37 protein-coding genes, 1 pseudogene and 1 CRISPR repeat array are annotated in these 43,490 nt (G+C 58.2%); of the genes and pseudogenes, 22 read left to right on the plus strand and 16 right to left on the minus strand.

The features are described from left to right. The 3 genes and pseudogenes from ACVWZG_RS11590 to cobW all read left to right on the plus strand — a co-directional run. A pseudogene (locus ACVWZG_RS11590) lies at positions 1-94 on the plus strand (photosystem II protein D2); the annotation flags it as partial. Between the two features lie 187 nt (positions 95-281). Further along, positions 282-1,661 (plus strand): photosystem II reaction center protein CP43, encoded by a 1,380-nt coding sequence (gene psbC, locus ACVWZG_RS11595; RefSeq protein WP_369791763.1) that lies wholly within the window; start codon positions 282-284, stop codon positions 1,659-1,661. 131 nt (positions 1,662-1,792) lie between these two features. Beyond that, the gene (gene cobW / locus ACVWZG_RS11600) at positions 1,793-2,851 is read left to right on the plus strand and encodes a cobalamin biosynthesis protein CobW (protein WP_414342924.1); all 1,059 of its coding nucleotides are present in this window, start codon (positions 1,793-1,795) and stop codon (positions 2,849-2,851) included. Between the two features lie 103 nt (positions 2,852-2,954). Here the strand turns inward: cobW and ACVWZG_RS11605 are convergent, their stop codons facing one another. Beyond that, entirely contained in the window at positions 2,955-3,911 is a 957-nt protein-coding gene (locus ACVWZG_RS11605) for an NAD-dependent epimerase/dehydratase family protein (RefSeq protein ID WP_457407148.1), read from the minus strand. Positions 3,912-4,132: 221 nt separating this feature from the next. Between ACVWZG_RS11605 and ACVWZG_RS11610 the strand changes: the two genes are divergently transcribed. Beyond that, positions 4,133-5,161 (plus strand): ABC transporter permease, encoded by a 1,029-nt coding sequence (locus ACVWZG_RS11610; RefSeq protein WP_457407150.1) that lies wholly within the window; start codon positions 4,133-4,135, stop codon positions 5,159-5,161. 24 nt (positions 5,162-5,185) lie between these two features. On the opposite strand, the gene ACVWZG_RS11615 is transcribed toward ACVWZG_RS11610, so the two are convergent. Further along, complete coding sequence (locus tag ACVWZG_RS11615) at positions 5,186-6,181, minus strand: AAA family ATPase (protein ID WP_414351630.1); 996 nt, start codon at positions 6,179-6,181, stop codon at positions 5,186-5,188. Positions 6,182-6,311: 130 nt separating this feature from the next. On the opposite strand from ACVWZG_RS11615, the gene ACVWZG_RS11620 reads away from it, so the two are divergent. Both ACVWZG_RS11620 and ACVWZG_RS11625 read left to right on the plus strand, forming a co-directional pair. Further along, a complete protein-coding gene (locus tag ACVWZG_RS11620; RefSeq protein WP_457407190.1) occupies positions 6,312-6,752 on the plus strand; it encodes an RrF2 family transcriptional regulator in 441 nt (146 codons plus the stop codon). 77 nt (positions 6,753-6,829) lie between these two features. Beyond that, positions 6,830-7,744, plus strand: coding sequence for a S1 RNA-binding domain-containing protein (locus ACVWZG_RS11625; protein ID WP_414351627.1), 915 nt, complete (start codon positions 6,830-6,832; stop codon positions 7,742-7,744). A gap of 175 nt (positions 7,745-7,919) precedes the next feature. Here ACVWZG_RS11625 and ACVWZG_RS11630 read toward each other — a convergent pair whose 3' ends face one another. After that, positions 7,920-8,669, minus strand: coding sequence for a Uma2 family endonuclease (locus tag ACVWZG_RS11630; protein WP_414352075.1), 750 nt, complete (start codon positions 8,667-8,669; stop codon positions 7,920-7,922). A 166-nt stretch (positions 8,670-8,835) separates the two neighbouring features. On the opposite strand from ACVWZG_RS11630, the gene csx2 reads away from it, so the two are divergent. From csx2 to cas2, 10 genes are all read left to right on the plus strand, one after another. After that, a complete protein-coding gene (csx2, locus tag ACVWZG_RS11635; RefSeq protein WP_457407153.1) occupies positions 8,836-10,107 on the plus strand; it encodes a TIGR02221 family CRISPR-associated protein in 1,272 nt (423 codons plus the stop codon). A gap of 202 nt (positions 10,108-10,309) precedes the next feature. Further along, a complete protein-coding gene (gene cas10, locus ACVWZG_RS11640; protein ID WP_457407154.1) occupies positions 10,310-13,297 on the plus strand; it encodes a type III-B CRISPR-associated protein Cas10/Cmr2 in 2,988 nt (995 codons plus the stop codon). Next, the gene (locus ACVWZG_RS11645; RefSeq protein ID WP_457407156.1) at positions 13,294-14,433 is read left to right on the plus strand and encodes a type III-B CRISPR module-associated protein Cmr3; all 1,140 of its coding nucleotides are present in this window, start codon (positions 13,294-13,296) and stop codon (positions 14,431-14,433) included. Before cas10 ends, ACVWZG_RS11645 begins: the two co-directional genes overlap by 4 nt. Positions 14,434-14,483: 50 nt before the next feature. Further along, on the plus strand, positions 14,484-15,254 hold the full coding sequence (gene cmr4, locus ACVWZG_RS11650; RefSeq protein WP_457407159.1) for a type III-B CRISPR module RAMP protein Cmr4: 771 nt from the start codon (positions 14,484-14,486) through the stop codon (positions 15,252-15,254). Positions 15,255-15,278: 24 nt separating this feature from the next. After that, a complete protein-coding gene (locus tag ACVWZG_RS11655; RefSeq protein WP_457407161.1) occupies positions 15,279-15,671 on the plus strand; it encodes a hypothetical protein in 393 nt (130 codons plus the stop codon). Further along, the gene (locus ACVWZG_RS11660) at positions 15,671-16,312 is read left to right on the plus strand and encodes a Uma2 family endonuclease (RefSeq protein ID WP_457407162.1); all 642 of its coding nucleotides are present in this window, start codon (positions 15,671-15,673) and stop codon (positions 16,310-16,312) included. The genes ACVWZG_RS11655 and ACVWZG_RS11660 overlap by 1 nt, the downstream gene beginning before the upstream one ends. 30 nt (positions 16,313-16,342) lie before the next feature. After that, complete coding sequence (locus tag ACVWZG_RS11665; RefSeq protein WP_457407164.1) at positions 16,343-18,292, plus strand: RAMP superfamily CRISPR-associated protein; 1,950 nt, start codon at positions 16,343-16,345, stop codon at positions 18,290-18,292. A gap of 29 nt (positions 18,293-18,321) precedes the next feature. Continuing rightward, the gene (csx18, locus tag ACVWZG_RS11670) at positions 18,322-18,621 is read left to right on the plus strand and encodes a CRISPR-associated protein Csx18 (protein ID WP_457407166.1); all 300 of its coding nucleotides are present in this window, start codon (positions 18,322-18,324) and stop codon (positions 18,619-18,621) included. Between the two features lie 18 nt (positions 18,622-18,639). Continuing rightward, complete coding sequence (gene cas1, locus ACVWZG_RS11675; protein ID WP_457407168.1) at positions 18,640-19,629, plus strand: CRISPR-associated endonuclease Cas1; 990 nt, start codon at positions 18,640-18,642, stop codon at positions 19,627-19,629. Then, positions 19,629-19,907, plus strand: coding sequence for a CRISPR-associated endonuclease Cas2 (gene cas2 / locus ACVWZG_RS11680; RefSeq protein WP_414329659.1), 279 nt, complete (start codon positions 19,629-19,631; stop codon positions 19,905-19,907). Before cas1 ends, cas2 begins: the two co-directional genes overlap by 1 nt. A 251-nt stretch (positions 19,908-20,158) precedes the next feature. Further along, a CRISPR array of direct repeats spans positions 20,159-21,630; the repeat unit is 36 nt; unit sequence GTTCCCCCTTCGGGGGGATCCCTAGAAATTGGAAAC. Positions 21,631-21,702: 72 nt separating this feature from the next. On the opposite strand, the gene ACVWZG_RS11685 is transcribed toward cas2, so the two are convergent. The 6 genes from ACVWZG_RS11685 to recJ form a co-directional block, all read right to left on the minus strand. Beyond that, the gene (locus tag ACVWZG_RS11685) at positions 21,703-22,704 is read right to left on the minus strand and encodes a CHAD domain-containing protein (RefSeq protein WP_457407170.1); all 1,002 of its coding nucleotides are present in this window, start codon (positions 22,702-22,704) and stop codon (positions 21,703-21,705) included. Positions 22,705-22,901: 197 nt separating this feature from the next. Then, positions 22,902-23,546, minus strand: a complete 645-nt coding sequence (gene tmk / locus ACVWZG_RS11690; RefSeq protein WP_457407172.1) for a dTMP kinase — start codon at positions 23,544-23,546, stop codon at positions 22,902-22,904. A 22-nt stretch (positions 23,547-23,568) separates the two neighbouring features. Further along, positions 23,569-24,795, minus strand: coding sequence for a hypothetical protein (locus ACVWZG_RS11695; protein ID WP_457407173.1), 1,227 nt, complete (start codon positions 24,793-24,795; stop codon positions 23,569-23,571). Positions 24,796-24,906: 111 nt separating this feature from the next. Continuing rightward, positions 24,907-25,518 carry an RdgB/HAM1 family non-canonical purine NTP pyrophosphatase gene (gene rdgB, locus ACVWZG_RS11700; RefSeq protein WP_414357613.1) on the minus strand — a complete coding sequence of 204 codons (612 nt, stop codon included), beginning with the start codon at positions 25,516-25,518 and terminating at the stop codon, positions 24,907-24,909. Positions 25,519-25,576: 58 nt separating this feature from the next. Then, positions 25,577-26,242 carry a metallophosphoesterase family protein gene (locus tag ACVWZG_RS11705; RefSeq protein WP_457407174.1) on the minus strand — a complete coding sequence of 222 codons (666 nt, stop codon included), beginning with the start codon at positions 26,240-26,242 and terminating at the stop codon, positions 25,577-25,579. Further along, positions 26,232-28,877 carry a single-stranded-DNA-specific exonuclease RecJ gene (gene recJ / locus ACVWZG_RS11710; RefSeq protein WP_457407175.1) on the minus strand — a complete coding sequence of 882 codons (2,646 nt, stop codon included), beginning with the start codon at positions 28,875-28,877 and terminating at the stop codon, positions 26,232-26,234. Before recJ ends, ACVWZG_RS11705 begins: the two co-directional genes overlap by 11 nt. A 111-nt stretch (positions 28,878-28,988) precedes the next feature. On the opposite strand from recJ, the gene ACVWZG_RS11715 reads away from it, so the two are divergent. Next, on the plus strand, positions 28,989-29,417 hold the full coding sequence (locus tag ACVWZG_RS11715; protein WP_414331038.1) for a hypothetical protein: 429 nt from the start codon (positions 28,989-28,991) through the stop codon (positions 29,415-29,417). Between the two features lie 109 nt (positions 29,418-29,526). Beyond that, the gene (locus ACVWZG_RS11720) at positions 29,527-30,945 is read left to right on the plus strand and encodes an SPOR domain-containing protein (RefSeq protein ID WP_457415388.1); all 1,419 of its coding nucleotides are present in this window, start codon (positions 29,527-29,529) and stop codon (positions 30,943-30,945) included. A gap of 313 nt (positions 30,946-31,258) precedes the next feature. Here the strand turns inward: ACVWZG_RS11720 and ACVWZG_RS11725 are convergent, their stop codons facing one another. The 3 genes from ACVWZG_RS11725 to ACVWZG_RS11735 form a co-directional block, all read right to left on the minus strand. Continuing rightward, positions 31,259-32,065, minus strand: coding sequence for a DsbA family protein (locus ACVWZG_RS11725; RefSeq protein WP_457407178.1), 807 nt, complete (start codon positions 32,063-32,065; stop codon positions 31,259-31,261). A gap of 91 nt (positions 32,066-32,156) precedes the next feature. Then, positions 32,157-32,684 carry an RNA recognition motif domain-containing protein gene (locus ACVWZG_RS11730; RefSeq protein WP_011432462.1) on the minus strand — a complete coding sequence of 176 codons (528 nt, stop codon included), beginning with the start codon at positions 32,682-32,684 and terminating at the stop codon, positions 32,157-32,159. A gap of 253 nt (positions 32,685-32,937) precedes the next feature. Then, the gene (locus tag ACVWZG_RS11735; RefSeq protein WP_457407180.1) at positions 32,938-34,305 is read right to left on the minus strand and encodes a glutamate-5-semialdehyde dehydrogenase; all 1,368 of its coding nucleotides are present in this window, start codon (positions 34,303-34,305) and stop codon (positions 32,938-32,940) included. A gap of 329 nt (positions 34,306-34,634) precedes the next feature. On the opposite strand from ACVWZG_RS11735, the gene ctpC reads away from it, so the two are divergent. Next, positions 34,635-35,930, plus strand: a complete 1,296-nt coding sequence (gene ctpC / locus ACVWZG_RS11740; protein ID WP_457407182.1) for a carboxyl-terminal processing protease CtpC — start codon at positions 34,635-34,637, stop codon at positions 35,928-35,930. Between the two features lie 204 nt (positions 35,931-36,134). Continuing rightward, entirely contained in the window at positions 36,135-37,052 is a 918-nt protein-coding gene (gene argF / locus ACVWZG_RS11745; RefSeq protein ID WP_457407184.1) for an ornithine carbamoyltransferase, read from the plus strand. A gap of 270 nt (positions 37,053-37,322) precedes the next feature. Here the strand turns inward: argF and ACVWZG_RS11750 are convergent, their stop codons facing one another. Together ACVWZG_RS11750 and ACVWZG_RS11755 are read right to left on the minus strand one after the other, a co-directional pair. Then, positions 37,323-37,748 carry an ExbD/TolR family protein gene (locus ACVWZG_RS11750; RefSeq protein ID WP_011432458.1) on the minus strand — a complete coding sequence of 142 codons (426 nt, stop codon included), beginning with the start codon at positions 37,746-37,748 and terminating at the stop codon, positions 37,323-37,325. 3 nt (positions 37,749-37,751) lie between these two features. After that, the gene (locus ACVWZG_RS11755) at positions 37,752-38,468 is read right to left on the minus strand and encodes a MotA/TolQ/ExbB proton channel family protein (protein ID WP_457407186.1); all 717 of its coding nucleotides are present in this window, start codon (positions 38,466-38,468) and stop codon (positions 37,752-37,754) included. A 198-nt stretch (positions 38,469-38,666) separates the two neighbouring features. Between ACVWZG_RS11755 and ACVWZG_RS11760 the strand changes: the two genes are divergently transcribed. Together ACVWZG_RS11760 and ACVWZG_RS11765 are read left to right on the plus strand one after the other, a co-directional pair. After that, the gene (locus ACVWZG_RS11760; protein WP_457407188.1) at positions 38,667-40,520 is read left to right on the plus strand and encodes a S8 family serine peptidase; all 1,854 of its coding nucleotides are present in this window, start codon (positions 38,667-38,669) and stop codon (positions 40,518-40,520) included. Then, positions 40,520-40,741 (plus strand): hypothetical protein, encoded by a 222-nt coding sequence (locus ACVWZG_RS11765; protein WP_414342539.1) that lies wholly within the window; start codon positions 40,520-40,522, stop codon positions 40,739-40,741. The genes ACVWZG_RS11760 and ACVWZG_RS11765 overlap by 1 nt, the downstream gene beginning before the upstream one ends. Before the next feature lie 454 nt (positions 40,742-41,195). On the opposite strand, the gene ACVWZG_RS11770 is transcribed toward ACVWZG_RS11765, so the two are convergent. Then, positions 41,196-42,581 (minus strand): FGGY-family carbohydrate kinase, encoded by a 1,386-nt coding sequence (locus ACVWZG_RS11770; protein WP_414332211.1) that lies wholly within the window; start codon positions 42,579-42,581, stop codon positions 41,196-41,198. A gap of 95 nt (positions 42,582-42,676) precedes the next feature. Further along, positions 42,677-43,162, minus strand: coding sequence for a 2Fe-2S iron-sulfur cluster-binding protein (locus ACVWZG_RS11775; protein ID WP_011432453.1), 486 nt, complete (start codon positions 43,160-43,162; stop codon positions 42,677-42,679). Between the last annotated feature and the right edge of the window lie 328 nt (positions 43,163-43,490).

Here is a 43,490-nt window from a genome sequence, read left to right on the forward strand (position 1 = left end):
CGAGGGGATTCGGGCGTGGATGGCGCCGCAGGACCAGCCCCATGAGCGCTTTGAGTTCCCTGAAGAAGTCCTCCCCCGCGGCAATGCGCTCTAAACCCACTGAGCTCGCTCGACTTTAGCTGCGGTAGATCCCTAGAGATCTGCTCTGTGAGGATGAGCGCTTGCCCAAGGGATCCCCTGCCGCGGATCCCAGTGGACAGGGAGCCCAACGGCAGGCGCTCGCGTTAACTAAACTTTTTTTGGTGTCTCTTGTTCCTGACTATCATTGGAGGTTGGTCTCTGTGACCTCGACAACATTTGGTTCTGCAGTGGTGCAAGATCGCACCCAAGGCGGATTTGCCTGGTGGGCTGGGAATGCCCGCTTGATTAATCTCTCCGGTCGGCTTTTGGGCGCCCATGTGGCCCACGCTGGCCTGATCGTCTTCTGGGCGGGGGCGATGCTGCTGTTTGAGGTGGCTCACTTCACGCCGGATCGGCCTATGTATGAGCAGGGCCTGATCCTGATGCCCCACGTGGCCACTCTGGGCTGGGGGGTTGGCCCGGGGGGCGAGGTGATTGACACCTACCCCTACTTTGTCATCGGGGTGCTGCACCTGATCTCCAGCGCCGTGCTGGGGTTGGGGGGCATTTATCACGCCATTCGCGGCCCAGAAACTCTGGAGCAGTCTTTCCCCTTCTTCGGCTACGACTGGAAAGACAAGAACAAGATGACCACCATCCTGGGGATCCACCTGATCCTGTTGGGGTTGGGGGCTTTCCTATTGGTGGCCAAGGCCATGTGGTTTGGCGGTGTCTATGACACCTGGGCTCCAGGGGGTGGCGATGTGCGGGTAATTACCAACCCCACCTTGAACCCCGCTGTGATCTTCGGCTACCTGTTTAAATCTCCTTTTGGTGGGGAAGGCTGGATCATCAGCGTCGACAACATGGAGGATGTGATCGGCGGCCACATCTACATTGGCATCATCTGCATTGCCGGTGGGATCTGGCACATCCTCACCAAGCCCTTCGGTTGGGCCCGCCGCGCCTTCATCTGGTCTGGGGAGGCCTATCTCTCCTACAGCTTGGCGGCGGTTTCCCTGATGAGCTTCATTGCCACTTGCTACATTTGGTTCAACAACACCGTTTACCCGAGCGAGTTCTACGGCCCCACTGGCCCAGAAGCATCTCAGGCTCAGGCTCTCACCTTCATCGTGCGCGACCAGCGCCTGGGGGCGAACATTGGCCAAGCCCAAGGTCCCACCGGTCTGGGTAAATACCTGATGCGCTCCCCCACGGGCGAGATCATCTTCGGCGGCGAGACGATGCGCTTCTGGGATGTGCGGGCTCCCTGGAAAGAGCCGCTGCTGGGCCCCAATGGGTTGGATCTGGATAAGCTGAAAAACGACATTCAGCCCTGGCAAGCCCGCCGTGCAGTGGAGTACATGACCCATGCGCCGCTGGGATCCCTGAACTCGGTGGGGGGTGTGGCTACTGAAATCAACACGGTGAACTTCACCAGCCCGCGCACCTGGTTGGCTGCTCACAACTTCATCTTCGGCTTCCTGTTCTTTGTCGGCCACCTGTGGCATGCCGGTCGCGCTCGCGCTGCCGCTGCTGGCTTTGAGAAAGGGATCAGCCGCGAGAACGAGCCGGTTTACCGGATGAAGCCGATCCGATAAGGGCATAAGTCCCTCTGGAATGTACCTTTGGCCCCCCTTGCCGGGGGCCTTTTTTTGGGCATCCCCCCCTCAAGGATTGGCAGAAAGAAAGTTTGGGGTGGAAACTGAAGAGCACCGAGTCATCAGAGCAGATGCACAAGATCCCTGTTACCGTCATCACCGGATTTCTGGGATCCGGCAAGACCACGGTGATCCGTCACCTTTTGCTCAACAACCAGGGCCGCCGCATTGCCGTGTTGGTTAACGAGTTTGGCGAAGTGGGCATCGACGGCGAGTTGCTGCGGGATTGCCAACTGTGTGAGGGGGAGGGATCCATCCCCATTCTGGAGCTGGCCAACGGCTGTCTCTGCTGCACGGTGCAGGAGGAGTTTTTGCCCACCATGGAAGCTCTGTTGCAGCGGCGGGCGGAGCTAGACTGCATTTTGATTGAAACCTCAGGACTGGCCTTGCCCAAGCCGCTCGTGCAGGCTTTCCGCTGGCCCACCATTCGTACAGGCGCCACGGTGGATGCGGTGATTACGGTGGTGGATGGTCAGGCTCTGGCCTCCGGGCAACTGGTGGGGGATCCGGCGGCCCTGGAGGCGCAGCGGCAGGCTGACGAAAGTTTGGACCATGAGACTCCGCTTGAGGAATTGTTTGAGGATCAGTTGAGTTGTGCCGATTTGGTGGTGCTCACCAAGGTGGATCAGATTACCCAAGAGGAGCAAGCTCGGGTGGAAAGCTGGCTGCGGCACCACTTGCGCCCTGAGGTTCAAATCCTCCCTTGTGAGCGGGGGCAGGTTCCCCCAGAAGTGCTCTTGGGCTTTAATGCAGCGGTGGAAGACCAGCTCGAGCGCCGCCCCAGCCACCACGATCACGGGGAGGAGCATGAGCACGAAGCTTTTGAGTCTTTCTACCTCAGCTTGGAGGGAGGTTATGAGCCGGGATCCCTGGTGGCTCAGCTACGCCAGTTGGCCCAAGAGGAATGTCTTTACCGGATAAAAGGGTTTGTGGCCGTCCCCTACAAGCCGATGCGCCTGGTGCTGCAGGGGGTGGGATCCCGATTTGAAACCTACTACGACCGCCCCTGGCGACCCCAGGAGCCGCGCTTGACCCGACTGGTGCTGATTGGGCAAAACCTCAACCGCGAGCGCATTGCCGCCCAGCTCCAGGCCTTGGCCATCAGAGAAACGGTGGCCCCCACCGGCTGATCCCTGTCGGAGGCGAGTGGGATCCCTTGGGTCCTCGGCTCTCATCCCCCCGTCCCAGAGGGAAAGGAAGCAGCGTCCAGTTCTACTGTTACTCAAAGGTGGTCTAGAGGTAGGTATCCAAAAGAGAGGCCACGGTGGGGAAGTGGCAGCGCAAACCCAGGGTTTCTGGGGAAATGGCCGGGTAAACAAAATGGCGCTGGCGCAGACAGAACTCATCCCAGGCTGAAAGCCGCACCCGAAATAGAAAGGCCAAGCCGCGAACGAGAGCCGGGGGCAGAGGCACTCGGAAATAGATCCGTTTTTTGAAATAAGCACACATCTGTTCCACACATTCATCCCAGGAGAGGGGGGGATTGCCCAACACCCAATCGCCGCCACCAGGCAGATGGGCCACCCAATAGGCCACCATCTCGGCCACATCGGCAGCGTGGATAAAGTGGAAGCTGGCATCCACCCGCAAAAAGCGGATCAGATCCAGCCAGCGGAGAACGTCCTTGAGGCCGGCAGTGATGTGGGAGTAGGGGTGGTGGGGGCTGCCGCCAAAGAGCAGGGTGGGATAAAGGGTGAGCAGGTGCTCCGGCCAGAAGCCGCTTTCCTGCCGCCGCAGCAGCATCTCGTACTTGCTGCGGATGTAGTCGGTGCCGGCCCGTCCGGCAATGGCCAAAGGCTCCAGGTCCTGGTTCAAAAGGCTGGCCGTGGAAAAGTAGATCACCTGCTGACAGCGCTCCGGATCCAACAACTGAAAGAGCTCCAGGGTGTGGGTAACATTCACGGCCCAAGCCAGGGCGGGATCCCCCCAAGCCGCTGCCATGTGGATCAGCCCATCCATCTGGCGCAGCAGAGCGGCGTGTTCCCGGATGCGCAGGAGATCGCCGGGTACTAGGGTGATAGGGGCGGGCAGCCGTTCTAGGGGCAGCCGCAGGCGGCTGGTCTCGCGGATGAGAACGTACAGGTGGTAGGCGGGCCGCTCAGGAAAATCGGGATCCCTTTGCTGGGCCAGGCGCTCCAACACATAGTGCCCCAGGCAGCCGCTAGCGCCGGTAAGAAACAGGTTTCGCAAGAGGTCTTCCCAACGGGACTCGATGAAAAAAGCTTCTGACTAGTGTACCGCCTCAGCTTCTGTCTGCCGGACTGCCTGAGCCCTCAATTCCCCTGCAAGAGAGCCGCTCGACTGGGCAAACTTCAGCAGGGATCCCACACTGGAAATCTGGCCGCAAGGATGTCAGCATAGTTTGACAAGAATCCAACTCAAAGAGCATATCCGAATATCCATCTGCATCTGTGGCTGTAACCTCTTCTCCGCCTTCCCGTTCCCGCGCTTTTGGCCTTTGGCCGCCGCTGGCCTTGGTTTTGCAGCGGCTGACCCAAGCGGTGCCGGTGCTGCTGTTGATCACGGTGCTCAGCTTTTTGCTCTTGCAGCTGGCCCCCGGAGATTTTTTGGATCCCTTGCGGGCGGATCCCAGTGTCAGCCAGGAGTTTATTGCCCAAGAGGAAGCGCGGCTGGGGTTGGATAAGCCCTTGGTTTGGCAGTACTTGACCTGGCTGGGCAACCTGCTGCAAGGGGATTTCGGGGTGAGCTACACCTATCGCGTGCCGGTAGCACAGCTCATCCTCTCCCGCGCCGGCGCTACCTTGCTGTTGGCGGTGTCCTCTGTGGTGCTGACTTGGCTGGTCGCCATTCCCCTAGGGATCCTGGGGGCGCTGCGGCAGAACACCCCCCTGGATCGGGCGTTGCAGTTGCTCAGCTACCTGGGCCAGGCCATGCCCAGCTTCGTGCTGGCCATTTTGCTGCTAATTGTGGCCCAAAACGTGAGCTGGCTGCCGGTAGGGGGGATGACCAGTGTTTATTTTGCCGAGCTTAGTTTGGGGGAAAAGTTGCTGGATCTGGGCCGCCACCTGCTCCTGCCCACGCTGGCCCTGAGCATCACCAGCTTTGCCGGGCTGCAGCGGATTACGCGCGGCAATTTCTTGGATGTGCTGCGGCAGGAATACATCCAGGCGGCGCGGTCCCGTGGGATCCCAGAGTGGCGGGTGATCTGGTTGCACGCGCTGCGCAACGCCGTCAACCCCTTGATCACGATCTTGGGCTTTGAGTTTGCCAATCTGCTCAGCGGCTCTTTTATTGCCGAGTTTTTCTTCAATTGGCCGGGGCTGGGCAAGCTGCTCTTGGAGGCTGTTCAAAGTTTCGACATCAATGTGGTGATGGCGGGGCTTCTGCTGGGGGCCGTGATGCTCATTCTGGGCAATTTGTTGGCCGATTTGCTCCTGATGTGGGTGGATCCCCGGATCCGACCCGACTCACTGCTGTAGTCAACCATTGCTGCTACGGATCCCTCAAACAGGCGGCTCAATTGTGGAGACAATATCCCGAATCACCGCCTCAGCCTCTTGCCGTCGGTTGCCGGCCATCTCTCCCGACCCGGCCAGAGAAACCCGATGGGTCAGTACCGGCACGAACAGTGCTTGCAGATCTTCTGGTAGACAAAAGCTGCGCCCCTTCACCAGCGCCTGAGCCCGTGCTGCCCGCGCCAAGGCCAGGGCTCCACGGGTGGATACCCCCGCCCGCAGCAGCTTGGACACGCGAGTGGCCTGCACCACCTGCAGAAGATAGTCCGCCAGGGATCCATCCAAATACACCTGATCCACCGCCGACTGAATCTCCCGCAACTCCATCAGGGAGAGAACCGGCTGCAGATCATCCACCGGCTCGGCCTGTTGCCGTTGCAACAGCAAGGCTCGCTCTACCTCAGGGCTGGGGTAGCCAATCGACAGCCGCACCAAAAACCGATCCAACTGGCTTTCTGGGAGGGGATAGGTGCCGTGGTACTCCAAAGGATTTTGGGTGGCCAACACCATAAATGGGCTGGGCAGCGGGTAGGTGCGATCGTCCAGCGAAACCTGCTTTTCCGCCATTGCCTCGAGCAGAGCACTCTGGGTGCGGGGCGAGGTGCGGTTGATTTCATCCGCCAAGACCACGTGGGCAAAAATGGGGCCGGGACGAAATTCAAAATCCCCTTTTTCTTTGTTGAAAAGGGTGAGGCCAAGGATATCTGTCGGCAATAGGTCGCTGGTAAATTGAATCCGCTGAAACTTGGCTCCCAAACTGTGGGCGATGGCCCGCGCCAAAGTGGTCTTGCCTACACCGGGCACATCTTCAAGCAAAACATGACCTTCCGCAACCAAGGCCGTGACCACCGCCTGCACCACCTGCGATTTGCCCTGAAACACGGATTCGATATTGGCAATCAGCTTGCCAATCTGTTGGTGCAAGGTTTGTAATCGCTCCGCTGGGATCCGTGCTGAACCAGACCGGGTGCTGACACTCGCCATAAACCATTCCCAAAGGGGCCTATTCCACCTTACAGGCTGGATCCCATTGCCAGCTCAGGGCGGGATCCCGCTAAACCCCAGTGAAAAACCGGAGTATCATAGACCTAAGCCCTCCACAAGGATGGATATCTTGGAACTGTCTTACAAAAGTGAATATGCTCTCCTGGCCCTTCTGGAATTGGCCCAGCACTACAGCGATGGCCAGGTGCTGCGGATTAAAGAAATTGCGGCTCATCAGTCCATACCCGACCGCTACTTGGAGCAATTGCTGGCCACCTTGCGCAGACAGGGGTTGGTGCGCAGCCAACGGGGATCCAAGGGAGGCTACTTCCTGGCCCGAGCGCCCTGGCAGATCTCGCTGTGGGACATTATTCAGGCCATCGAGGGGGAAGATCTCACCCGCTCCCGCGACTTGCCCTCGGGCGATCTCACCCCAGAGCGGGAAGTGCTCCTGAAGGCCTGGCAAGATGCCCAAGCTGCGGCGGTAGCCATTCTCCAGAAGACCACCCTACAAGACCTCTGCGACCGGCAGGCACAACAGCAACAGGCTCGGCTCATGTACTACATCTAGGCCAGAGGCTGGAGCTGGGATCCCTGGCAAGTTTTGGGTTATCCTGAAACCCACTGCTTTTTGAATTGAGCCCTTCCATGACCGTTCGCTCTTCTCGCTCTCAGGCTGCCGATACGTTTTCCGCGGAAGATTTTGCCCAGGCTTTAGACAAGCAAAACCTCAGCTTCCAACCGGGGCAGGTGGTGCAAGGCCGCATCTTCCAACATCAGAACGATGGCGCTCTGGTGGATATTGGCGGCAAATCCCCGGCCTTTTTGCCCCTCAAGGAAGCAGGGATCCGCCCAGGGGAAGATTTGAGTGCGCTCTTTCCTTTAAAGACAGAAGCCGAGTTTCTCATCCTGCGGGAAGATGCAGAAGGACAAATTGTGCTCTCGGCGCGGCGGCTGAGGCTGAAGCGGCTTTGGGAAGAGCTGGCCCAGAAGCAAGCCAACGGCCAGACGGTAACCGTTCCAGTGATCGCCACCAACAAAGGGGGGGTGGTGGTGGATGTGCAGGGGCTGCGCGGCTTCATTCCCCGCTCCCACCTCAGCCAACGGGAAAGTCTGGAGGAGTTGGTGGGGCAATCCTTGACAGCAAGCTTTATCGAGGTGAACCCAGAAGCCAACAAGCTGGTGCTCTCCCAAAGGGCGGCTGTAAAGTCCGAGAACCTGAGCCGCTACACCAGTGGCCAAGTGGTGGAAGGCAAAGTCAGCGGACTAAAACCCTTCGGTGTGTTTGTGGACTTGGAAGAAGGGGTAACCGGGCTGTTGCACATCAAGCAGGTCAGCCAAAGTTTTGTAGCCTCGCTACCGGATTTGTTCAAACCAGGCCAACGCATCAAAGCTGTTGTCATCGATGTGGATGAGGCCAAGGGACGGATGGCCCTCTCCCTGCGGGTGCTGGAAAAGCATCCGGGCGAGGTGCTGGAGCAGCTGGACAGGGTTATGGAGGAGGCCGAAGAGCGGGCCGGTAAACTCAAGGGGAGAATAACATCCGACGGCCAAGTCATCTGATCCCATCTCTGCCTCGAGTTCGGATGCAAAACCTGCAGAGGGAAAGCAAGACGCCTTACGGCAATCAGAGGAAAATCATTCCGTGACCGTGGACATCGTGTCCATGACCGTGGAGTCTGCCGGATGCTCTCTTTCTGGAACTAACTCTGATTATCGTGGGCTCGCTAGGTACCTCCTAAGGGATCCGGGCTTGAGCGAATACATCTTGAGGGATCACCTTTAGACCCGGCAGGAAATCATCTTGAATGGCTTGGGATCCCGTAAAGGTGCGCGGCGGGGCATCGGGATAGAAGACGGTGATGCTCTTGGCTTGGGGATCCACCACCCAAACCCTGGGGATCCCAGCTTCTAGATAATCGGTTGCCTTCTGAGCTATGGCTCCAAAACTCTGGCCAGGAGAAAGGATCTCGATCACCAACTCGGGAATGGCAAAACAAGGTTCATCGGTCATGGCCTCAACTGGCAATCGCTCGTTGGAGATGTAGGTGAGGTCGGGAATCGGGATCCAGGGCTCTGCCTTTCGTGTTAAAACAACTGCCCACTCAGTATGTGCTGACCCAGGCTTAGGACACTCAGGGCTAGAGCACCAGTCCTCCAAAATTTGCCACAACACCGGTTGGAGACGAGCATGGAAGCGTTTTGGCGACATGGGTTCGTTTTTGGAGACGGCCCGCCCATCGACTAGCTCATAGACAATATCCCCCTCCGGCAAGGCCAGAAACTGTTCGGGAGTTAGCTTTTGACCTGAAATGGACAACTCTGGAGTCGATAGCATCACAGGATCCCCGTTGTTTAGGATGGCCGAATCTCTGTCTAGGCTAGCTCTGACATCCCCCACCTTCACCGTTTTGAAACAGTTGTCGAGCAGGGATCCAAATCCAGCGGCAAGATGGCTCCACTCAATTTTGGGGGTAGAGATCCCCATCTTTCTGGCACCGGCTGAGCAGAGGATGCCACTTTTCGGGAGAGGATAGGGCAACATTCAACCCAGAACCCTCTCCAGGCAACTTGAGAAGGGGGGGCTTCCAAGCTGCAGTAGCTTGAAGATGCCCGTGCTTCAATGCTTGAAAGCCGTCATCGAGAGGATCCCTATGGCTAATACCCTTTTGACCACTCTAGGCACCAGCCCCTACAGCGAGACGGTGTATGTTTTTGGGGAGCGGAAAGCCGATAGAACCCGTTATGTTGCCAAAGCCCTCTGTCAGCTCTTTGACATCGAGAGGGTGATTGTGCTGCTAACCCAAGAAGCACATGACACCCATTGGAAGCATCTACAGGACTGCCTACCCCCCCACGTGGAGAAAATTGCCAAGGCCATTCCTGAAGGGAAAACCGAGGCAGAGACCTGGCAGATCTTCGACGTGCTGGTCGATAGCATCGAGCCCCATACGCGGCTGGTTTTCGATATCACCCACGCCTTTCGCTCCATCCCCGTGCTGGTGCTCTTGGGAGCTGCCCTTTTGCGCAAGGCCAAAAATGTAGAGATTCAGGGTCTCTACTATGGTCTGTACCGCTCTGGCCAAGCGGAAACCCCCATTATCGATCTCACCCCCGCCCTTCGTCTTTTGGATTGGCTGACGGCTACCGACAAATTCATCAGCACCGGCTCGGCGCTGGAGTTGGGTCAACTTTTGGATACGGTTCAACGGGACTTTTACCGCCGACAAAAGTCTGGCAAAGGGGATCCCAGACCTACTCGGCTGCAGAACTTTGGCCAAGCCATCCGCAATATCTCTCGTTCCCTGGAGCTGGTAAGACCGGTCAGCCTTTTGGAGGATGACTTGCTTAGGTTGCAAAGGCACTCCACCCAGGAGTTGGCAGAAGAGGTGGGCCAATTTGCCAAGCCCTTTGGCTTGCTGTTGCAAAGCATTCAAGACAGCTACAGCCAACTGGCTTTGCCAGCAGACAGAGCTACGGATGCCAAGGCTCAAGTTCAAAAGCAATTTCAACTGCTGCGCTGGTATGTGGAGAAACGCTTCACCACGCAGGCAATTCTCTTAGCTCGGGAGTGGGTGATCTCGGCCCTCTGCTTGTGTGAGGGGCTGCCCAACTACCGCCAGCGGGAAGCGCGGCAGGAGATCGAACACCAACTGGGATCCCTCATTCCACGGGAAGACCAGCCCCAGGCGCCTCCTGACATTGCTGCCCATGTTCCCGATGTGCAGAAACTTGCCAACCTCTGGTCTCGCCTCAGCCAGTACCGCAACGATGTTGCCCATGTGCAGATGAATCCAAACCCTTTGAACAGCGAAGCTCTAGAAAGCTTTGTTTTGCAAGACCTGCTGCCTGGCCTGGAAGAGCTGTTTCCCAAATTGACCTGGGCAGAAGGGAAGTTGGAAGGGGATCTTTCCACTTCTCCGTAGGCTAAAGACATCGGTTCGCCCTCAGGTTCTGGGTTTTTGGTCAAACAACGGCTATTGAGAAATACTGAAGAAAACTGAGGGCTGGCCGGGATCAGATCGATTTTGTTTTGTAGCTTCTGTAGCCACGACATCGGGTGGCTACCGGGGTTTTGTTCCTTGTTCGAGGAGTTCCTAACTGTTCTGTTTCTCCAGCGAAAACACCATGTCTTACTACTGGCAAGCTAAGCTCTGGGGTCTGTTACATGATCCCGCCCTCAAAGCCCTACACGACAGGACTGGCCGCTCCAAGGAAGGGCCGTGGGCCAAACTGGCAGCGATGCAGGGATGGTCTTCTCCCAAAGCCGAGGGATCCTCTCCCATAGGCGATGCCGATCTCATCGCCTCGGCCAGCGACCGGGCTGCCATTGGCCATTTGCCTGTAGCCATCGACTACCAGGTTGAGGATCGCGGCCAGGGGTTAGGCTCTGGACTGGAGATGAGCCATCTGCTCTCCGGGCGCAAGCGCTTTTGGCAATTGGCCGATGACCAACACCAAGCCCTCAAGGATGCCCGCTCCCGTGCAGACTACCTGATGGAACGGGAGGAGAGCGCCATCCCCGATTGGGTTTGGCAAGAGGAGGATCCCCAAAAAGTGTTTTGGTGGTTTTGGCGGTGCTTTCCCCAGGCCATTTGTCAGGAGTTTGGGGATGAGAGCTTGCTGCTATTGCCGGCAGAAACCCGGCTTCCAGACGGATCCCTGTGGAGCCACGCCAGCGTCACCGCAGCCTTGGCCGGATGTTTGGCCGGCTACGACGAGCCCAAGTTCGCGCGTCCCTTCTTGGTGAGCTTTACCTTCAACCCCATCCAGGAGCTGATCAAAGCCAGCCGCAAAATGCGAGACTTCTGGGCTGGCTCCTGGCTGCTGCACTACCTTTCTGCTCGCATAAGTTGGCGACTAGCTGAAAAATACGGTCCCGACTGCCTACTCTACCCCAGCCTCTATGGCCAGCCATTAATCGACTACTGGCTGCGGGAGAAGTACCCCGAATTTGAAGAATGGATCCCTCAGCCTTCGCCTGACGCCCTGCTCACCGCCGGTTTTCCCAACGTGCTCCTGCTGCTGTTGCCGGAAGACCGGGTGCAAGCGGCCATGCAGATGGCGCAGCAGACCCTCAAGGAAGAATGGAAGCAGTTGGCCCAGAGGGTGCTGGATCACCTGCAGGCGGATCGCCGCTGGCTGAGGCAGTTGCACCCAGAGGATCCCTCCTGGGGAGGGTGGCTAGAGCACCAGTGGCAGCACTACTGGGCAGCCGTGCCCTTGGGATCCCCGGCTCACTCTCTCAAGGATACCGGCATCCTTAGACCCCCTCATGTTTCCATTGATGCGGATCCCTGGGTCAGTGCCCAAAACCGCACCTATCACCTAGAGGCCAAGCAAAAGCTCTTTGCTGATGAGGAGCTGGAGTTCTTGCGAGTTAGCTTCTGGGATCCCCAAAGACAACAGCGCCGCCAATACAAGGCCGGACTCAACGTGGGATCTTGGTGGGCAGCCGCAGTGGAGCAAAGTCGGCGGCTACAAGCCGCTTGTAAGCAGGCCCGCGATTGGCAGCTCCCCGTTGCGTTTGGGCCGCGCAGCACCGTTTCGGGCTTGGGGCCGGTGGTGCATCCCTCACCGCGGCAGGGGTGGATAACAGAAGGGGAGAGTCGGCGGCTTTGGCAACGGCAGGCCGGGCTCTTCGATGGCCGGGAACAGCTCAATGCCACCGAAACCCTCAAGCGGGGCTTGTACAAAGTGCTGCCGGAGCTCTTCCGCGAGCTGGATGAAGACCAGATTGCCGCTTCCTACCCGGATCTCACCGCTGGCGTAGCCGGCTACCTCAAAACCCAAGGGCGACGGGAACGAGAGCACTTCGAGCAGGCCTGTCAGGCAGTGGAGGCCCGCTACCCGGAGGTCAGAGGGGTGCTGCGGGAAATGCGGGGCAAATGGGGGATCCCGTGGGCCGACCGGCAGAACCTGCGCTACCATCCCCGTCTGCTCAATGCCGGTTGGCTGGTGGAAGACCTGGAGCTGGACGAGGAAACGCAAAGAAGCTACCGGCAGGACATCGAGACGCTTCTAGGCCGCTACTACCCCAGCGTTAACCCCGCCAGTTGGTACATGCTGGCTGCCGGGGATGGGGACGACATGGGCAAATGGCTCAGGGGCGAGAAGATGAAATCCTACTACGACTATCTGCCTCAACCCCTACAGCGGCTGGCCAACGGGCAAACGGAAGCCATTGGCGAGGTTTTTGGCAAGGACAAGGAGGAGCTGGAGCAAGTCAAAGACGCTTTTCAGAAGTTTGTCAAAAACAGCCGCAAGCGCATGGGGCCTGCCACCCACAGCGCCCTAAGCCGCGCCCTGCTGGATTTTTCCGGCCAGTTGGTGCCCTACCTAACAGAGCAACGCTATGCAGGCAAGCTCATCTACGCCGGTGGGGACGACGTTTTGGCCTACACCAACCTCTGGGAGTGGGATGGCTGGCTGTGGGATATTCGCCAGTGTTTCCGGGGGGGAGAGGATGACTGGCGGGAGTTTGAGAACCTGGGGGACTACTGGCAGTGGAAAAAAGGGCGGCCTCCCGAAGGTTTGAGCCGGCGCCCCCTCTTTACCCTGGGATCCGCAGCCACCATCAGCTTCGGCGTGGTGATTGCCCATCACTCGGTGCCTCTGGCCATTGCCCTGGAAAACCTTTGGCAGGCGGAAGAAGAAGCCAAGGGCCACCTCTATGCCCATGGCTGCCCCAAAGACAGCGTGCAGGTGCGGGTGCTGTTTGCCAATGGCAACCAACTGGTGAGCACCTGCAAATTCGACACGTTCGACAAGTGGAAAGACCTCCTTGATTTTGACTGGAAGCTCATGGGCCAGCAGCAGGATCAAAGCTCTTTGTTTGAACAAGCGGCCCAGCTTTGGGAGCAACACCCAGCTCCGAGCCTAGAGGCAGTGCGCGAGTGGGCCCGGTTGTTCTGCAGCCGCCGGGATCTCTTCAAACAGGAATCGAAGCAGAAAGAGCACTTCCAGAACAAGCTTGTGGAGTTTATCCAGCATTTTTGGCAGCACAGCCTACCCGCCCAGCCCCAGGAGTGGGATCTGGAGATCAAAAACTGGTTCAAGTTGGCAGCTTTTGTGCTGCGCAACCGCACCGTGAAATTGGGGAGGAACGGCCGATGAGTTGGTTTACCCTATCACCCTTGGATGTGTGGATGTTTCGAGATGCTAAGCCCTTTGCCCCGGGAGAGCGGGCCTGGGCCAATAGCAGCTTTCCCCCCAGTGGCCACACCTTGGCCGGGGCTGTTCAAGCCTACCTGGGCCAGCCGATGACGCTGCGGCTGCGGGGCCCCTTTCTCTGCCATGACGAAAGGCTCTATTTCCCTGCCCCTTTGCACCTGGAAGACGGATCCCCCCTTGTCCCTGTGCCTTGGTTGGACGAGACGGATCCCTACTTCCATTGCCACTGGGATCCCACCCGGCCAGCCCCGTTGGTGTCCCTGAGGCCAGCAGAGGAGGAACCCGAACGCAGCCAGAGCAGCAAGAAGAAAAAAACAGGAGGCTACCTGCCCTTCGAGGTGGTGCAAAAGGCGCTGGAAGGCAAAGGCTGGGATCTCAGCCAGGCCGTCAAGCCACCGCTGAAGTGTGAAGTGCGGCCCCACAACACCCTGCAGGTGAGCAAGCGGCAAGTGCGAGAAGCCGATGGCTACTTTGTGGAGACCTGTATCCGTCTTCAGCCGGGCTGGAGTTTGGCCCTTTCCATCGAGTGCTGGGATCCAGATGGCGAAGCCTGGGATCCCTTGCCCCTGCAGCAAGAAGTGGTTGTGCGGCTGGGGGGAGAAGGCCACGGTGCCTTGCTAGCCCCTTGTCCGAAGTTGCAGGCGCAGTGGCAGCAGTTGCAGGACCTTTCTCAGGCCGCCTTTTGCCAAGCCCGACGCGCTTTGGCCTACTTAGCGACCCCAGGTGTGTTCATCAAAAAGGTGGACGGGCGTTCCCTATGCCGTGCCTGGCCGTGGGAATGGCGATTGGCCACTCCCCATCCTGCTCACTCCCTCACCGGCCCCCTGGTGAGCGTGGCCACCGGCAAGCCCGTTGCCATCAGTGGACGCCTGCGGGTGGATCGCCCCCCAGAGCAGCGGCAGATGAGCCTGCCCGCCCCCCAAGTTTTTGCCGCGCCCCCTGGCAGTATCTACTACCTGGAGCAGCCGGCCCCCCTCAACCAAGAAGAGCCGGAGCTGGAAGATGGCCGGCTCAACGTCTTCCACCGCTGGCGGCTTTTGGGCTACAGCGAATTGCTTTGGCTCCGTTGGGTCGACTGACCGTAGGTGTTTGAAGTTCTGTTTCAAAGTTGATGAAGGAGTGTTTTCCTATGGCTTTTCACGTAGTCTATCTCACCTTGTTGACCCCTCTGCACACTGGCGGCACCACCCAAGAAGGGAACCTCTTGGGGATTGCCCGCGAATCCCACACCCATTTGCCCTACATCCCTTCCAGCACCATTCGGGGCAGGTTGCGGGCCAGCGTGGCCGATAAAGACAAAAAATTTGAGCTCTTTGGCAACGAAATTGGGGAGGGGGATCAGCTGACCCAGGGATCCATTTGGATTGGAGATGGCTCCTTGCTTTGGATCCCGGTGCCCTCCCTCAGCCACGGGGTGGTGTGGATAAGCTGCCCGCTTCTGCTCAAGCGCTGGCTGCGGCTAACAGGCCAGAGTCTGCCAGTGCCGGATCCCTATAGCACCAACTTGGGAACAAACCAGCCTATCTACCTCAAAGATGCCATTCTCAAAGAGAGTCTTCGACAATGGTCGGAATGGAAGAGCTACACCAAAGATCCTAATATCAGTCGCGTGATTGTTTTACCAGATCAGCACTGTGCCACCCTCATTCAAATGAGCCTGTGGCGGCAGGTGAAAGTCAAGCTTAGCGAGCACAAGGTTGTGGAAGGAGGCTTCCGCTATGAAGAGGCCATTCCTCCTGACAGCTTGATGTACTTTACCTGGGGGGTTACCGCCCAAGCAAATGGCAGTTCTGAAGAGGCAATGAAAGAGTTTCGAGATCTGCTGCAATCCAACCAGATTATGCAGATTGGCGGCCAGGAAAGCTTGGGCCGAGGCTTTGTGGAGCTGTCTTTGAACTAGATCTCAACCTAGGAGGGAGGTTTTATGAATAGCTTTGACCCGCGTACATTGGCCAAGCCCGTTTACGAATCCCTGTGCCAGCTCAGAGCGCAAACCAGGGATCCAGAAAGGCTAAAAGAGCAAAAAAACCAGGCTGTGGAGCTCTACACCTATCTTTCTACTTGGGGCCTGCTGCGCCTCAAGGCCGAAGAAGACGCCCTTAGCCAAGAGGGCAAAAAAGAGGTGGTCAAGGAGTTTTTCGATTGCCTAGAAAAGATCTCCGGTCAAAACGAAATTGCCAAATCCAACGGCCTGGATCGTCTCATGGGGTTGGGAGTTGAAGAGTACCTGGGCTTAACAGGGCTGGGACTTGCTTTGGCACAAGAATTCAGCTTCTGGGCTACAGCCATTTACCATGACGTTAGCGGGGGGGAATAATGAGCGTAGCCATTCCAATCCAGTCTATTTCCCTGTATGAAGGAAGCCAAGTGGTTATCCATTCGCTGACTTGGCAAGACTTTGAGAGCATTTTGGAGGAGTTAGGGGAAGACCGCAACACTCGCGTTGCCTATTACAACGGCACTTTAGAGATTATGTCTCCCTTATCCAAACACGAGCGCCCTCACCGCATTGCCGGATACATTGTCTCAGCCATTCTCGATTCTCAAGGGAGAGACTGGGAAGACTTTGGCTCAACAACCCTTAAAAAGTCTGGCAGTGCTGGGGTGGAGCCTGACACCTGCTTTTATGTCCATCACCTAGAGCAGGTGCGAGGGTGTGAGGGAAGGATCGATGTCGATCTGTTGCCTCCGCCTGATCTGGCCATTGAGTCCGACGTTACTTCCCGGACCTTTATCGATGCCTATAAAGCTATTGGCGTGCCGGAAGTTTGGCTCTTGGGTGAGCGAAGTTTGCGGATATTTATTCTGCAGGGAGAAGACTACGTAGAATCGAGCTGCAGCCGGCTTTTTCCAGACTTCGACATCTCCAGTCTTGTACCTCAACTTATTCGACGCGCCTTAGAAATTGGCACCAGCGCTATGTTGCGCGAATTTCGGGAAACGCTTCGCAATTCCTAATACTGCTTTCCAGCTTTAGGAGAAGATCAAATGCCTAGCAATCGTCCTGCCAACGCTCCACAACCCCTTCCCCGTCCCGGAGGCTCGCCCCAGCAGCGGGATCCCAGCCGTCTGCCAAGTTCAGGAAGTCGAGGAGGAGGCCATCCCCCCAATCAGAGAGGGGGGAGTGGTGGTGGAGGGGGCGGCAACCATTCCCAACCTTCTCCCTGGTTAGGACATCCCTCGGATCCCAGTCCCAACCCAGATCCGACGGCGAGCTTTATTGAATATCTGCGCTGGATGAGAGCTCCAGCAACTCCTTTCAAAGACGGAACCAAAGTCGATCTGGTGCACCAAGTAGAAGCAAAGGCAAACTACGGAGCGCGCCTGCAAGTTCTAAATGCTCGCATCAAACGCATTGCCGGAGAAGAAAACACTTTTCAGGTCACCTGTCCCTGGCGAATTCGGGTGGGTGGAGCCAAAGGCCCGGAAAGCATGCTGCTGCCCGCTTTTGATCACTTGGGGATCCCCTACATTCCCAGCTCCACCTTGCGGGGGGTAGCCCGCACCCAGGCTATTCGAGAGTTGATGCGGAAGCGCAATCTGTCTTGGAAAGAGGCGGATAAAGCAGTGGCACCCTGGCTTGGGCACCTGGAAGCTGAGGATAAAGATAGTGCTGGCAAGGTGATCTTTTTGGATGCCTACCCTGTGCCGACCAAGACTCAAAAACAAGGGGATCCTGATAATTCCAAAACAGGAGGTCTAGCTGTTGATATTGCCAATAACGTTTGGAGATGGAATGGCAACAGCTTGGAATATAAAGCAAATCCCAATGTCTTTTTCTCTCTCAAACAGGCCACGTTTTTAATCGGGATCCGCAAAGGCCCAGGCTGCACCGACGAGATGTTAGCCCAAGTGAAAGAATGGCTCATCCGCGGGCTGGAGCAAGGAGTGGGATCCCAAGTCAATACCGGCTACGGTCGGCTGATTCAAACTGGCAAAACTCTATCTCAATATAAGGGAGAATTCTTGCGGCTGCCTTTTGAGCTGGAGGGTCAGTTGATCCACGGGCGGCAAGTGGTCAACTGGAGATCTGATAAGAACCGGTATGACAACAAATCAATTGCCGAAGTCCGACCGGTAGCCTTTAAGAACATGCTGCGCTACTGGTTTCGAACCTTTGCCCTGGGTGTTTTGCCCGTGAAGCAGGTGCAGGAATGGGAGGGGCAACTTTTTGGGGCCATCACTCCCCAGCAAAAACATGGCTGGATCCATGTGGATCTTTTGAAGGGGCGAGTAACTCAACCAGAGCCGGAACCCAACCAAGCTGGACAGCAAGAAGGGATCCTCATTCTCAGCCTTTCTGAGGAGTGCCACAACCATGCTTCAAAGGAGAAGCAGGAAGCGGTGCAAAAGCTCTTTCGGAATCTGACCTGGATGCTGTTTCACCTGGGAGGTATTGGCCAGGGGGCAAGAAGGCCCTGCTACTCTCGCCAAGACCGCGGTAGAGCTCCTTGGTGGCGCGGATCCACCCTCATTCCCAACTCCGAAGATTCATTTTGGAATCTGCCAGAGTCGGTAGAGGAATTCCAGAAACTCTTTCAGAAGCGGCTGCGGGGCTTTTTTGAAGCACTCCAGGTTTTGACTGGGCAGGCCATTGATCCCAGCAATCCCAAGAGCTTTGGTCAGGTCAGCAAAGAAAAAGAAAAGTGTCCTGAAGCTGTGGATGCCCATTGCAGGATTGTAGTCTGCAGCGGCCCAGAAGAGTTTAGTAAGCCCTATGCTTTGGCTGTTTTGCACAAGGTAGGCAAGATAGCGCCAGGAAAATACGACAAGTTTCTCTGCGGCGACACAGGCACGCCGTCCCCTGTCTGGATTGCAGATTTGGATGACTATCAGGTGGTTACCGTTTTTGGGGCAACGGTGAATCCTAGGAAAAGTTATCTTGAACAGCTCAGGAAAAATGCTGATGATTTTGGAATAATCTGGCCCTTGAAGTAGAGATCTTGGAGAATCTCTGGAGGAATAAAATGTCCAAAAAGAGGATCAATGCCAAAGTTCTTAGAAACCTTGTTACAGCTGTGGTCAACGGCTCGATCACGCTGGCCATCCTGCTAATTGCTCCCTTGGGATTGGCAGCTGTGATTACCAATACCGTTCTTGTCATGATTGCCAGCTTCTTTTCGGGCAGTCTGGCCGAGATCGTGATGGATTTCTTGTCAAGTCCTGAAATTGATGTTGAGATTTTACCGGAGCGTGGCCGCTCTAAACCCGGCAATGCCATAGAGCAGAGGCGAGGCGCTGAAGATCTGCGTCGTCATGACGAATAATGCGAACTTTAACGAATAATGCGAACTTTATATGTCTCTCAGCAGGGGTGTAGGCTTAGCCTTAAGCAAGAGTTCGTAATGGTCTATTTGGGCGAGTCGCTCTTGCAGGAGGTGCCTCTACCCTTGCTGGAACAGGTTTTTATCTTTGGCCGATCCCAGGTCACCACAGACGTAGTGAGAGCGTGCCTGAGGCGGAATATTCCTATTGCCTATCTCTCGCGGCTGGGCTACTGCTACGGTCGCCTTATTCCCATTGCAAGGGGCTACCGCCGCTTAGCTCATTTGCAACAAGCGCTCCCTGAAGAATGGCGATTGCAAACAGCAGCCCAGATGGTGCGAGCCAAGCTGCTCAATAGCCGGGTGCTGCTGATGAGACAGCTCAGGCAACGCCCCACTGAAACAGGGGATCTGACCCTGCGCAGTCTGGAACATTTGGCTGCTCAAGCTCTTGAGGCCAAGTCTCTAGATCAATTGCGGGGCATTGAAGGAGCGGCTGCGGCTCTGTATTTCCCGGAATTGGGAAATTGCCTTCAGCAAAGGGGCTTTGTTTTGCTTAACCGCACTCGACAGCCGCCCACTAACCCGGTTAATGCCATGCTCAGCTTTGGCTACATGGTGCTCTGGAACCATCTATTAACCCTGATTGAGCTGCAAGATTTGGATCCCTATCAGGGTTGCTTGCACGCTAGCAGTGAACGCCATGCTGCTCTGGTTTCGGACTTACTGGAAGAATTTCGGGCGCCTATTGTAGATTCAATAGTCCTCTGGCTGATCAACAAGGGCATTATGAACATCGAAGAAGACTTTGAGTATCGCGATGGTGGCTGTTTTCTAAGTGATAGTGGCAGGAAAAAGTACCTTACAGCTTTCATCCAAAGAATGGAGGGATCCATCCAGACCCCTGACGGAGATCAACCCCGCTGGGATCTGCTAACGCAGCAAGTTAAAAAGTTTAAGCAATCCGTCTATAATCCTCAAGATTTGTACCAGCCCTACCGGATTCGCTGATGTTTCTTTATGTTGTTACCTACGATACTCCCTGCGACAAGCGACGCAAGAAAATTGCCGACCTGCTAGAAGGCTACGGCAAGCGCGTGCAATACAGCGTGTTTGAGTGCGTCCTCGACAAAGACAAGTTCGAGGAGCTCAAACTGCGGCTCCGCAAGAAGATCAAGCCCGAGGAAGACAGCGTCCGCTTCTATCCGCTCACTAGCTATGTCCTCGCCCAGGTGGAAATCTGGGGTGGGCCTGCCCTGACTGCACCCCCCAGCTCGGTCATTGTGTAGCTCAGGCAAGTCTCTTCCTACTTAAGCACTCGGTGTTTCCAAAAGCACACTCAAACGGTATCAACGCCTGCGCGAGCGATCCGCCAAAAGCCGCAAAGGCCGATTCTTTCGTCCGATCCCTCGACGCCTTGCGCCACAAGGCTTTCCGGCCCCAAAGCCCCCTCGCCAGCACCCTTTTTGCCGACTTTTTTCCGGATCCCTCGCAAATGGGTCTTGCATTCCTTGCCCTGCTTGGGTTTAATAGGGGTGGAGTTCCCCCTTCGGGGGGATCCCTAGAAATTGGAAACGACTTCTAGGAGTCGCGTAGAAGTACAGCTCATCAGACGTTCCCCCTTCGGGGGGATCCCTAGAAATTGGAAACGCTACCCAGGTAGTTCCTTCTCCTGCCATAGAATCGTCTTTAACGGTTCCCCCTTCGGGGGGATCCCTAGAAATTGGAAACTAACGTACTAAGGAAGCGGGTATCTTGGACATAACTAGTTCCCCCTTCGGGGGGATCCCTAGAAATTGGAAACAGAAAGGCCTACCTGGCACCTCCCGATTTCCTCGATCGGTTTGTTCCCCCTTCGGGGGGATCCCTAGAAATTGGAAACGCCTTTGACAGAAATTTCTACGATGTGGAATATCTGGTCCTGTTCCCCCTTCGGGGGGATCCCTAGAAATTGGAAACTTGATAGGTACTTTTCCTATCTTTGGTAGCTTGATACTGTTCCCCCTTCGGGGGGATCCCTAGAAATTGGAAACGAGGCGGCAGCACAGTCAAAGGTTTTGGGAGGATCGTTCCCCCTTCCGGGGGATCCCTAGAAATTGGAAACATCCCCGTGCAGTAGCGTTCCGTCCACTCCAACAACCAGTTCCCCCTTCGGGGGGATCCCTAGAAATTGGAAACCAGAAGAAGCGCGGCGGGTGGCAGAAGAGTCGCAACGGGCGGGTTCCCCCTTCGGGGGGATCCCTAGAAATTGGAAACTTTAGTCTCCAGCGCTTAGCATGTACAGTCAACTCGACGTTCCCCCTTCGGGGGGATCCCTAGAAATTGGAAACGCGGCAGATCTGGCGATAGAAAAGCAGGTCAAAAGGGATGTTCCCCCTTCGGGGGGATCCCTAGAAATTGGAAACTCTCCGAGGTGGATAACACCTGGGGGTTCCATTCGTTTTATGTTCCCCCTTCGGGGGGATCCCTAGAAATTGGAAACTGCAGTAGGGATACTGCACCGATGGGACAGGACCATTCGGGGTTCCCCCTTCGGGGGGATCCCTAGAAATTGGAAACCTCCCTTACACGGGCTACAAAACCACCTTAGTCAGGTTCCTATAAGTTCCCCCTTCGGGGGGATCCCTAGAAATTGGAAACGCGAACGCATTTTGCGTTCACTTCCTTCGCCCGGATGTTCCCCCTTCGGGGGGATCCCTAGAAATTGGAAACATTTTTAGAAAAGGCAGTATTGTGTTAGCTGCCTGAAGGTTCCCCCTTCGGGGGGATCCCTAGAAATTGGAAACAGGCGCATACTCCCTTAAACAGGGTACGAAAGCACCTGTTCCCCCTTCGGGGGGATCCCTAGAAATTGGAAACCGCCGGGTCATTCTGACCCAGGTCTGCTTTTGAAAGTTCCAGTTCCCCCTTCGGGGGGATCCCTAGAAATTGGAAACTGCCATAAATCTCCCATTCGACAAAGTCGATAACGATACCGTTCCCCCTTCGGGGGGATCCCTAGAAATTGGAAACCCTATAGCCACAAAAAATCCCCCGCCAATAAGGCGGGGTTTTTCCTTCGGGGGGATCTATAGAATTGGAAACCTAGGGATCCCCAGTTGGAAAGAAATTGGAAACAGAGAAAAGATTAGAGTAAAGCCGGTGCTGCTCGGCAGAGGCCAGGCAGCGCTGTTGGTGCTCAGGCCACTCCTGGAGGGCTAGTTTTTGTTGTTCCTGGAGAAGGGTTTGTAGGTCTGAGTCTGCAGGCAGCTCGCCTTGCAAAACCTGCAAATCGTTAAAGCGGCCCAGTTGATCCTGCAAGCACTTCAGGGTTGCTATCCAATCTTGCATGGTTTCCCCGTAAAAGGGCGCAAAAAACTCCACCTGATAGCGCAGCCGTTTGGTGGCCTTGCGCAGCTCGTGCAGTTGCTCAGCCTGGGCTTCCGTTTCGGGGAAAGCAGGGATCCGCCAGCCTGGCTGCAGCAGCCACTGGGCCAGCAGGGGAGTCAGCAAGTGGGGCAAGCTTTCCGGCAAAGGCAGCTCCGCCTGGGGCTTATAGCGGGGGTGAGCCAGCCACTGCTCGCAGGCAGCTTGAAACGCCAGGAAGTCAGCATCTTCAAGAATGCGGCGGGAGCGTTTCTCGGCTTGGGTTCGACGTTGCTGCAGATCTTGTTTTAGCTTCTCCAGTTCTGCCTGCTGGGCTGCCGGGATCCCTTCCCAGCAAGGTTCCTGCAGGATTTCCAGCAGCACGTCCAGATCCCGTTGCTTGCCCAAAGCACTGGCCAGCTTTTGCAGGCGTTTGGGCTTGAGAGGCTTGGGCAGCCGGACGGATCCCTGAAACACCTGCACCCAAGTGCCAATACGGCGCAAGGTCACCCGGATTTGGTGGAGAGATTCTGCCGCCTCTGGATGCTGAGCCAGAACTCGCCTTACGTGTTTCTGCAGCCGCTGCCATTGCTGGCTCAACAGCTGGTGGGCCCAGGCGGCCACGGTTGGCAAGGGCGCAGATGAGGGCAAGGTCAAGTGCAAGGACTCCGTCCCGCTGACGCGAAAGGACTCCGTCCCGCTGGCGCGATCGGTTTTCAGCTCAGCAGCAACAGCGTCCACAGCCAGTCTCCTCTACCCAAAACGAGAACCAAGAGAGCAGCAGGCTCTTTTCACATAGGTCATCCAGAATAGCTTGAGGTTACCCCCGCCTCTTCCTTTTTAACCTAATCTTAACCTTGGTAAACCGAGCAGGCTGTGGCCAGGGAAACTGTCGCGAGCTTTGGCCTGTCGCGCCATTCCCGTCAGCGGAACAGAGTCTAGGGCTCCCGGCCTGCTGTCGCAAGTGGTAGGCGGGGTTCGACCACTGACCAGAGGCGGGCAGCCACCTCCAGGGGGGATCCCTGGGCTGAAATGCGGACAATCCGCTGGGGTTCTGCGGCAGCCAGAGCCTGGAACCCTTGGTAGACGCGGCGGTGGAACTCCAGGTGTTCTTGTTCGAGCTTGTCGCAAGACCCTGTTCGCGCCAGCGGGCCGGAGGCCTTCCGCGCCAGCCCCACCTCTGGGGGGAGATCCAGCCACAGGGTGAGGTGCGGCTGTAGACCGCCGGTGGCCAAGTGGTTGAGCTGGCGGATCTTCTCCAGGTCCAGCCCCCGACCGTACCCCTGGTAGGCCAGGGTGGAATCGGTAAAGCGGTCGCAAACCACCACCTGCCCTGCCGCCAGAGCCGGCGCGATGACTTTGCTCACGTGTTCAGCCCGATCCGCCGCGTACAGGAGCAACTCCGCCAGAGGGCTAAAGGGATCCCCGTGCAGCAACAGCTCCCGCAGCGTTTTGCCCAGCGCCGTGCCCCCCGGCTCGCGGGTACACAGGCAAGCGTAGCCTTCTTGGCGCAGCCGCTCAACCAAGAGGGCCTGTTGGGTGGTTTTGCCCACCCCTTCCCCGCCTTCTAGGGTGATGAACACACCGTCATCCTCTGCAGGAGGGTTAGCGCAGGTTGAGTTGGGGCTGCAAATTAAAGGAGTGCCCCGGCACCATCACGTAGACGTCGGGGATGTTGGTGGGCTCCAGGCTTTGCAGGGCTAACCCTTCGATGTTGGAGCGCAGGGCGTTGTTGATGGTGGCTTCCAGTTGGGACAAAACCTGCGCCTCGTTGCCCTGAGCGGCCAAGCCAGGAAACTGGCTGTACACGGCGCGCGCCAAGCTGCTGGCCAAGGGGAGCTGGATCAGGGTGAGGTTGGATCCCCCCAGCTGGGGGCCCAAGGTGTTGGCCCGGCCGCGGATGCCCAAAGCTTGGAGGGCATTGGCCGTTTGGCTGACGGGGATGGTGCAAGTATCCATCTTGTAGATGGGCACCGAAGCCATGGTCAGAGCAGAAACGCTGGTCAGTTGCACCACAGTAAAGGAGGCAGTGCCGTTGTAGGCAAAGCAAAAATCGCGAAAGGCTGCGGGCACATTGGCAGCGCGGATGGGGCGCTCATCGTCAAAGCCGCCCGACTCGGAGAAGATGTTGCGGATAGCGAATCCCCCGAAGAAGGCCAGCAGGGCCACCACCAGCAGGATCGTCAGCTCGGAGGAGGAGACCCCCCCGCTGGAGCTGCCGCCTCGCCCACCACCGCCATATCCCCCACCGCCAACATAGCCGGAGGTGTAGCCGTAAGCCGCGGAACGGCTGTAGTCGCTGCGGTAGCCGGATTCCCCCCGGCCAGCAAAGGACTCCGTCCCGCTACCGCGAAAGGCAGAGGAACGAGCGGATCCGTCGTAACCTCGGCTGCCGGAGACAGAACGGCGGGGAACTAGCGCTTGCCCAGGGCGCTCACCAGCTTTGGGGGATCCCGCAGCGGCTTTCTGCCCCCCCTTTTCGCTGTCAACACGAGACCCCTCGTCTCGGCCAGTCTGGGGGGAGCGGTTGGAAGGGCGAGAAGTGGCCCCTTGCGCGGACTCCCTGTAGCTATCCCGCCCATTCTCCAAGGACTCCGTCCCGCTACCGCGAACGTCCAGCCAATCTTCTGCGCCTGCAAAGGTTGAGCCCTCTTCCGGCAAAGGGGGTGGAGAACGACGACCTTGGCGCTCCCTTCCTTCACCAGAGTTTGCAACCGAGGAGACCGCGGCTTCCTCACCGGCAGAATCTGGAGCATAGCGGCTGGGATCGGGGGCAGCAGTCCGTTCCGCTGCTGCAATGGGATCTTGATCCTCAAACTCAGAAAAACCCATAGTTCTTCGAGCGCTCCCCTCAGCTGCCAAGGCAAGACGGCTTTCAATTTCACTCCCCCGAAGGGAAGCAACTACTGTATCCTAGCAGCTCCCCAGCCAGGACATCGGATGCTATTCCTGGGATCCAAGCCAGCCCATACGCTTCTCCAGGAGAGGCAACTGCGCTTTCAAGGCGCGCAAGGCTCGCCCTCGGTGGCCGATGGCCTCTTTTTGAGCTGGGCTCATCTCGGCAAAGGTTAGCCCCACTTCGGGCACCCAAAACAGGGGGTCATAGCCAAACCCCCCCTCTCCCCGCGGCTGGGTCAAGATCTCTCCCGAGCATACCCCTTCCACCAGGGCATGCACTACACCTTGGGGATCCACCAGGGCGATGGCGCAGTGAAAGGTGGCCCGGCGATTTGGGATCCCTTCCATTTCCCTGAGCAACCGCTCGATGCGGGCAGCATCGTTGGGGGCATAGCGAGCCGAGCGGATCCCAGGGGCACCGCCAAGGGCTTCTACCGCTAAGCCGGAATCGTCGGCAATGGCCCACTCCCCCAGAGACTTGGCCACGGCTCTGGCTTTGAGAAGGGCATTTTCGGCAAAGGTGGTGCCGGTTTCTTCCACCTCAATTTCTGAGGGCATGCGGCGCAGCTCCCAAGCAGGGGCATGGGCCTGGAAAAAGGCATTGAACTCGCGCCATTTGCCGGGGCTACTGCTGGCCAAGATCAAAGGACGGGTCATGGAAGGTTCCTACGAGTGGAAATCTGAGGAGGCGGAAGGCTGTCCAAGGGCTTCCTGCCTAATGGATCTCGAGAACCATGTTGTGCAGGGCTGTGTTAATCACCAGGGTGGATCCCCATCGCTCTACCTTGCCCCCATCCCAATGCATGTGTCCGCAGATGTAGTAGCGCGGCTGCAGCTGTTCCAAAAGGGGGCGCAAAGTGGGCGTACAGCGGTGATACCACTTCCCCCCCTCATCCAAAAGGCCCCGCGGCGGAGCGTGGGTCAGCAGCAGGTCAATGGGTCGGGGGGGCTGACTGTAGAGGGTGAGCAGCTCCTGCAAATGGGCAGAGGTCAGAGACCAGCTCCAGCCACAGGGGGGAGTCCAGGGCACAGCCAAAACCTGTAACCCCAGCCACTCAAAGCAGCAGGACTGGGTGATGGCCCGCCCCCAACAGCCAACCAGCGAATTCAAAACCGAAGCTGCTGGATCGTGGTTGCCAGGTAAAAAGAGCCAGGGTTTGCCCAGGCTCTCCACTGCCGCCAAAAAGGATTGCAGATGAACCACCTCTGCTTGGGCTGCCGGATGAAAGCCCTGGGTGGCCTTGCGGGAAGGTTTGCCGGCCTTGGAACAGAAATCCCCGCAGTTGATGTAAGCATCCACCTCCGGCAGATGGGCAAGGGCCTGCCGGATCAGCCGAGCGCTGCCGTGGTAGTCAGAGCCGAGCAGCAGTTTAATCCCCATGGGCCTCTGCAGCAGAAGAATCCAGGTGGGATCGCTGAAGCAGGGCGGCAACCTGCTGCCAGGAGCTGCTGTACCAAGCTTGCTGGGCTTCCAGTTCTTCGCCGAGGGATCCCGTGGGGCCAAAATCTGGGCAGGCGTACCCCAGGGAGCGTAATCCTGCCACCAACACTGCCGGAGACAGCCACCACTGCTGGGCCAAGCGCAGCAGATCCACCTGGCTGCGGGTTTGCAGGTATTGGCGGAGCTGGCGTTGCAAGCTGGCAGCGGAGGGCAGGGGCACCGCTTGCTGATGGACGGCAATCAACAGCTCGCTGCTGGGGGTGCAACAGAGCAGCCACTTGAGGTGATCCAGAGAAGGGGGCCAGCTCCACAACCAGAGTTGATCATAGCGGTGGCCGGCTTGGGGACGGTCGTAGTGGAGAGTCAGGTACCGCCGTTCGCGATAGCGGGCCGTAGGCCTTGAAGACAAGTCAAGCCAAGGGCGGCGGAAGCCGTAGAACAGGATGGTTCCCTGCGCCTGAGGCCAGAGGACAGAAAACCGGTCCACAGCTTGCCAACGCAAGGGCTGGGTGGGCTGGGGGGTGGGGCGCCAGATCAACAGAGGTGAGGGCTCTGTCCCCCTCTGGGAGCCAGTCGAGGGCTTGGAGTTGGGCATGGGAGGAGTGGCATCCAGAGAGGCGGGGGAGATGGGAGACTTGCTCCCATCAGGGGTGCGGGGCGCTGTTTTCTCGAGAGGGGGGTTGCCGGCAGTGGCAGCCTCTTGGGCAGGTTGGATCCCGAGAATTTCCAGCTCCAGTTGGGTTTCTCCCTGCCATGTTTTGGCCTTGAGGGTGTAGGCTACATCAACTCGCTCCGGCAGCGGATGGGTTTCCGCTCCCCGCCAACGGATGGCCCAAAGAGGGCGCTGGGGCTTCGCGTTTGTGATCCCCACCAACGCATCGGTGATGCTGGCCACTCCGCGGTCATCACTGGGGGTTTTGGCGGCTGAGTCGCTCCTGCCCGGACAAGAGGACTCCGTCCGAGTAGCACGTAACCCATGGGAGCGTTGCGTAGGGAGAGCAGGATCCCGGAGCAGCAGCTTCAGGTGGCCGGGAACTGGGCCAAATCGCTGCTGTTGCAGAACCTGCAGGTTGCGGCTGCAGAAGACCGGCTCAGGGTTGCCGATACCACAGGGCTGCAGATGCTGCAGCTCTCGATAGAGGTCAAGGGTGAGATCTGACAGCGACACTTCGGCATCGATTTGCACCAGCGGCTGGATCTGCTCCGGCTGCAATTGCTGTTGGGCAAACTGCCGCAATCGTTCTTCAAAAAAAGGCCAGTCTTCTGCTCTCAGGCTAAATCCCCCGGCAGCGGGGTGGCCGCCGTGCTTGGTGAACAGATCCTTGCAAAACTCCAACGCTTGAAACACGTCAAACTCGGGGATCCCCTGCCGCGCCGAGCCACTGATCTCCCCTTGCCGCGACTGGCTGCCGATGAACACCGGACAGCCAAAACGCTCTGCCAACCGCGAGGCCACAATGCCGATCACCCCTTTATGCCATTTCTGCTGAGGGGATCCCAAAATTGTTAACACCCGCTCCTGTTGCAGATCTCGGCCTTGCTGGGCAATTTGCTCGAGGGCTTCTGCCTCGATGCGCCCGCACATCTGCTGCCGCACCTGGTTGAGCCGTTCGCAGCGGCGGGCCAGCTTCTCTGCCTGCTGGGGATCGTCGGTGGTCAGCAACTGGATCCCCATTCTCGCCCGGCCAATTCGCCCAACGGCGTTGATGCGGGGCCCCAGGCCAAACCCAATCCACTCAGGCCGCAGCCCCTCCAGGGATCCCTGCATGCCCATCACCTGCAGAAGGGCGCGGATCCCTGCCACCTGGGAGGTGGGCAAGAGGTGCAGCCCCTGCCGCACCCAAAGGCGGTTAACCCCCGTCAGCGGCGCCAGATCGGCAATGGTGCCCACAGTAAACAGTTCCAGGGCCACCCGCTGCAGATGGCCATCACCACGGCGCTCGGCCAGCGCTTGGGCCAGGAGGTAGGCAACTCCCACCCCGGCCATCCCCCGATAGGGGGAAGAGAGCGGGAGCTGCTTGGGATTGAGGATGGCATCGGCAGGGGGCAACTGGGGCGGCAAATCGTGGTGATCCGTCACGATTACCGTCAAGCCCAGAGCTTTGGCCAGTTGGATGGGCTCGTGGGCGGAGATGCCGTTGTCCACGGTGAGAATGAGGCGCACCCCCTCTCGGTGAAGCTCTTGCACCATGCGGCTGTTGAGGCCATAGCCCTCCGTCATGCGGCTGGGGATGCGGTAATGCACTGGAGCGTCCCGCAAAGCCCGCAGCAGCAGGGCCGTGCTGGTCATGCCGTCGGCATCGTAGTCGCCGCAAATGGCGATGGGCTCTTGTCGGCGAATCGCCCCGTCCAGCAAGTCCACCGCCAGGGGCAAATCGGCAAAATCCTGACTGGGTGGAGGCAGGTGGGCGGGATCCGGCTGCAGGTACTGCTGCACGGCAGCAGGGCTGGAGAGCCCGCGATTGAGTAAGATCTGAGCCAATATGGGCGAGATCCCCACTGCCTCGGCCAAGCTCTGGGCAGTCAACTTGTCCACAGGATGAAACAGCCAGCGTTGAGCAGGGATCCCGGCCATAGGGAAGGGTGGGGCATGGATGGGGACAGGGGGTAGGCAGTGCTACAGTTGGCATGTGGGCTATCCTTTTGACGTTAACCCAAAACGCTCCTCTGCTCTTCCCTGCTGTCGATGTATTCTCTACTGCTTACCTATGGCCTTAACCCGCTGACAGGCTTAAAGCTGTTGGTCAAGTCCTCTGAGCAGACCTCTCTGTGGACACTGGCCCAGCAGCTTTGGGGCCGCCCCGGATCTCGGCGACGCAGGCCGCGCCTACAAATCTCGTTAGGCCGCTTGGTGCCAGAGCAAACCGAGCACTTGTCCAAGTTGGAAGTGCTGCTGCGTCTGCGGTTTTTCATTGCCCTCGAAGCGGAAACTCCAGAGAGTGCTGCCCACCACTGTCGCGAACGGTTCTTGCTTCCTTCCGGCCAGGGATCCGCCATTCAGCTTGCCCGCTACACAGAGGGCTCGCAGCAGTACAAGACGGAGATCATCCGCTTTGCCCTGGGGGGATCCCGCACCCTTGTGGCGAGGACTCCATCCCGCCGCCGTCGCCTCTGAAACAAACTCCCCGACAAGCCATAGCGATAGAGTCTTGCCAGCCTATCTATACTGGAGATGCACTAGATCTGTGTTTCTCCCGTGAACCCAACTGGGCTGCATCTTTGCGGTGGCAGTGCGGAGCATTCTATCGGTGGTGGGCGGCATCTGCAAGCCCATCCCTGGCACAGCCTTGCCCAAACTTCGGCTTACGCTAGCTTTGAGTTGTCCTTCCCGCAAGGGGGTGAACTGCGAGCTCTGGCACTGTGGGGGATCCCCGCAGGCCCAGGCAAAGACTCCATCCCGGATGCAGAGGTTTGAGTTGCCGCCAATCCCGCCAGAGGAGATGGATCCCATGTGCAACACCCGTCAGGACTACGGCTGGCTGAAATGCTCCGTACCCCTGTTGCCAGCGCGACCGATCCTCTTTGCCGGATCCCTGGCGGCCTTTGCCCTTGTGCTCCACGCCGTTAATGGGAACGTCCTGCCGGCTGCTTTGGCCCTGACCCGTTACCAAGTGCATGTACTGGCGGATGGGGCGGCGGAGTTGGCTCAGGTGCGCACCCAGGTGCCGGATGCCTATTTTGTGCAAGGGGATGGGCAGGTTTTCATTCTGGCGGGGACGTTCATCAACCGTAGCCATGCTCAACGCCGTCAGGCCGACTTGGAACGGCTGGGGTTATCGGTGCGGGTGGTGAGCCGCCAAGAGACGGATCCCCCTCTGCCCCCTGCTTTTCCTGCCCAAGCAGCACCCAGCCGCCCTGCTGCCAGCTCAAAAGCCTCTGTGCCGCCGACGCCAACCGCTCCGCCCTTGGATCCCCAGCGTCCCTTTGCCACCCACGTGCCCAACCCCACCGGTGATCCCCGTTTGGAAGAACGGGTGCGCCGCTTCTTTCCAGGAGCCACTGTGGTGCAGTACCGCGGCCAGGTTGCTTTGCAAACGGGAACCTTCTCCCGCCTGTCGTTGGCCCAGGATCAAGCCCGCTGGCTAACCGCTCAGGGGTTACCGGCAGTGGCGGTGTCGCTGGTAGGAGAAAATGCGGGCCAGGATCCCATCTCCAACCCAGCACAAGGAGAGCGCCATTGGGTGTTGGTGGCCGATCCCACCGGGGAGAAATGGCCTGCGCTAAAACAACTCCTAGAGGGATCCCTGCCCTTGATCTACGATGACCTGCGGGTGGTGCGCACAGGTGGGTTTGCCGACCCTGCTGCTGCCGCCGAGCAGGTGCGTTACTTGGCCGGCCAAGGCTATGAAGCGGGGATCTTCCCCGCCGATCTGCGCCGCTCTCAGCCTCTTTTGCAAGCGGATCCCGTCTCCTCCTCGCCTGCCCAGGCTGTTCCTCCTGGGGAAGAAGGTGGCAGCGGATTTTGGGTGGTGGTGCCGGCTGGGGAAGAGGCCCTACCCAAGCTGCAACAGTTTGCCCCTGATGCCTTCCTGCGGGGCTCGGTGATTCAGGTGGGCACCTACCGGCAACGGGCCAACGCCGAACAGGCGCGGCGCTCTCTGGCCGAAGCAGGGTTCGATGCCCGCATCCTGCCCGTGGAGTAGCCAAGAGCCACTTCCGCCATAAACGCTCTCCTCCTTCCCTGCCGTTGGGGATCCCCATTCGGCCCAAATGGCGACTTGGGTGAGTTTCTGCTTTTGACATACTCCCCACCCTACTGGCTTGTCAAAGCCTACAGCCCGCTTGGGCGAATAGAGCGGTTGACTACCCTGCCACTGCCCTGAGCCTACCGTAAAGCCCTCCTCAAGGACGGAGCGTTTGGGCAACTGGGCGAGGCTGGTAAGAAGGATAGGCCAGCCGTTGCACCACCTGTTTGCAATACACCACCTGTTTCAATAGCAGTGCGGAGCATTTTTCCTAGAGGGCTTGCTTAGCCTGCTGCAGCGTCTGCTCAAACACCTCCAGCGGCTGCGCACCGGAGAAGGCAATGCCGTTCAAGATGAAATGGGGAGTGCCACCGATGCCCAGTTGAGAGGCCAAGTCAATATCTCGCTGAATGGCGCGTTCTGCCGCCCGACTGCGCCGATCCCGATTGAATTTTTCTACATTCAAGCCCAGCTTCTCAGCAGTGGCCACATAAAACCCATCCCCAAGCTGGGATTGGTTGGCAAACAGCTCGTCGTGAAACTCCCAGAACTTACCTTGACGTTGGGCGGCCCAAGCAGCACGGGCAGCCGCCATCGCTTCTGGGTGAATGCTGGTCAAAGGCAGGTGCTTGTACACCAAGGTCACCTCATCCCCGTGGTCGGCCATGAACTGCTTGAGGGTGCTGTGGGCGCGGGCGCAGAAGGGGCATTGAAAATCGGAGAACTCCACCAACACTAACCGCAGAGCGTCGGATCCCAGTCGAGGGGAATCTCCGATGACGGCGCGTGGGTTCTCCCGCAGTTGACGGCCAAATTCTTCCGCCAGCCGCTGCTGTTGTTGCTGCTGCTCCTGGTACTGTCGCTGCTGGTATTCCTGTACGGCCTCCAGAATCACCTGGGGGTTCTTTCGAATGATCTGCAGCACCTGCTCTTCCAAATCTGCCGGGGCAGCCGCCGCCGCTGGTAGGAAAACCGGAGCTCCACTTCCCACTCCCAGCAGAACCATCAGCCCGAACAAAAGTCCAGCCCGGGCCAAGCTCCGCCCCCAAGCGCGAAAAATCCTCACCAGCCTATGCATCCCAACCCCCCTCTCAAACATGCCTAGAGCCGTCGCAACTCACCCAGCCTACCGTCAGATCCCAACAGTGTCTATCACTCGTTCGGGGGGGTTAGGAATTGGTGACCTGCAGAAGCTGCTCCTTGATCCGCTGCAACTGGCTGGCCCAGCGGGGATCCGGCTCAGAGGCTGCCTCACTTTCGGCGACGACGGTGGAGCGCCCACCCTTATTGCCGCGCTGGCGTTGCTTTTTGCTGGGGGCAGGGTTTTCTGCCGACTCTTTAGAGCCCTTGGCCTCAGAATCTCTGGACGCTCTGGAATCTTTGGAACCTCTGGACTCTTTGGATGAAGGCTCAGAGGTCGCTGTTTTGGATTCGCCTTCTTCCCCTCGGTCGCGCGGCTGGGCGAGCTCAATGCGCAAGTTGACATCCCCAAAGCTGTGGCCGTTGAACTTTTCGATGTACTGCTGCGCCTGCTCTTCGGTGTTCACCGTTACAAAGCCGAAGCCGCGGCATTTGCCTGTCTTCCGATCCCGGATCACCTTGGTGGAAATGACCTCACCGGCAGAGCGAAAGAGCTTCTCCAGTGCCTGACGATCCACCTCTTCCGGCAGATTTCCAACATACAGACGCACAGGCATGATCCAGCGAAGCTCCTAATCGAAATAACAAAAGGCCAAAATGCAAAGCGCTACATCTAGGGCGCTCAAGCCCATAACATCAAACCCGGAACCCGGTAGTCCATTGTCACACTATAGCGCGCCGCAAAGCGCAACCCTTGGCAATCACGAAGCTATTTTTTAATTTACCTCAACCTGGAGCCGCGAAGACGAGGAGAACGGTTTTTGTGAACGACTGCTTTGTACAGCCGGTTTGTACAGCCGGCTTTTGCAGCTAAGCTAAGCCGGTGTTGTTCAGGCGATCCCGATGTTGAAAAGGTCGCGCCTGGGGGCCTGTGTAGTCGGCTACAAGATGTCCTTGCCCTCGCAGTTGGTAGCGGTAAGTCACCAAGCCTTCCAAGCCCACCGGGCCGCGCGGCGGCAGTTTTTGGGTGCTGATGCCCACTTCTGCCCCAAAGCCGTAGCGAAACCCGTCGGCAAAGCGGGTGGAAGCGTTGTGAAAGACCCCCGCTGCATCCACTTCATCCAGAAATCGCCGGGCGGCGGCGGCATCTTCGGTCACAATCGCCTCGGTATGGCGGGATCCGTACTGCTGGATGTGGGCAATGGCCTCGTCAAGGGAGCCCACCACTTTAATAGAGAGGATCAAATCGGCATACTCGGTGCTCCAGTCGTCCTCGGTGGCCGGGATCAGATCCGGCACCAGCTCGCGGCAGAGGGGATCCCCCCGCAATTCCACCCCCTTTTCCCGCAGGGCCTTGACCGCCAGAGGCAAAAAGTGGGGGGCTATGGCCTCGTGAACCAACAGGGTCTCGATGGCATTGCAGGCGGCGGGGTACTGGGTTTTGCTGTCCACCGTCAGCTTGATTGCCATGTCCACGTTCGCTGCCCGATCCACGTACAGGTGACACAGGCCATCGGCATGGCCCAATACCGGGATGCGGGTATTCTCCAGGATGTAGCGGACAAAGCTGCTGGAGCCGCGGGGGATGATCAGGTCTACCAGCCCCTCCAGTTGCAGTAGGGCCTTGACCTCAGCGCGGCTGGTGAGCAACTGCAGGGATCCCTGGGGAAACTCTGGGATCTGCTGCAGGCCCGCCTGAATGGCCGCCATCAAGGCTTGACAGGAGAGCAAAGCTTCGGATCCCCCCTTGAGCAAGACGCTATTGCCGGTTTTCACCGCCAGGGCAGCAATTTGCACCAGAGCATCGGGCCGCGACTCGAAGATTACCCCCAGGACCCCCAAAGGGTAGGTGCGCCGTTCCAAAATTAGCCCCTCGTCCAGTTCCCGGATCAGCAAAGCTCGGCCCACCGGATCCCCCAGCCGGATCACCTGCCGCACTCCGGCCACCATGTCGGCCAGTTTGTGGGCGTCCAGCTTCAGGCGAGCATAGGCAGATGCCGACAACTCCCCGGCTTTCACCATCTCCGCCGCCCGCTCCAAATCCGCCCGGTTGGCGGCCAAGATAGGCTCTTGGTGCTCCACCAAGGCAGTGGCCATGGCCTCTAGAGCGGCATTCTTAATAGCCGTGGGCAAGGTGGCCGTGTGTTGGGCAGCAGCGCGGGCCAACTGCACTTGGGACAGCAGCGGGCGCTCTGAGGCAGATGCAAGCGAGCTGGGGCAATCGGTGGCGAGGGACATAGAGTCAGAAAGGGGGCAAAGTGCCCATTTGGAAGAAAAGGGTTGCGATGATAGGTTGTAACAAAGTTGTGTTGAACTGTGATCCTAGAAGCACCCCCGGCAGGGATCCCTATGCTAGGTTGGGCACAGTCGGTTGGGGTTATCTGTAGCCTACCAAAATCCGGATCCCACTTGCTGCAGCAGGGGAGCCTTTCCTTGCTCTCGATGCTTCTAAGCTGAAGTTCGCATAGGGGAAGACCCTTGCTCGAAACCCAGTTCCCTGACAATTAGAGATCCACCTCTGGAGATCCACCTCGTCAACCTCGATTTAGCGCCTTCCAGGAGAGCCAATGAGAAAGCGTGGGTTTGTGGTTAGTGCAACGGCTGCGGTGATGACAGCGGTGTCGCTGGTCGGCGTGCAGCTATCTATGCCGGGTTGGGCGGGGTTTCGCCGGGATCCCAAAGAGGTGGTGGACGAGGTTTGGCAAATTGTCAATCGGGAATATGTGGATCCGTCTTTTAATTCCCTGGATTGGGAAGCGGTGCGGCGGGATCTGCTCAGCCGAGAGTATGCCACCCGAGAAGATGCCTACGCGGCCATCCGGGAAGCCCTGAAGAAACTGAACGATCCCTACACCCGCTTTCTGGATCCGGATCAGTTTGCCAGCATGCAAATCGATACATCCGGCGAGCTGACCGGGGTGGGGATCACGCTGGGCATGGATCAGGAGACAAACGAGCTGGTGGTGATCTCCCCCATTGAAGGGTCTCCTGCCGACCGGGCTGGGATCAAATCCAAAGACGTGATCGTGCGCATCGACGACAAGTCCACCGAAGGCATGGACACCAACGCTGCAGTCAACCTCATTCGGGGCGAGCCGGGTACGCGGGTGCGGCTGACCATTCGCCGCGAGGGGGAAGGGCTAAAGGTGTTCGATTTGGTGCGGGAAAGAATTGAGCTGGCCACCGTGCGCTACGAGGTTCACGAGGAAAACGGCCTGCCCATTGGCTATATCCGGATTACCCAGTTTTCCGGCAACGCCGCCGAGAAGGTGCGCCAAGCCATTCGCGAGCTGGAAAAACAAGGGGTAGCCGCCTATGTTCTGGATTTGCGCGCCAACCCAGGGGGCCTGCTCTACTCCAGCGCCGAGATTGCCCGCATGTGGATTAACCGGGGCAGCATCGTCTCGACGGTGAACCGCCAAGGGGAGCAGGATCGCCTGACGGCCAACAACACGGCCCTTACCGATAAACCTTTGGCCGTTTTGGTGGATGGTGGCTCGGCCAGCGCCAGCGAGATTCTGTCGGGGGCTCTGCAGGATAACCGTCGCGCCGTGATCGTCGGCACGCAAACTTTCGGCAAGGGCCTGGTGCAGTCGGTGCATCCCCTGTCCGATGGATCTGGGCTGGCGGTAACCATTGCCCGTTATCGCACTCCCAACGGTAACGACATCGACCACAAGGGCATTACCCCCGACATTTTGGTGGAATTGTCCGAGGAAGATCTGAAGCGGCTCAGCCAGAACCGAGAATTGGTGGCCACCCCAGCCGACCCACAGTATGCTGCTGCCATCCAGGCTCTGCAGGCTCAGATCTCTGCCCGTCGGCAACAGGCCCAGGAGGTCATTCGTTCCTCTTCACGTTAGCCGGTGTTGGGGGCGGTTTTGATGGGTCTCAGATCTGGCACTCCTGAGACTGGGGTTAAGCCGAGGCCCAAGCTATTTAAGACTATTAAGACTCTTCTCATTCGAGTTATTCGAGGAGTGTTGACCAGCGCCGGGCTGGGGATGCTTTTATTGTTTCTGTAGGTGGCGCGTAGCACAATGGCGGGGTCGAAGATCGCGGGATCCATGAATTTGGTCGGACGGGATCTGCTCAAGCTCAGCGACCTAACCCCGGCGGAGCTGTCGGCCCTGCTAGCCCAGGCGGCTGAGTTAAAGCGGGATCCTTATCGGGTGGAGCTGCGGGGTCGGGTGTTGGGGCTGTTGTTTCAGAAAGCTTCTACCCGCACCCGCGCCAGTTTTACTGCAGCCATGGCCCAATGCGGAGGCAGCACCCTGGATCTGGTGCCGACGGTGATGCAGGTGAGCCGCGGCGAGCCCCTGCAGGATACGGCCCGCGTCCTCTCCCGCTACCTGGATGTGATTGCCATTCGCACCTACGACCAGAAGGAGCTGGAAACCTTTGCCGAGTATGCCGATGTTCCGGTGATCAACGCCCTCACCGATCAGTTTCACCCCTGTCAGGTGTTGGCCGATCTGCTCACCATTCAGGAGAACTTTGGCCAACTGGCGGGCCTGACCCTGGCCTATTGCGGCGATGGCAACAACGTTGCCCACTCCCTGCTGTTGGGTTGTGCCATGAGCGGGATCCACATCCGCGTCGCCACCCCCCCCGGTTACGAACCGGATGCGGCAGTGGTGGAGCAAGCCTGCGCTCTGGCCCAGGGATCCCAGGTGTTGGTGCTGCAGGATCCCCAGGAAGCCGTCTCTGGAGCTCAGGTGGTCTATACCGATGTGTGGGCCAGCATGGGTCAAGAAGCTGAGGCCGAGGCCCGCAAGGCCACCTTTCTGCCCTACCAGGTCAATGCCGAGCTGCTGCAACGGGCGGATCCGCAAGCCATTGTGCTGCACTGCCTGCCGGCCCACCGAGAAGAGGAAATCACCACTGAAGTACTGGAGGGATCCCAGTCCCGCGTGTGGGATCAGGCGGAAAATCGCCTACATGTGCAAAAGGCACTCCTGATTCAGGTGCTGGGCGCAGGATGACCCCTCACCCCCAGGCTAGAGAGCGGGTTAGCAAATGAGCTTACCGGAAAACTGGGTCTATGGTCATTTCGATTTAAACCAGGACACTGCACCCACACCCCAAACGTTGGTCGCGTCGGCGTTGCAGAGCAATAGCGTTGCGGAGCGATAATGCAGAGGGCCAGAAGGTTTTTCAAGGACTCCGTCCCGCTGGCGCGACCAGTAGCCTAGGCGTCTCACCCTAACCTGAAATGACTATATTTGACAAAACTGGCCCAAATCCTAAGCTGGCTACCGATTACTGCTGGGGCGGCGGGCGGCAATTGCCAGGCTGACATTGGGCACCCGCTGCAGAGTATCCATCACCTCCACCACCTTGCCGTGGGAGAGGGCCAAATCGGCGTTGATCACCACCAAGCGCCGCCCTTCAGCCGGCTTCTCGGCCAGGATGCGTTCCACTGCTGGGATCAGAGCAGAGATATCGGCAATCTTCTCCTGATTGACAGCAATCTGTCCTTCCGCCGTCAGGCTCACCGTTACATCCGGCTGCAGACGAACTTCGGCTGTAGTGGCGTCCGGCAGGTTGACATCCAGAGCCTCGGAGCGGGTGAGCACCAGGCTGGCAATCACGAAAAACACCAGGATCGAGAAGATGACATCGATCAGGGGCACGATGTTGATCTCGCCAGCTCGGAAGTTCTCTTCGGGGATGCGCATAGGTTAGGAGGGCTCAAGCGAGGAGTAGGGGGGAAGGGTGGAGCTGCCACTGGGGCTAGATTGGGTGTAGGAATACTGGGAAAGCTGTTGGGCCTGCATCTCTTGCCGCTGCCGATGCAGCAGCTCCAGCATGCCGCCGTACTCTTGGATCTTAGAGAGTTGCCGCAGGTACAAAGAGCGGAAGACGTTGGAAATCAACAGGGTGGGAATAGCCACAATCAGTCCAAAGGCCGTCGAGTACAGGGCTTCGGCGATCCCCTGACCTACCCCCTGGGTATCGGTGCCGCCGATATCCCCCAGTTGAATGGAGCTGAGGATCTGGATGATGCCGGTGACGGTGCCCAACAAGCCCAAGAAGGGGGCAACGGTGATTACGGTGTCGAAGACAGTGTTGAAGCGCTTCAGCAGAGGCACTTCTGCCGCCAGGGCCGTTTCCAGAGCCAGCTTAAAATCTTCCGGGCTGGCCTCGTTCAGCTCCAACCCGGCCAAAAAGATGCGGGCAATCGGCAAATCGGCATTTTGCTCCAGCAAATACTGGGCAGCGCGCGGGTTGCGCCGGTACTGACTCAGGGCCTGCCGCACCACCTCCTCCTGCCGATGGGTGATCTTCCACCAAAACAGCACCCGCTCAATGCAACAGGCCACTGAGAAGACCGAGAACGTCAACAGGGGGATGGAGTAGTACCAACCCTGGATCATGAGCTGCAAGACTCTATCCATCGATCCTGATTCCCCCCTCCAAGCGGCAGTTTACGCTCATCTTGTCATAGCACTTTCTCGGCAGGGCTGGGATCCCTTCTTGCGCGGCGAAGGTTGCACCTTTTGGCAATTTTGCCCCCATGCCGGATCTCATCTCGTCAATTGTCAATCCAGAGGGCATACTGGTTGCAACAATTTTGGATCCCGAGGGCGTGAATTATGAAATTCAGACGCTGGTTGGGTCTTTGCTGCGCCGGCTTGATGGCCTTGCTGTTGACGGCTTGCGGCAAGGGATCCGCCCCCTACGACAGCATCGTGGTCAATTTTGTAAACACGGCCACCCCCAGTCAGATTGCTGCTATCGCTAAAGAGTATCACTTGACGCTCCGCCCCAGCAGCGACAGCGCTTTTGCCCGCCAAGAAGCGATCTACCTGTTTGACGTGGATGCCAACCACCTGGGATCCACGCGGCGGCTGGTTAAGCGGCTCACCGACGAAGCCTTGATCGAGTATGCTCACCCCAACTATCAATTCCAGGCGGCTTTCGTGCCCAACGACCGCCTCTATCCCCAGCAATGGAACCTCAGGGCCATCCGCATGCCGGAAGCCTGGGACATCTCCCAAGGGGAAGGGGTGACGGTAGCCGTGGTGGACACGGGAGTAACCCGAGTTCCCGACCTGGCCCAAACCCAATTTGTGAAGGGCTATGACTTTGTGGACGACGATGAGGAGCCGGAAGACCTCAACGGCCACGGCACCCATGTGGCGGGAACCATTGCCCAGTCCACCAACAATTTCTTGGGTGTAGCCGGCATCGCCTTCAAGGCCAAGATCATGCCGGTGCGGGTGTTGGATGCCAATGGCTTTGGATCCCTGTCGGATGTGGTGGAAGGGATCCGCTATGCTGCCGACCACGGGGCTACGATCATCAACCTCAGCCTGGGTAGCCGCGCTTCTGCCCAACTGATGGAGGAGGCGGTGGCCTATGCCCACAGCAAGGGGGTGACGGTGATCGCAGCCGCCGGCAACGAAAACTCCAACCAGGTGAGCTACCCGGCCCGTTACCCGCATGTGATCGCTGTCTCGGCCACGGGGCCCAACGGGGAGAAAGCCCCCTACTCCAACTATGGGGTGGGGGTGGACATCTCTGCTCCCGGCGGAGCCAAAACGCCTGATCACCCCGAGTACGGCATTCTGCAGCAAACCATCAATCGTCGTAACCCCAACGAGCCGGTCTTTGCCTACTTCCAAGGCACCAGCATGGCCACTCCCCACGTAGCCGGTGTGGCAGCTCTGATCCAGGCTCAGGGCATCAAAGACCCGGACAAGGTGGAGGAAGTGCTGAAAATGTCGGCTACCCCAGTGCCCGGCGACAAACAGAACTTCTACGGGGCTGGTCGTTTGGATGCAGCCAAGGCGCTGGCCAGGGCCACAGGGCAACAGGAGGAAAACCCCTTGGTGCTCTGGTTGAAGGACTTCCTGCAGTACCTGAACAACAATGGCTACCTCAACCCACGCTTCTGGTTCGATGGCGGCCCGATTGCTCTGGTGCCGAAGCTGCTGATGGTGGTGGGCGGATACATCATCCTGGTGCTGATCCGCTGGTGGCTGGCTCCCAAGCGGTTGCTGCAGACGGTGCCTTTGCTGGCTGGGATGCTTTTGGGCAGTGCCGGTCTTTTCCCCTTGCAGGGGTTGGCGATTGTCGGTGGCCCCCGTTGGCCCTTCCAATTGGCGGGTAGCTCCCTGCCGGAGTTGGGCACCGCCTTTGCCCAGACCAATGCCTTGAACCCCCTATTTGCCAGCGTGTTGATCCCAGGCCTGTTGATGTTGCTGCTCCTGGGCCATCGGCGCTGGCGCTGGGCGGTGATTGGCTTGTGCATCGGCATGGCCTCGCATCTGCTCTTGTCCGGATCCCTGTTCTATGAGGGGGTGCTATGGCTTGGATCCTCTGCTTGGTTGGGTCGCTCCTTCTTGCTCTTCAATGGCTTGCTCTGCCTGGGCCTGGCCTACTTGGGAGCGCAAGCGGCTACGGAATCTCAATCCACGGCAACTGGGCTGGCGCTGAGGCAGTGATGCAAGAGTACAGCGGTACCATCCAGTTCCTGGATATCGAAGGGGGAGTGTGGGTGCTGACGCTGCCTTCCGGCGAGCACTATGCCCTTTTCCGTGCCCCCAAAGAGCTCTTGCAAGAGGGACTAGAGGTCACCATCCAGGGACAGATCAGAGAAGACATGGTGACGGTGGCTCAGGTAGGGCCGGTTTTAGAAGTCAAGAGCTTCCAGCGGCAGCCCTAGCTTGGCTTGCGGCTCCGGCCATACCAATCGGGGATCCCCAAGCGGGGATCCCTGCTTTTCGATGTCAGAATGCTTTTACAGTCGCTTCAAACAAGATTGAGACACCTCGCTGCCGACCCTCACCCCTAGCTTCTCTCTCAGGAGAGAAGGAAAGTTAGGAAGCAATGCAACGAAAATATTTCATTTCCGTTTAAAAAGAATCTCGTTTCCACGGCTGAGCATTCACGAAGCTCAAAAAACGTAGGTAGGCAGCTGTATCCCGTGACCGCTTAATACTTACATAGTCATAAGTCTGTAGCCTGAACAACTGGGAAACCATCATCGCTGTTTTAGAGGGGAAACCTACTGGCGAAAGCGGGACGGGATCCTTTGCGGCAAGGGCTGTTGTGGAACCAGTAACAAGAATCCTCACCCTACCGCTACGGGGAAGCAAGCCAGTAGAGCAGGGAACATGTCAAAGCAGGTTGCTCAGGCGGCTGTGAAAGACCGAGTAGATCTCTGCGTAAGACTTCACCCACTCTGGATCCGGTTGAACATAGCGTTCTACCTGTACCAATCGATCGGCAGCCTGTTGGACAGAGCAGCACCAATAGGCAGAAGCGGCCAAGATGGCTGCCCCCACAGCCGGCTCCGGGTGTTTCACCACAGCCAAGGGACGAGCAAGGATGCTGGCGCGTAGGCGCAACCAGAGAGGGCTTTTGCTGCCTCCACCGGTGGTGAAAATCGGGCTCTGCTCTGGCACTGGGATCCCTTGAGCGGCCAACGTTTCCAGCCCCAGCCGCTCCACCATCGCTACCCCCTCCAACAAAGCAGCGTAAAAACGGGGGGATCCCTCTTCTGCCTCCGGCAAGAACCCGGCAAACTGGGGATCGACAATGGGAAAACGCTCTCCCGGCTGACAAAGGGGATAGCTGACCAGCCCGGTGGGCAGATAAGCCTGAGCTTGCTGATCCAGCATTTGCAGGTTGCCGTCGGGGAAGTAATGAGGCAAAACTCCGCCTCCACAAAAAGAGGCGGCCCCCGGCCACCAAACCATTCGTTCGCGACAGCGGTGCGGAGCACTGTCCGGGTGCAAATGGGAATAGATGCTTGGGGTTTGTATGGGATCCGGACTGTTGGCCTTAAAAATAAGGGTTGTGCCCAAGCTGGTGGAAACCTGCCCCAAGCGAATAGCCCCTGCCGCCAGTTGCCCGGCACAGCCATCGGTGATCCCTGCCGCGATCAGCACTTCCGGCCCCAACCCCCAGTCTGCTCGCACCGTTCCTAAAACCGTTCCCGGCGGTACCACCTCGGGGAAATGCTTGGGGTTTAGGCCCTGCCGCGCCAACCACTCCTGAGGCCAGGTGTAGGCCTCCAGGTCGAAACCGCTCTTGAGGGCATGGGTGTGATCGGTCACCTGCCTGCGCCCCCCCAGTTGGCTCAGCAAAAAGTCCGCCGGATGGGCCAAGTAGCTGTCTCGATACTGATCAGGATAGGCTTCCGCCCACCACAGCCAACGGCTGAGACCCCAACTGGCAGGGATCCCTAATTGCTTGGCCTGAGCCTGGCCCCGTGGGTCAGAATACAGCCACGCCTGTTCCAACGGCATGCCTCGACCATCCACCGGCAGAATGGTGCCGGAAGTGCTGCAAGCACTCAGAGCTGCAATGGAATACTGCTCCCCCAGTTGCGCGGTCAGTTGTCCCAAAAGGGCTTTCAGGGTTCGCAACCAGCGGCCCGGATTGGTCTCTGGGGGATCCCACTGGCGCTCGCTTTTGGCCACCACCTCCCCCTGCTCTGAGAGGGCCACCACCCGCATCCCAGAAGTGCCCAGATCGATCCCAAGAAACACAGGGGGCATAGGAATACTCACCTGAGAATGCTTTGTTTATATACGGGGTGGCCAAGTGGCCTCAAAAAGGGGCCCAAACTGGCTCAAAAGATGGGATCAAAATCTCAAAACTCCTGGCTGCTCCGAGCCAGTGCTTCTTGGATATCCAGATCCAGCCCTCTCACCGATTCCAGCACCGAGCGGGTGATCAGCTTGCCCTCCTGCACCAAAACCGCGCCGGTTACAGGGTGCAAAAGTGGCTGCTCCGCTCGCCGACCGATCAACGCCTCGATATCCTGAAAAGCATGGATGTACATCCCGGCAGGCAATTCCACCACCACCCCTTCCCCCAGCACCCGCGCTTGGCAGGCCAAGCGAGAGTTAGGCTTGCAGGTGGTGATCACCTCCAGGGTGCGCTGCTCCCGCTTGCTCATCGGGGATAAAGACTCCATCCCCTCCTTAACGTACACATGACAGGTGGCGCAGAGGCCGCGCCCACCGCACTCTTTCAACACATTCAGCTCTTCTTGCAGCAGCACCGAGAGCAAATTGCTGTTGGTGGCGATTTCAGACACTTGGGCAATGGGATCCAACCGCACACGCTTGACCATAGTCCGCACTTTTTGGGCTACTGGATGCTAAAAAAGCTAGCATCTTTCACCAATGCAGATTGCCGGAACAGGGCAGTTCTACCTAAGCATGCAGGAAAATCCCCCATGCGCCATTCAGGTCTCGGTGCATACGAATGCCCTCTGAGCCTTCTCGGCACTCCAACTATAGGTCTTGCTGGTGTAGGCTTCAGAAACTTGACCAAAAGGCGCGGCAAGCCCCGTCCTTCAGGGCGGGGAAGGATAGCGCCGACCATAGCCGACGCCCTTTAAAAACGCAGTGCCGGCCATGTGAATATCGTTGTCATCACGCATAGGCCAAGAATACGAT

Source organism: Thermostichus sp. OS-CIW-33 (genome assembly GCF_054059615.1).

Excerpts from the sequence above, each read along its gene's own strand:
- ACVWZG_RS11630 (WP_414352075.1), bottom strand. The coding sequence starts at position 8,669 with ATGGGGATCTCTACCCCCAAAATTGAGTGGAGCCATCTTGCCGCTGGA.
- ctpC (WP_457407182.1), top strand. The coding sequence starts at position 34,635 with ATGAGAAAGCGTGGGTTTGTGGTTAGTGCAACGGCTGCGGTGATGACA.
- ACVWZG_RS11660 (WP_457407162.1), top strand. The coding sequence starts at position 15,671 with ATGAGCGTAGCCATTCCAATCCAGTCTATTTCCCTGTATGAAGGAAGC.
- ACVWZG_RS11730 (WP_011432462.1), bottom strand. The coding sequence starts at position 32,684 with ATGCCTGTGCGTCTGTATGTTGGAAATCTGCCGGAAGAGGTGGATCGT.
- csx2 (WP_457407153.1), top strand. The coding sequence starts at position 8,836 with ATGGCTAATACCCTTTTGACCACTCTAGGCACCAGCCCCTACAGCGAG.
- ACVWZG_RS11645 (WP_457407156.1), top strand. The coding sequence starts at position 13,294 with ATGAGTTGGTTTACCCTATCACCCTTGGATGTGTGGATGTTTCGAGAT.
- ACVWZG_RS11765 (WP_414342539.1), top strand. The coding sequence starts at position 40,520 with ATGCAAGAGTACAGCGGTACCATCCAGTTCCTGGATATCGAAGGGGGA.
- cas10 (WP_457407154.1), top strand. The coding sequence starts at position 10,310 with ATGTCTTACTACTGGCAAGCTAAGCTCTGGGGTCTGTTACATGATCCC.
- ACVWZG_RS11715 (WP_414331038.1), top strand. The coding sequence starts at position 28,989 with ATGTATTCTCTACTGCTTACCTATGGCCTTAACCCGCTGACAGGCTTA.
- cas1 (WP_457407168.1), top strand. The coding sequence starts at position 18,640 with ATGCGAACTTTATATGTCTCTCAGCAGGGGTGTAGGCTTAGCCTTAAG.
- cobW (WP_414342924.1), top strand. The coding sequence starts at position 1,793 with ATGCACAAGATCCCTGTTACCGTCATCACCGGATTTCTGGGATCCGGC.
- ACVWZG_RS11755 (WP_457407186.1), bottom strand. The coding sequence starts at position 38,468 with ATGGATAGAGTCTTGCAGCTCATGATCCAGGGTTGGTACTACTCCATC.
- recJ (WP_457407175.1), bottom strand. The coding sequence starts at position 28,877 with ATGGCCGGGATCCCTGCTCAACGCTGGCTGTTTCATCCTGTGGACAAG.
- ACVWZG_RS11775 (WP_011432453.1), bottom strand. The coding sequence starts at position 43,162 with ATGGTCAAGCGTGTGCGGTTGGATCCCATTGCCCAAGTGTCTGAAATC.
- ACVWZG_RS11625 (WP_414351627.1), top strand. The coding sequence starts at position 6,830 with ATGACCGTTCGCTCTTCTCGCTCTCAGGCTGCCGATACGTTTTCCGCG.
- ACVWZG_RS11705 (WP_457407174.1), bottom strand. The coding sequence starts at position 26,242 with ATGGGGATTAAACTGCTGCTCGGCTCTGACTACCACGGCAGCGCTCGG.
- ACVWZG_RS11750 (WP_011432458.1), bottom strand. The coding sequence starts at position 37,748 with ATGCGCATCCCCGAAGAGAACTTCCGAGCTGGCGAGATCAACATCGTG.
- ACVWZG_RS11770 (WP_414332211.1), bottom strand. The coding sequence starts at position 42,581 with ATGCCCCCTGTGTTTCTTGGGATCGATCTGGGCACTTCTGGGATGCGG.
- cas2 (WP_414329659.1), top strand. The coding sequence starts at position 19,629 with ATGTTTCTTTATGTTGTTACCTACGATACTCCCTGCGACAAGCGACGC.
- ACVWZG_RS11665 (WP_457407164.1), top strand. The coding sequence starts at position 16,343 with ATGCCTAGCAATCGTCCTGCCAACGCTCCACAACCCCTTCCCCGTCCC.
- ACVWZG_RS11735 (WP_457407180.1), bottom strand. The coding sequence starts at position 34,305 with ATGTCCCTCGCCACCGATTGCCCCAGCTCGCTTGCATCTGCCTCAGAG.
- ACVWZG_RS11695 (WP_457407173.1), bottom strand. The coding sequence starts at position 24,795 with ATGGGTTTTTCTGAGTTTGAGGATCAAGATCCCATTGCAGCAGCGGAA.
- cmr4 (WP_457407159.1), top strand. The coding sequence starts at position 14,484 with ATGGCTTTTCACGTAGTCTATCTCACCTTGTTGACCCCTCTGCACACT.
- ACVWZG_RS11725 (WP_457407178.1), bottom strand. The coding sequence starts at position 32,065 with ATGCATAGGCTGGTGAGGATTTTTCGCGCTTGGGGGCGGAGCTTGGCC.
- ACVWZG_RS11655 (WP_457407161.1), top strand. The coding sequence starts at position 15,279 with ATGAATAGCTTTGACCCGCGTACATTGGCCAAGCCCGTTTACGAATCC.
- csx18 (WP_457407166.1), top strand. The coding sequence starts at position 18,322 with ATGTCCAAAAAGAGGATCAATGCCAAAGTTCTTAGAAACCTTGTTACA.
- ACVWZG_RS11760 (WP_457407188.1), top strand. The coding sequence starts at position 38,667 with ATGAAATTCAGACGCTGGTTGGGTCTTTGCTGCGCCGGCTTGATGGCC.
- ACVWZG_RS11615 (WP_414351630.1), bottom strand. The coding sequence starts at position 6,181 with ATGGCGAGTGTCAGCACCCGGTCTGGTTCAGCACGGATCCCAGCGGAG.
- rdgB (WP_414357613.1), bottom strand. The coding sequence starts at position 25,518 with ATGACCCGTCCTTTGATCTTGGCCAGCAGTAGCCCCGGCAAATGGCGC.
- argF (WP_457407184.1), top strand. The coding sequence starts at position 36,135 with ATGAATTTGGTCGGACGGGATCTGCTCAAGCTCAGCGACCTAACCCCG.